The 57,274-nt window shown below is 42.1% G+C and carries 60 protein-coding genes and 3 riboswitches (2 of these 63 only partly in view); of the genes, 42 read left to right on the forward strand and 18 right to left on the reverse strand.

Annotation, left to right across the window (positions count from 1 at the left end):
* Both sigI and rsgI read left to right on the forward strand, forming a co-directional pair.
* Positions 1-176 carry the final stretch of an RNA polymerase sigma factor SigI gene (gene sigI, locus CDO84_RS06330; protein ID WP_040083319.1) on the forward strand. The gene continues 580 nt to the left of window position 1, outside the view, so 176 of the gene's 756 nt are visible here — the last part of the coding sequence; its start codon lies beyond the left edge, outside the window; it ends in the stop codon at positions 174-176.
* Positions 173-1,318: an anti-sigma-I factor RsgI gene (rsgI, locus tag CDO84_RS06335; protein WP_040083318.1), complete on the forward strand. Its 1,146-nt coding sequence runs from the start codon at positions 173-175 to the stop codon at positions 1,316-1,318. The genes sigI and rsgI overlap by 4 nt, the downstream gene beginning before the upstream one ends.
* A 10-nt stretch (positions 1,319-1,328) precedes the next feature.
* Here rsgI and sspD read toward each other — a convergent pair whose 3' ends face one another.
* Entirely contained in the window at positions 1,329-1,523 is a 195-nt protein-coding gene (gene sspD, locus CDO84_RS06340) for an acid-soluble spore protein SspD (RefSeq protein WP_003218568.1), read from the reverse strand.
* A gap of 130 nt (positions 1,524-1,653) precedes the next feature.
* Entirely contained in the window at positions 1,654-2,355 is a 702-nt protein-coding gene (gene htpK, locus CDO84_RS06345; RefSeq protein WP_040083317.1) for a transcriptional regulator HtpK, read from the reverse strand.
* A 171-nt stretch (positions 2,356-2,526) separates the two neighbouring features.
* Between htpK and htpX the strand changes: the two genes are divergently transcribed.
* The 4 genes from htpX (at position 2,527) to CDO84_RS06365 (ending at position 5,438) form a co-directional block, all read left to right on the forward strand.
* Positions 2,527-3,423 (forward strand): protease HtpX, encoded by an 897-nt coding sequence (gene htpX / locus CDO84_RS06350; RefSeq protein ID WP_014663732.1) that lies wholly within the window; start codon positions 2,527-2,529, stop codon positions 3,421-3,423.
* A 174-nt stretch (positions 3,424-3,597) separates the two neighbouring features.
* Positions 3,598-4,947, forward strand: a complete 1,350-nt coding sequence (gene ktrD, locus CDO84_RS06355; RefSeq protein WP_040083316.1) for a Ktr system potassium transporter KtrD — start codon at positions 3,598-3,600, stop codon at positions 4,945-4,947.
* A gap of 150 nt (positions 4,948-5,097) precedes the next feature.
* Positions 5,098-5,253 carry a hypothetical protein gene (locus CDO84_RS06360; protein ID WP_014663734.1) on the forward strand — a complete coding sequence of 52 codons (156 nt, stop codon included), beginning with the start codon at positions 5,098-5,100 and terminating at the stop codon, positions 5,251-5,253.
* A gap of 2 nt (positions 5,254-5,255) precedes the next feature.
* A complete protein-coding gene (locus CDO84_RS06365; RefSeq protein WP_040083315.1) occupies positions 5,256-5,438 on the forward strand; it encodes a hypothetical protein in 183 nt (60 codons plus the stop codon).
* A gap of 41 nt (positions 5,439-5,479) precedes the next feature.
* Here CDO84_RS06365 and CDO84_RS06370 read toward each other — a convergent pair whose 3' ends face one another.
* On the reverse strand, positions 5,480-6,502 hold the full coding sequence (locus tag CDO84_RS06370; protein ID WP_040083314.1) for an acyltransferase family protein: 1,023 nt from the start codon (positions 6,500-6,502) through the stop codon (positions 5,480-5,482).
* A gap of 252 nt (positions 6,503-6,754) precedes the next feature.
* Here CDO84_RS06370 and kinE point away from each other — a divergent pair, with 252 nt between their 5' ends.
* From kinE to CDO84_RS21350, 3 genes are all read left to right on the forward strand, one after another.
* Complete coding sequence (gene kinE / locus CDO84_RS06375) at positions 6,755-8,971, forward strand: sporulation two-component system sensor histidine kinase KinE (RefSeq protein ID WP_040083313.1); 2,217 nt, start codon at positions 6,755-6,757, stop codon at positions 8,969-8,971.
* On the forward strand, positions 8,968-9,465 hold the full coding sequence (locus CDO84_RS06380) for a methylated-DNA--[protein]-cysteine S-methyltransferase (protein WP_040083312.1): 498 nt from the start codon (positions 8,968-8,970) through the stop codon (positions 9,463-9,465). Before kinE ends, CDO84_RS06380 begins: the two co-directional genes overlap by 4 nt.
* An 89-nt stretch (positions 9,466-9,554) precedes the next feature.
* Positions 9,555-9,680: a hypothetical protein gene (locus CDO84_RS21350; RefSeq protein WP_014663738.1), complete on the forward strand. Its 126-nt coding sequence runs from the start codon at positions 9,555-9,557 to the stop codon at positions 9,678-9,680.
* 33 nt (positions 9,681-9,713) lie between these two features.
* Here CDO84_RS21350 and mtnA read toward each other — a convergent pair whose 3' ends face one another.
* From mtnA to CDO84_RS06395, 3 genes are all read right to left on the reverse strand, one after another.
* Complete coding sequence (gene mtnA, locus CDO84_RS06385) at positions 9,714-10,775, reverse strand: S-methyl-5-thioribose-1-phosphate isomerase (RefSeq protein ID WP_014663739.1); 1,062 nt, start codon at positions 10,773-10,775, stop codon at positions 9,714-9,716.
* Positions 10,776-10,782: 7 nt separating this feature from the next.
* Positions 10,783-11,976 (reverse strand): S-methyl-5-thioribose kinase, encoded by a 1,194-nt coding sequence (mtnK, locus tag CDO84_RS06390; protein ID WP_040083311.1) that lies wholly within the window; start codon positions 11,974-11,976, stop codon positions 10,783-10,785.
* Positions 11,977-12,068: 92 nt separating this feature from the next.
* Positions 12,069-12,225, reverse strand: a riboswitch (SAM riboswitch).
* 83 nt (positions 12,226-12,308) lie between these two features.
* Entirely contained in the window at positions 12,309-13,088 is a 780-nt protein-coding gene (locus tag CDO84_RS06395) for a carbon-nitrogen family hydrolase (protein WP_040083310.1), read from the reverse strand.
* Positions 13,089-13,183: 95 nt separating this feature from the next.
* Here CDO84_RS06395 and mtnE point away from each other — a divergent pair, with 95 nt between their 5' ends.
* From mtnE to mtnD, 5 genes are all read left to right on the forward strand, one after another.
* A complete protein-coding gene (gene mtnE / locus CDO84_RS06400) occupies positions 13,184-14,380 on the forward strand; it encodes a methionine-glutamine aminotransferase (RefSeq protein ID WP_040083309.1) in 1,197 nt (398 codons plus the stop codon).
* 38 nt (positions 14,381-14,418) lie between these two features.
* A riboswitch (SAM riboswitch) is annotated at positions 14,419-14,519 on the forward strand.
* 84 nt (positions 14,520-14,603) lie between these two features.
* A complete protein-coding gene (mtnW, locus tag CDO84_RS06405; RefSeq protein WP_040083802.1) occupies positions 14,604-15,821 on the forward strand; it encodes a 2,3-diketo-5-methylthiopentyl-1-phosphate enolase in 1,218 nt (405 codons plus the stop codon).
* Positions 15,818-16,525 (forward strand): 2-hydroxy-3-keto-5-methylthiopentenyl-1-phosphate phosphatase, encoded by a 708-nt coding sequence (gene mtnX, locus CDO84_RS06410; protein WP_014663744.1) that lies wholly within the window; start codon positions 15,818-15,820, stop codon positions 16,523-16,525. The genes mtnW and mtnX overlap by 4 nt, the downstream gene beginning before the upstream one ends.
* Complete coding sequence (locus CDO84_RS06415) at positions 16,483-17,112, forward strand: methylthioribulose 1-phosphate dehydratase (RefSeq protein WP_040083308.1); 630 nt, start codon at positions 16,483-16,485, stop codon at positions 17,110-17,112. Before mtnX ends, CDO84_RS06415 begins: the two co-directional genes overlap by 43 nt.
* A 14-nt stretch (positions 17,113-17,126) precedes the next feature.
* Positions 17,127-17,663: an acireductone dioxygenase gene (gene mtnD, locus CDO84_RS06420; protein ID WP_040083307.1), complete on the forward strand. Its 537-nt coding sequence runs from the start codon at positions 17,127-17,129 to the stop codon at positions 17,661-17,663.
* A gap of 40 nt (positions 17,664-17,703) precedes the next feature.
* Here the strand turns inward: mtnD and CDO84_RS06425 are convergent, their stop codons facing one another.
* Positions 17,704-18,024, reverse strand: a complete 321-nt coding sequence (locus CDO84_RS06425; RefSeq protein WP_014663747.1) for a YkvA family protein — start codon at positions 18,022-18,024, stop codon at positions 17,704-17,706.
* A 202-nt stretch (positions 18,025-18,226) separates the two neighbouring features.
* Between CDO84_RS06425 and spo0E the strand changes: the two genes are divergently transcribed.
* Together spo0E and CDO84_RS06435 are read left to right on the forward strand one after the other, a co-directional pair.
* On the forward strand, positions 18,227-18,484 hold the full coding sequence (gene spo0E / locus CDO84_RS06430; RefSeq protein WP_003218598.1) for an aspartyl-phosphate phosphatase Spo0E: 258 nt from the start codon (positions 18,227-18,229) through the stop codon (positions 18,482-18,484).
* Positions 18,485-18,570: 86 nt separating this feature from the next.
* Positions 18,571-19,002, forward strand: a complete 432-nt coding sequence (locus CDO84_RS06435) for a hypothetical protein (protein ID WP_014663748.1) — start codon at positions 18,571-18,573, stop codon at positions 19,000-19,002.
* Positions 19,003-19,029: 27 nt separating this feature from the next.
* Here CDO84_RS06435 and kinD read toward each other — a convergent pair whose 3' ends face one another.
* Complete coding sequence (gene kinD / locus CDO84_RS06440) at positions 19,030-20,550, reverse strand: sporulation kinase KinD (protein WP_082033015.1); 1,521 nt, start codon at positions 20,548-20,550, stop codon at positions 19,030-19,032.
* Between the two features lie 192 nt (positions 20,551-20,742).
* On the opposite strand from kinD, the gene mhqR reads away from it, so the two are divergent.
* Complete coding sequence (mhqR, locus tag CDO84_RS06445) at positions 20,743-21,180, forward strand: MarR family transcriptional regulator MhqR (protein WP_003232475.1); 438 nt, start codon at positions 20,743-20,745, stop codon at positions 21,178-21,180.
* Positions 21,181-21,219: 39 nt separating this feature from the next.
* Here the strand turns inward: mhqR and motB are convergent, their stop codons facing one another.
* From motB to clpE, 3 genes are all read right to left on the reverse strand, one after another.
* Positions 21,220-22,005 (reverse strand): flagellar motor protein MotB, encoded by a 786-nt coding sequence (motB, locus tag CDO84_RS06450; protein WP_014663750.1) that lies wholly within the window; start codon positions 22,003-22,005, stop codon positions 21,220-21,222.
* On the reverse strand, positions 21,977-22,789 hold the full coding sequence (gene motA, locus CDO84_RS06455) for a flagellar motor stator protein MotA (protein WP_014663751.1): 813 nt from the start codon (positions 22,787-22,789) through the stop codon (positions 21,977-21,979). Before motA ends, motB begins: the two co-directional genes overlap by 29 nt.
* 381 nt (positions 22,790-23,170) lie before the next feature.
* Positions 23,171-25,270 (reverse strand): ATP-dependent protease ATP-binding subunit ClpE, encoded by a 2,100-nt coding sequence (clpE, locus tag CDO84_RS06460; RefSeq protein ID WP_040083304.1) that lies wholly within the window; start codon positions 25,268-25,270, stop codon positions 23,171-23,173.
* Between the two features lie 364 nt (positions 25,271-25,634).
* Here clpE and CDO84_RS06465 point away from each other — a divergent pair, with 364 nt between their 5' ends.
* From CDO84_RS06465 to queF, 5 genes are all read left to right on the forward strand, one after another.
* Positions 25,635-26,678, forward strand: a complete 1,044-nt coding sequence (locus CDO84_RS06465; protein WP_040083303.1) for a YkvI family membrane protein — start codon at positions 25,635-25,637, stop codon at positions 26,676-26,678.
* Between the two features lie 126 nt (positions 26,679-26,804).
* Positions 26,805-26,849, forward strand: a riboswitch (PreQ1 riboswitch).
* A gap of 127 nt (positions 26,850-26,976) precedes the next feature.
* Positions 26,977-27,636, forward strand: a complete 660-nt coding sequence (gene queC, locus CDO84_RS06470; RefSeq protein ID WP_040083302.1) for a 7-cyano-7-deazaguanine synthase QueC — start codon at positions 26,977-26,979, stop codon at positions 27,634-27,636.
* Entirely contained in the window at positions 27,629-28,078 is a 450-nt protein-coding gene (gene queD / locus CDO84_RS06475; protein WP_080478214.1) for a 6-carboxytetrahydropterin synthase QueD, read from the forward strand. The genes queC and queD overlap by 8 nt, the downstream gene beginning before the upstream one ends.
* Positions 28,071-28,802, forward strand: coding sequence for a 7-carboxy-7-deazaguanine synthase QueE (gene queE / locus CDO84_RS06480; RefSeq protein ID WP_040083300.1), 732 nt, complete (start codon positions 28,071-28,073; stop codon positions 28,800-28,802). Before queD ends, queE begins: the two co-directional genes overlap by 8 nt.
* 17 nt (positions 28,803-28,819) lie before the next feature.
* A complete protein-coding gene (queF, locus tag CDO84_RS06485; RefSeq protein ID WP_003218613.1) occupies positions 28,820-29,317 on the forward strand; it encodes a preQ(1) synthase in 498 nt (165 codons plus the stop codon).
* Between the two features lie 466 nt (positions 29,318-29,783).
* Here queF and CDO84_RS06490 read toward each other — a convergent pair whose 3' ends face one another.
* The 3 genes from CDO84_RS06490 to CDO84_RS06500 all read right to left on the reverse strand — a co-directional run bounded on the left by CDO84_RS06490 (position 29,784) and on the right by CDO84_RS06500 (position 31,828).
* Positions 29,784-30,008, reverse strand: a complete 225-nt coding sequence (locus CDO84_RS06490; protein WP_040083299.1) for a helix-turn-helix domain-containing protein — start codon at positions 30,006-30,008, stop codon at positions 29,784-29,786.
* 70 nt (positions 30,009-30,078) lie between these two features.
* Complete coding sequence (locus tag CDO84_RS06495) at positions 30,079-30,390, reverse strand: hypothetical protein (protein ID WP_040083298.1); 312 nt, start codon at positions 30,388-30,390, stop codon at positions 30,079-30,081.
* Positions 30,391-30,403: 13 nt separating this feature from the next.
* Positions 30,404-31,828, reverse strand: a complete 1,425-nt coding sequence (locus CDO84_RS06500; RefSeq protein WP_040083297.1) for a lipase — start codon at positions 31,826-31,828, stop codon at positions 30,404-30,406.
* A gap of 107 nt (positions 31,829-31,935) precedes the next feature.
* Between CDO84_RS06500 and CDO84_RS06505 the strand changes: the two genes are divergently transcribed.
* Together CDO84_RS06505 and CDO84_RS06515 are read left to right on the forward strand one after the other, a co-directional pair.
* The gene (locus tag CDO84_RS06505; RefSeq protein ID WP_373922685.1) at positions 31,936-32,220 is read left to right on the forward strand and encodes a DUF1433 domain-containing protein; all 285 of its coding nucleotides are present in this window, start codon (positions 31,936-31,938) and stop codon (positions 32,218-32,220) included.
* A 629-nt stretch (positions 32,221-32,849) separates the two neighbouring features.
* A complete protein-coding gene (locus tag CDO84_RS06515; protein ID WP_040083295.1) occupies positions 32,850-33,140 on the forward strand; it encodes a YkvR family protein in 291 nt (96 codons plus the stop codon).
* A gap of 121 nt (positions 33,141-33,261) precedes the next feature.
* Here the strand turns inward: CDO84_RS06515 and CDO84_RS06520 are convergent, their stop codons facing one another.
* Positions 33,262-33,447 (reverse strand): YkvS family protein, encoded by a 186-nt coding sequence (locus CDO84_RS06520; protein ID WP_003232446.1) that lies wholly within the window; start codon positions 33,445-33,447, stop codon positions 33,262-33,264.
* 164 nt (positions 33,448-33,611) lie between these two features.
* On the opposite strand from CDO84_RS06520, the gene CDO84_RS06525 reads away from it, so the two are divergent.
* From CDO84_RS06525 to pfeT, 5 genes are all read left to right on the forward strand, one after another.
* Entirely contained in the window at positions 33,612-33,806 is a 195-nt protein-coding gene (locus CDO84_RS06525) for a hypothetical protein (RefSeq protein WP_014663763.1), read from the forward strand.
* A 298-nt stretch (positions 33,807-34,104) separates the two neighbouring features.
* On the forward strand, positions 34,105-34,731 hold the full coding sequence (locus CDO84_RS06530) for a cell wall hydrolase (RefSeq protein WP_003232442.1): 627 nt from the start codon (positions 34,105-34,107) through the stop codon (positions 34,729-34,731).
* A gap of 117 nt (positions 34,732-34,848) precedes the next feature.
* The gene (ykvU, locus tag CDO84_RS06535) at positions 34,849-36,186 is read left to right on the forward strand and encodes a sporulation protein YkvU (RefSeq protein WP_014663764.1); all 1,338 of its coding nucleotides are present in this window, start codon (positions 34,849-34,851) and stop codon (positions 36,184-36,186) included.
* A gap of 49 nt (positions 36,187-36,235) precedes the next feature.
* Positions 36,236-36,733: a sporulation thiol-disulfide oxidoreductase StoA gene (gene stoA, locus CDO84_RS06540; RefSeq protein ID WP_014663765.1), complete on the forward strand. Its 498-nt coding sequence runs from the start codon at positions 36,236-36,238 to the stop codon at positions 36,731-36,733.
* A gap of 234 nt (positions 36,734-36,967) precedes the next feature.
* Positions 36,968-38,881: a metal-transporting ATPase PfeT gene (pfeT, locus tag CDO84_RS06545; protein WP_040083294.1), complete on the forward strand. Its 1,914-nt coding sequence runs from the start codon at positions 36,968-36,970 to the stop codon at positions 38,879-38,881.
* Positions 38,882-38,918: 37 nt separating this feature from the next.
* On the opposite strand, the gene CDO84_RS06550 is transcribed toward pfeT, so the two are convergent.
* Positions 38,919-39,122 carry a hypothetical protein gene (locus CDO84_RS06550; protein WP_014663767.1) on the reverse strand — a complete coding sequence of 68 codons (204 nt, stop codon included), beginning with the start codon at positions 39,120-39,122 and terminating at the stop codon, positions 38,919-38,921.
* 164 nt (positions 39,123-39,286) lie between these two features.
* On the opposite strand from CDO84_RS06550, the gene papB reads away from it, so the two are divergent.
* The 8 genes from papB to splB all read left to right on the forward strand — a co-directional run bounded on the left by papB (position 39,287) and on the right by splB (position 48,397).
* The gene (gene papB, locus CDO84_RS06555) at positions 39,287-40,381 is read left to right on the forward strand and encodes a di/tri-peptidase (protein WP_040083293.1); all 1,095 of its coding nucleotides are present in this window, start codon (positions 39,287-39,289) and stop codon (positions 40,379-40,381) included.
* A gap of 280 nt (positions 40,382-40,661) precedes the next feature.
* On the forward strand, positions 40,662-41,627 hold the full coding sequence (locus tag CDO84_RS06560) for a LacI family DNA-binding transcriptional regulator (RefSeq protein WP_040083292.1): 966 nt from the start codon (positions 40,662-40,664) through the stop codon (positions 41,625-41,627).
* 62 nt (positions 41,628-41,689) lie between these two features.
* A complete protein-coding gene (gene glcT / locus CDO84_RS06565) occupies positions 41,690-42,556 on the forward strand; it encodes a glucose PTS transporter transcription antiterminator GlcT (RefSeq protein WP_014663771.1) in 867 nt (288 codons plus the stop codon).
* A 229-nt stretch (positions 42,557-42,785) separates the two neighbouring features.
* Positions 42,786-44,885, forward strand: coding sequence for a PTS glucose transporter subunit IIABC (gene ptsG, locus CDO84_RS06570; protein ID WP_040083291.1), 2,100 nt, complete (start codon positions 42,786-42,788; stop codon positions 44,883-44,885).
* 97 nt (positions 44,886-44,982) lie between these two features.
* Positions 44,983-45,249, forward strand: a complete 267-nt coding sequence (locus CDO84_RS06575; RefSeq protein WP_003154654.1) for a phosphocarrier protein HPr — start codon at positions 44,983-44,985, stop codon at positions 45,247-45,249.
* Positions 45,249-46,961: a phosphoenolpyruvate--protein phosphotransferase gene (ptsP, locus tag CDO84_RS06580; protein WP_003218638.1), complete on the forward strand. Its 1,713-nt coding sequence runs from the start codon at positions 45,249-45,251 to the stop codon at positions 46,959-46,961. The genes CDO84_RS06575 and ptsP overlap by 1 nt, the downstream gene beginning before the upstream one ends.
* Before the next feature lie 90 nt (positions 46,962-47,051).
* Positions 47,052-47,291 carry a splAB operon transcriptional regulator SplA gene (gene splA / locus CDO84_RS06585; protein ID WP_003218644.1) on the forward strand — a complete coding sequence of 80 codons (240 nt, stop codon included), beginning with the start codon at positions 47,052-47,054 and terminating at the stop codon, positions 47,289-47,291.
* A gap of 77 nt (positions 47,292-47,368) precedes the next feature.
* Positions 47,369-48,397, forward strand: coding sequence for a spore photoproduct lyase (gene splB / locus CDO84_RS06590; protein WP_014663774.1), 1,029 nt, complete (start codon positions 47,369-47,371; stop codon positions 48,395-48,397).
* Here the strand turns inward: splB and CDO84_RS06595 are convergent.
* Complete coding sequence (locus CDO84_RS06595) at positions 48,394-49,092, reverse strand: GNAT family N-acetyltransferase (protein WP_040083290.1); 699 nt, start codon at positions 49,090-49,092, stop codon at positions 48,394-48,396. The genes splB and CDO84_RS06595 overlap by 4 nt on opposite strands.
* A 134-nt stretch (positions 49,093-49,226) precedes the next feature.
* Here CDO84_RS06595 and mcpC point away from each other — a divergent pair, with 134 nt between their 5' ends.
* The 3 genes from mcpC to CDO84_RS06610 all read left to right on the forward strand — a co-directional run bounded on the left by mcpC (position 49,227) and on the right by CDO84_RS06610 (position 53,366).
* The gene (gene mcpC / locus CDO84_RS06600) at positions 49,227-51,194 is read left to right on the forward strand and encodes a methyl-accepting chemotaxis protein McpC (protein ID WP_040083289.1); all 1,968 of its coding nucleotides are present in this window, start codon (positions 49,227-49,229) and stop codon (positions 51,192-51,194) included.
* Positions 51,195-51,341: 147 nt separating this feature from the next.
* Positions 51,342-52,208: an NAD(P)-dependent oxidoreductase gene (locus CDO84_RS06605; RefSeq protein ID WP_040083288.1), complete on the forward strand. Its 867-nt coding sequence runs from the start codon at positions 51,342-51,344 to the stop codon at positions 52,206-52,208.
* 267 nt (positions 52,209-52,475) lie between these two features.
* Positions 52,476-53,366, forward strand: coding sequence for a Vgb family protein (locus tag CDO84_RS06610; protein WP_040083287.1), 891 nt, complete (start codon positions 52,476-52,478; stop codon positions 53,364-53,366).
* A 420-nt stretch (positions 53,367-53,786) separates the two neighbouring features.
* Here the strand turns inward: CDO84_RS06610 and CDO84_RS06615 are convergent, their stop codons facing one another.
* Entirely contained in the window at positions 53,787-54,560 is a 774-nt protein-coding gene (locus tag CDO84_RS06615; RefSeq protein WP_014663779.1) for a CAP domain-containing protein, read from the reverse strand.
* A gap of 335 nt (positions 54,561-54,895) precedes the next feature.
* On the opposite strand from CDO84_RS06615, the gene CDO84_RS06620 reads away from it, so the two are divergent.
* Both CDO84_RS06620 and kinA read left to right on the forward strand, forming a co-directional pair.
* A complete protein-coding gene (locus CDO84_RS06620) occupies positions 54,896-57,016 on the forward strand; it encodes a peptidoglycan D,D-transpeptidase FtsI family protein (protein ID WP_040083286.1) in 2,121 nt (706 codons plus the stop codon).
* A 163-nt stretch (positions 57,017-57,179) separates the two neighbouring features.
* Positions 57,180-57,274: the start of a sporulation histidine kinase KinA gene (gene kinA / locus CDO84_RS06625; RefSeq protein WP_014663782.1), read on the forward strand. It continues 1,726 nt past the right edge of the window; 95 of the gene's 1,821 nt are visible here — the first part of the coding sequence; the start codon lies at positions 57,180-57,182; its stop codon lies off the right edge, out of view.

Raw genomic sequence — 57,274 nt, forward strand, 5'->3', positions numbered from 1 at the left:
TGGCCGCTATTCTCTATACAAAAAAGCAGCTTCCAGTGAAACAGCTGGAGCAGCTTGTCTCTGTAAGCCGAAAAACGATTGAGAGAAACAGAAAATATATTATTGCGATGTGTATTATTATTACGGGTGATTATATTTATTTAAAAGATTATCTTAAAGGGGTGCTGCACTCATGAGAAGAGGGATTATAGTAGAGAAAAATAAAAAATTCGTCACGTTGCTGACCCCTGACGGACAATTTTTAAAAGCCAAAAATGATCGCCACAGCTATGAAATCGGAGAGGAAATCATGCTTCCGAGTGAAACACGCATGGGCAGAAGGGCCAGCTTTTTTGATTTTTTTAAACTGCGCCCTTTCAAAATGGGGATTTTTACGATGACTGCTATTATGCTTTTTATTTTTATAGTTCTCCCCGTTTTTTCCAACAATAAGGCCTATGCGTATATGACAATCGATATCAATCCAAGCGTCGAAATGGCGTTAAACAGCGATTATGAAGTGATTGAACTGACGCCTCTAAACGATGAGGGAAAGCAGGTCGTAAATGATATAGATGATTGGGAGAAGACTGATTTTAAAAAGGTGATTGACGATATAATAACCGACTGCAATGAGCACGGGTATGTAAAGAAATCGAAAGAAATATTGATTTCCACTGTTTATGAAAATACGGAAGACAATACATATAAAAAAGCTGTGAAAAAACAGCTCAACGATGTGACTGAAAAATATAAAACGACATACCGCATGGAATCTCTCGAGTCAGACATGCAAACGAGGGAAAAAGCGAAGAAAGAAGGCGTTTCAACAGGCAGCTACATCAAATCAAATGAAAAGAATAACAATAAAGAGTTAAAAGATGACTCCAGCAAACCATCCGGGGAAGAGGATCAAAAGAGTGAAGAAAATGAGGGTGAAAACACCGATCAAACCGACTCCCAGGACAGCAAGCAAGGAGATAATGAACAGTTGAATGATACGGATTCCGGTGACCAGAAAGAAGATAAAGCGGATAACCAGACTGATAAAAGTGATAAAGATAAAAATGTAAAGGAATCAGATGAAAACACAAATGCCGAAAAAGATGGGGACGATGAGCAAACCCCAATACAAGATCCTCAAGATAAAGGAAATGAAAATAACAGCGCTGACAAAGGTCAAAGCCAATACCACAGGGACTGGAACAATGGTGAACAAGGCAAGAATCGTTCTTCATCCAGAAGGGATAACGCTTCAGACCGCCGTAATCCAAACGGCTACAGCAGTGATAATAATTCAGCTCAAAATGAAGATTCGCCGAGTGCCCCCGGCGAATAAAGACCTGAATTTATTTAGTTGTGCCGTTTAACTGAGATTGTGCTTGCTGCACCAGCCGCTTTGTCATTTCTCCGCCTACAGAGCCGTTAGCGCGTGCGACTGTATCAGAACCAAGGTTCACACCGAATTCTTGAGCCACTTCGAGTTTAAATTGGTCTAGTGCCTGCTCCACCCCTGGAACAACGAGTTTATTTCTGCTCGCCATCTTTTTCATCTCCTTTTTCTATAAAGAAATTCTTAACGCGTATTTAGTTTGAAATATACGGGGATTATTTATGCTGGCAATTGTTGTGGAGAAAAATAAACCCCCGGCCTCTGAGCCGGGGGTGCGCAGACTATAAAATGTCTGCTGTCATTTTATGAGCGGTTGCCTGAATATGGAACGTTAAAATGGAGAGGACTGTAATGGCGATAATCTGTCTGATTTTAAGCCATTGGCCGTCATTCAGTTCTTCAAAACGGTAGCGGAGACGTTCTGTCTCCTGTTCGACGATCACCTGCAGATTTGATTCTTTCATAGAAGGAGTATCTTGGTGATGGACGGCATCAAGCACATATGCACAGCTTTCATAATAAGCAATCGGGCTAATGACATCATCAGATCTGTCTGAGATTGTGTTAAAGGCCACTTTTAAAATAGCCCGTATGTGTTCAAAGTCATAAATGGATTTTAAATCACGTACAATTAAAAGAATAACTGCTTGTTCAACTGAGTATTTTTTGCCCAGCTCAGGGTGTCCGATCAGATCCTTGATATCACGCTTTACCCAGTTTTGAATCGCGGTTGACTTTAATGAAGTCAGTTCGCATAAGTTGCCGAGCTCTACGATTTCATTTGTAGAGAGGCCGTATTCTTTTTTCTGTTTTTTTCGTTCGTATCTTGTAAGAAATTCAGGAATTTCAAGATGATTGGCTGCTTTTTCTGCTGACATGTTCGCTGATTGGACGAGAATGTCGAGCGGGCTATGTTCTCCTTGTCCTTTTAAGGAATAGAGCAGCCGCACCATATCGGTTCGAGAAAGTTTAAAAATGTTCATTGTTCACCTCTTTAAACAATTTGACGCGGATAAGCGGTTTATGTATAAGTTCAAAATTGAAGCGTCAGCAAATTACATTAACATCATACGTCGAATTCCTTGCATTTTCAAATGGATGTTTTATAATTTAAATATACAGGTTCTTTTGAACTTAAAATAACGGAGGTTGTTATGGCGAAAAGAATTTTTCTGTTTATTTTAACGAATATTTTGGTGCTTACAACAATCGGGATTGTTTTGTCTATTTTGAGCTCTGTTACCGGAGTAGGGACATACTTTACAGCTGATGGCGGTATTGATCCAATGGCGCTTCTTGTGTTCAGTTTAGTCGTTGGCTTTGTCGGTTCCTTTACGTCTCTTGCAATGTCCAGATGGATGGCAAAGACGATGATGGGCGTGAGAGTGCTGAATCCGAAAAAACACTCACTCAGCTACGAGGAACAGCAATTGGTTGATCGTGTCCATAGATTAAGCCGTTCTGCAGGGTTAACGAAAATGCCGGAAGTCGGGATTTACCGTTCACCTGAAGTAAACGCGTTTGCGACTGGACCGTCTAAACGCCGTTCTCTTGTCGCAGTATCGTCTGGGCTGCTGGAGCAGATGGATGATGCGGCGGTCGAAGGAGTGCTTGCCCACGAGGTCGCGCATATCGCTAATGGTGATATGGTAACAATGACGCTTTTACAAGGTATCGTCAATACCTTTGTCGTCTTTCTATCACGCATCGCAGCTTGGATTGCAAGCCGTTTTGTCAAAGAAGATCTAGCGCCGATCGTACATTTTATTGCAATGATTGTCTTTCAGATTATCTTTTCGATACTTGGCAGCCTGGTTGTGTTTGCGTATTCACGCCATCGTGAATTCCATGCTGACAGGGGAGGAGCGGATCTTGCCGGCAAGGATAAGATGATTCATGCGCTTCGGACGCTTAAAGGCTACTCTTCCCGAATGATGGAAGACGATCAGACAGCTGTCCAAACGTTAAAGATCAATGGCAAGAAGCGCTCTTCACTTTTCTCTACTCACCCTGATTTAGACGAGCGTATCAGACGGCTGGAAGCTAAGTAATACAAACACATTGTTCCTCTGAGGAAATTCTCAGAGGTTTTTTTATTTTATCCATTGATTAAAAACATAAAAAAATAAGCAAGTTAAGAAAATGTTCCGTAAAAGCCTTTAAAAATGGACCTAATATCTTTAGAATAATTACCGTACTTAAAAAGAGAGGCAGAAGGATTTTACATGAAATTAAAGTTTGGAAAATTGATACAGGCCCTGTCACCGGCCCAGCTGATCGCATTATATTATTTTCTTGCAGTTACTGTGGCCGTTATATTGCTGAGTTTGCCGGCGGGCCATAAACCGGGGGCGGACTGGACGTTCATTGATGCGCTGTTTACCGCCGTCAGTTCAGTCAGCGTAACAGGGCTGACGGTCGTTGATACAGCTGATACATTCAGTACAACAGGCATTTTTATATTGGCATTTGTTCTGCAATTTGGCGGAATCGGGATTATGACGCTCGGAACGTTCATTTGGCTGATCATGGGAAAACGAATCGGGCTGAAAGAACGGAAATTGATTATGGTTGACCAAAACCAATCCCAGTTTTCCGGGATTGTCAATCTGATGAAGCAGGTTCTTTTTCTGATCTTGTGGATTGAATTTTTTGGCGGGCTTATACTCGGCACTTATTTCTTAACCTACTATGATTCCTTTCAGGAAGCTTATTTACACGGGTTTTTTGCCAGTATCAGCGCAACGACAAATGGCGGATTTGATATTACCGGTAATTCGATGATTCCATTTCGTCACGATTACTTTGTGCAGTTTATTACAATGCTTTTAATTATATTTGGAGCGATTGGATTTCCTGTGCTGGTTGAAGTAAAGGATTTCCTGTTTTCAAAGCATCGCCGTTATCCATTTACGCTTTTTACGAAGATCACAACGATTACGTTCGGCTCGCTTGTCTTGTTTGGAGCCATAGGCATCTTTGCCCTGGAAGCAAACCATGCGTTCGCAGGAAAATCATGGCATGATATTTTGTTTCTGTCCCTGTTTCAATCAACGGCAACCCGAAGCGGGGGTCTTGCCACAATCGATATCAGCCAATTATCAGGTCCCACACTCTTTTTTATTTGTGCGCTGATGTTTATCGGAGCGTCGCCAAGTTCAGTCGGGGGAGGCATACGGACAACGACTTTTGCCTTGAATCTTCTTGCGCTGTTTCATTTCGCCCGCGGTAATAAGTCCGTAAAGGTATTCAAACGGGAGCTGCACCCTGCTGACCTGATGAAGTCGCTTGTTGTCACAATGATGGCGATCTTGCTCGTTTTTGGCTCGACACTCATTCTGACCATTACAGAAAAGCATTCCCTGCTGGAGCTTTTGTTTGAAGTGTGCTCGGCATTCGGTACAACCGGTCTGTCACTTGGAATTACGGCTGATTTGAGCAGTGTTGGAAAATGCGTCATTATGATTGTTATGTTTATCGGGCGAATCGGCATCCTGACCTTCCTGTATCTGATCGGTAGAAAGGAAATTGAAGCGAATTATCATTATCCGAAGGAAAGAGTGATTATCGGATAGACAAAACACCGCCAATTCAGCGGTGTTTTTTGATTGCCAAAAAAAAGATGTGTGCCTCCTGTTCAGTTGGAGAACCTAACTTCGACAGGTGCAGTTTAATGCCCCTGCATCTTTAGCCGAAATGTGTGAAAACTGGCGAGGAGGATTCGAATGAAGCGTAAAGCTGAAGTAAATGAAGCCATTAAAAATAACAATACACCTACTGAGAGCATGGACCCAAATTCATATAAGACACAATATCATGACGACCCCAATTTTAGAGGGGCAAACCGCAATTCCAAACAGGGTAAGCAGGGAGGCATGTGATTGTGAAGAAACACCGTCATAGCAGAGATATGCAAAATCATAAAAAGCCTATGAATAAGAAGGTGCTGGAGGAAGAATTCTCAAGTGAATTTGGGGATTACAATGCCGGAAAGATCATCGAAACGCTGGAAGTCACAAAGCCTGAAAAGAAAAATGAAGAAAACAAAAATAAAAAACAGAAATAAAAAAGACCTCTTAGGCGGTGTCCCGCTTAAGAGGTGCTTTTCTATTTTAAATAAGCATTTTTGCCCGTTCCTCTGACAAATTGCAATAAGCTGGTCATCCTCAGCTCAATGAAAGGCTGAGCAACTGTCTTAACAAAGTTGCTGGAGAGTACTGATGTCAGTGCTGCTGTTAAAAGCAAGAGGATCACTAAGCTTTGATAGTCAGTAAGCCAATCCTCAAGACCGACCTGCCGCAGCGTTTTAATAATAAACCCGTGAAGCAAATACACGTAAAATGTCCGGGTCCCCCATTTGGTAAAGAAATACCGTTTTTGCGGAACGAGCGCTAAAAAGCTAAAGGTTGCCGCAAAGGCGAGTACATACCAGCCGATTCGGGATAGTCCGCTTACAAGGGTAACGTCTCCAAATGAAGAATACGGTTTTGAACCAAACAGAAAAGAATAGTCAAAATCGATGCCCCAGCAGATGACGAATACGGCGGCAAGCACCCCGAGCGCAATTTGTTTGCCTCGTTTTGATCTCAATAAATCAAAATGGTGTTTATTTAAATAAAAACCGACAAGGAACATCGGTAAGAATACGAATGTCCGTGACAAACTCAGCGTGCTGCTGACAAAGTCCAGATAACCGATCAGCACGGCGAATCCGCAGCTGACAAACAGCGCTCCCAGCTTTGAAAGCTTTGAAAAAGGATATAGAAGCAGGTTCCAAAAGAATAAGCTTACAAGAAACCATAACGACCATTGCGGGTCAATCGGGTTCACATTTGCCATGCTTTCATCTTGCATAATGTAATAAAAAACGGAATAAATGATTTGGAAAATCAAATACGGAATAATCAGCTTGGCCGCCAGCTTTTTTACATATCCCGCCCGTTTAAAGCCTTTTGCGAAATAACCGGATACAAGAATAAATGCAGGCATATGGAATGTGTAAATGAACTTGTAGAGGTAGAGCATAAAGTGATTATCATTAATAAAGGAACGAAGAATATGACCGAATACAACAAGGAATATCAATAAAAATTTTGCGTTATCGAAATAACTGTCCCGCGATTTACTCATAGCATCACCTTCTCTTTCATCAGTCACTAAGAGATTATTCCCTGCTGGTACATATTTTAAAATAAAAGATGAAAAAGGAATCTAAAAAAATGCTGATTGTTAGGACGATGTAAAGTGGCGGTAAGGATCGTAGAAAATGTCTTCGGAATGTAATGGCGCTGAAATTTTCTGAAATTTATAGGGCAAATGAAGGAAGTTCCCGCATTTTGTAGAAATATTGAGGGATAGGTTTTGAAGAAGGAGTGTACATGCATGGAAACTCTTGATGTCCAGACAAACTCGGAGCTGCGAGAGGAACTGAATCGCCTCAAAGAAGAAAACGCGCGACTGAAAAAGGAATTGAATCAGCATCAAGTGATTGTCAACAATACGCTCGATGCTATTTTTATTTGTGATAACGAAATGCGAATCGTTAAGGCGAATGAAGCAACAGAAAGGATGCTTCAAGTTGATTCGGAAGATTTAAAAGAGCGTTCTGTTTTGGATTTTTTGTTTTCAATCCCAAAGGATGAACTGAATCTTGCCGTAAAGAAGTTTTTTAAAAAAGGCTTTCTGTGGAAGGAGGTCCCGATCAGGCTTGATTGCGGGGCGACAAAATACATAGAGTTTCTGGCCAAAAGAGGCATTGGCGAGGATTTCTTTTTTGTTGTCATGAGGGACATATCTTCTAAGAAGATTTTGGAGCGGGAATTCTCTATGAATGAACAGCTTTTTAAGGACTTGTTTGACAGAGCGGTTGATGGAATCGTCCTGTTTGATAAAGATGGCGGTTTTATTGATGCCAATTTGTCCTTTTGTAAAAGCTTCGAAATCAATCATAATGAGCTGTCTCATTTATCGTTGTATGAGTTTATAGACAGCGGCTCAAGAAAAGATTTCGACAATATCTGGAAGACGCTCAACCGCAAGGGAAAAGCGAAGGGGGAGCTGCCTGTCAAGCTTCGTTCAGGAGTCCAAAAGCTATTTGAATTCACGATTACATCAAACATCATCAGCGGTTTTTATATGTCTATTATGAGGGATATCACAGAGAAGCGGTCTATGGAGCTCCAGCTCTTTAAAAGTGAGGAGCGATTCAGAGAAATCTTTGAAAATGCGATGGACGCCATCATCATTTGGTCGAATGACGGAAGAATCGTTAAGGCGAATCAATCAGCCTGCAAAATTTTTGAGCTGCCGATGAACTTGCTGTTGAAAAGAAAGCTGTGTGATTTTCTCGTCGACTCGCAGCAGAAATACAGCATAACGAAAAGGAAATATGCAAAATACGGAGAGATCAGAGAAGAGCTGCTGTTTCAAATGGGGAATGGGCAGTTCAAAGAGCTCGAATTCACTTCAAAGCGGACCATACTTGAAAACCAGCATTTAACGATCTTAAGAAATGTCAGCGACAGAAAGCGGATGGAAAAGGAGCTTCGGGAAAGCGAGCTGAAATTCAGAAAAGTGTTCAACGGCTCAATGGACGGCAATGTATTGTTCGACAATCAATACAGGATCATCGACGCCAACCCGTTAGCAAGCCATATTTTGGGCCTGTCACATGAAGAGATCAAACAGCACAGCCTGCTAGATATTATTTCTGCTTATGAAATAGAAAATCTGGCATCACCGGCAAGGCAGATTAATTTTGATGAAATGGATAACGAAATTCCATTTTTGCTAAGCAGCAGTGACAATCGAAAACTCGAATTCTCATTTAAACGGAATATTATTCAAAATATGAACTTGGCTATCTTTAAAGACGTTACAGAGCGAAAAGAATTGGAGGAACGCCTGCGCAAATCAGATACCCTTCATGTTGTCGGCGAACTCGCAGCCGGCATTGCCCATGAAATCAGAAATCCGATGACCGCTCTTAAAGGCTTCATTCAGCTTCTGAAAGGAAGTGTCGAGGGAGACTACGCCCTTTACTTCAACGTGATCACCTCAGAACTAAAGCGCATCGAATCCATCATCACCGAATTCTTGATTTTAGCCAAGCCCCAGGCCATTATGTATGAGGAAAAACATGTTACCCAAATTATGAGAGACACGATAGACCTTCTAAACGCGCAAGCCAATCTCAGCAATGTACAAATGCAGCTTGATTTAATGGACGACATTCCCCCGATCTACTGTGAACCGAATCAGCTGAAACAGGTTTTTATCAACATATTAAAAAACGCTATCGAAGTGATGCCTGACGGCGGAAACATTTTTGTGACGATAAGAGTACTGGATCAAGATCATGTTCTCATCTCCTTAAAAGACGAGGGGATTGGAATGACAGAAGATAAATTAAAGCGCCTTGGTGAACCATTTTATACGACAAAGGAACGGGGAACTGGACTTGGGCTTATGGTAAGCTATAAAATTATTGAAGAACATCAAGGCGAGATTATGGTCGAAAGTGAAGAAGGAAAGGGCACCGTTTTTCATATTACGCTTCCCGTCAGACAGAATGCTGAAGAAAGAAGGAATGATGAGTGAATTACTATATGACAGCTGAAACGCCGCTCGGTGAATTTATCATTGCCGAAGAGGAGGGCAGGATCACCCGTCTATTTCTCAGTCAGGAAGATTGGATGGATTGGAAAGAAACCGTTCAGAAGACAGAACACAAGGAAACACCTCTTCTTGCAGAAGCGAAAAAACAGCTTCATGAATATTTCGCCGGAGAAAGAAAGACATTCTCCCTGCCGCTCAGCCAAGAGGGCACACCTTTTCAGAAAAAAGTGTGGGAGGCGCTGGAGAGGATCCCATATGGTGAATCCCGAAGCTATGCTGATATTGCCGCTGCGGTCGGGAGTCCGAAGGCGGTGCGCGCTGTCGGACAGGCTAATAAACGTAACGACCTGCCGATTTTTGTTCCGTGTCACAGAGTGATTGGCAAAAACAGTGCGTTAACAGGCTACGCCGGAAGCAAAACTGATATTAAAGCTTTTTTGCTGAACATCGAGCAAATCTCCTATAAAGAAAAATAAAACATATGGCACGTTCCCTTTTTTCACTGACGACATATCATTTTATTAAGTTAAAAAAGTTGGTCTGATGAAAAAGGAGGACAAAGCAATTGAAGCCGAGCCGCTCTGAGAAAATTGCCGTTTTTGCCAAACTGTTTGTAAAACTGCATATCATATCAAGCGCTCAAAAAGATGAAATTATCAATGTTAACAAAAAGAAACAAAAAAACCGCTGACTCAGCTCCAAATGAGCAAAGTCCAGCGGTTTTTTAATGCACCTTTTCACCTTTAAACAACTGTTCAATCTCTTCTGCATAGTTACCGGTCATAATCCCTTTTTCTGTGATGATTCCTGAAATGAGATCATGAGGTGTAATGTCAAAAGCGGGATTAAAGACAGCCACATCTGATGGAGCGGTCCGTACTCCGGAAATCTGCCTGACTTCGTCGGGATCCCGCTCCTCTATCGGGATATCAGCGCCGCATTTGATCTTCGTATCAAATGTAGATAAAGGTGCGGCGACAAAAAACGGAATATCAAAGGCGTTTGCTAAAATAGCAAGGCCATATGTGCCGATTTTATTTGCCGTATCACCGTTCTTTGCAATTCGGTCAGCTCCGACGATAACAGCGGAAATTTGTTTTTCCTTCATCGTATGGGCGGCCATGCTGTCTGTAATTAGCGTGACATCAATGCCTCCCTGCATCAGCTCCCAAGCAGTAAGGCGTGATCCTTGCAGAACAGGCCTTGTTTCGCAGGCAAAAATGTGCAATCCCAAATCTTTTTGTTTGGCCAAGTAAAACGGAGCTAGCGCCGTTCCATAGCGGCTTGTCGCGATTGAGCCGGCATTGCAGATCGTCATGATCCTGTCGCCTTTTTTGAAAAGCTGCAGGGCGTTTTGGCCGATCAACCGGCACGTTTCCTCATCCTCGACCTGAATCTGAATTGCTTCATGGACAAGGTTTGTTTTTGCTTCATTTACGGAAATCGCGTTTTCGACCGAATGACTCAGTCTCTCAAGCGCCCATGACAAATTAATGGCTGTAGGCCGTGAGCTGTTTAAATATTGTTTGATGTCTTCCAGTCTGCGCCGGAATTCTGTGACATTCTCTGTTTCAATGTCTTTGGCAGCAAGCGCTAGTCCGAAGGCAGCCGTAATGCCGATCGCCGGAGCACCCCTTACCTTGAGCGTGACAATCGCATCAAATACATCCTCTTTCGTCGTCAGCTCCAAATATTCCGTCTCATCAGGAAGCTTTTGCTGATTTAAAATGGTAATAGCTGTTTCTTTCCATTCAACAGAACGTGGAACAGCAAATGAATGGGTCATGAATGGATCATTCCTTTACAAGTAACTTAAATAATTCAATCACATCTGTTATCGTTTTGAATTCCGAACGTTTTTCGATAAAGGCTGTGCCGGTTTCAAGCGCCAAGCGTTTTCTGCCGATTCGTTTATCAAACGGCACGATCGTATCCAGGTCAGCTACATGGGCAAGGCCGATCGTGCGTCGTATCAGCTCACAGCCCGCAAATCCGATTGCTTCTTCAAAAATATGGCTGAGCGTATCAGTGAGGTAACCGTCGATGTTGGCGTAAACATCCAGACTGTCCTTCTGCCAGGCTTCACTAAACGTCTCTTCAAACGTTTCCCAGAGCTGGTTGACATGTTCATATAACGGCTCTCTGTCAGCCCCGTCACGGCTGAGTGCGTTCAAAAATAAGTTGGCGATAAATTGCCCTACATCAAAGCCGATCGGTCCGTAAAAAGCAAACTCAGGATCAATCACCTTTGTTTCGTGCTCACTTGCGAAAATGCTTCCTGTATGCAAATCACCATGAATCAACGTTTCCGCAGACGTTAAAAATGACTTTTTCAGCTTAGCGGCTTCGATTTTAACGTTGTCATTATTCCAAAGCTTCTCGACAAAAGGACGAAGCTCTTCTTCAAAATCATTTGTGTCATGGTCGAAGAAAGGATCTGTAAAAACAAGTCTTTCCGTAATGTCGCATAGCTCAGGGTTTGTAAACTGTTTAACAAGCTGTTTTTTCACCTTAGGTTCAAGCGCGTAATCTGATGAGTAGAAAAGTGTTTTTCCTAAAAATTCACCGATGTGCCGTGACAGGTGCGGATAATTTTCACCCTCAATGAGTCCTTTTCTTGCGATTTTCAGGTGAGAGAGATCCTCCATGACGGTAACCGCCATTTCCGTATCAGAGTAAAACACTCTTGGAACCAAGTGAGGCACATGCTCGCCCTGACGGATGAGAGCGCTGCTTTCGATTCTTGCACGATCGATTGTGAGCGGCCAGCTTTCTCCCACCACTTTTGCATAAGGAACCGCCTGTTTAATGATCAATGCTTTGTCATGTTCTTGATCATAAATATGAAAAACGTAATTTAAGTTGCCATCGCCGATCTCCTGACATGTCAGGGTGCTTTTGCTTGGAAATAAGCCAAGCTTCACAGCCAACGCCACAGCGGAACTTTCATTTAACGTTTCGTATAAAGGTGTTTTTGTGACTGCCATCATCATAACCTCCAATTATGTAATCACTTAATATGTGGCCGTAAAAAAGCCTCCTTCTCAGAGAGAAGGAGGCTTAACATCTATGTCCGCCTCTCTTATCTCTCAGATCAGATCTGAATGGAATTAGCACCGTGCCTTAAGAGACAAGCGTCTCGGCGCGAAAAAGATGCGCCCCATTTCACAATGGAATTACGGTCGGTTGCTGTTGGGGTCAAAAGGCCAAATCCCTCGCCCAACTCTCGATAAGAGAATATATTCATTTGTTAAACAATTCTAATTTATCAGTTGATGAACATACTAACAGGTGTTTTAATAAGTTGTCAATATATTTTTTAATATAAATCTTTTCTGATATCATCGAAAACAGGGATGCTCTCCCGTACTTCGACGCTTTTATGAAGGTCGATTTCCGCACGGACTATGCCTTCCTTACGGCCGCCTTCAGCAAGTACACGCCCCCATGGATCAATAATCAGGCTATGGCCTGCAAATTCATTATCTGGATTTGAACCAGTGCAATTGCAGGCTGCGACAAAGCATTGATTTTCAATGGCACGGGCAATAAGCAGGCTTTTCCAATGATCGAGTCGGGGGAGAGGCCATTCCGCGGAAATAAACAGCACGTTGGCACCTTTTGTCGTATGTTTTCTGATCCACTCCGGAAAACGGATATCATAGCAGATCAATCCTGCGCTTTTGACGCCGTCAAGCTCAAAGCATCCATCTTCGGAACCGGCTGATAAATACAAATGCTCATCCATCAGCTGAAAAAGATGGGCTTTTCTGTACTCTTTAATGATTTGCCCTTCCTTATCCGCGATGTACATTGTATTATAAACATCAGAATCCTTTCTGACAGCGACCGATCCGGCGACAAGATGAACTCCATGTTTTTTTGCCGTTTTCTTCAGCCAGCTCTGAACAAAATGGCCGTCTTCATCAGCGAGTTCATCAAGATTGGCCAGATCATATCCGGTCGTCCATAATTCAGGCAGAACAAGAACATCAGCATGTTTGCTTTCTTTTTCGATCAAAAATTCAGCCTTTTTTATATTTTCCGAAGGTTTACCATATGAAATATCAAATTGAAGACAAGATATCGTCCATTTCATCTTTTTAACACCCCAAATTTTTTCTTTACTTTTTTCATTTAACCATATATGATGATGGACTATCATTTCAAGATTTTTTTAGAAGGTGAGAATAGATGAAATTTGAACAGTCTCATGTATTAAAGGAATTGCCTAAACAATTCTTCGCTTCCTTGGTGCAGAAAGTGAACCGAAAGCTCGCAGAGGGACACGACGTTATCAATCTAGGACAGGGAAATCCAGATCAGCCGACTCCGGAACATATCGTCGAGGAGATGAAACGAGCTGTTGCTGATCCTGAGAATCATAAATATTCGTCTTTTCGCGGCTCATACAGCCTGAAGTCAGCGGCGGCTGCATTTTACAAAAGAGAGTACGGCATTGATCTGGATCCGGAAACCGAAGTCGCTGTATTATTCGGCGGAAAAGCAGGTCTTGTCGAGCTCCCGCAATGCTTGTTGAATCCCGGTGATACGATTTTAGTTCCCGATCCGGGCTACCCTGATTACTGGTCTGGTGTCACACTCGCGAAAGCGAAGATGGAAATGATGCCGCTCGTAAAGGACAGGGCGTTTCTTCCCGATTACAGCAGCATCCCCGCTCAGGTGAGAGAACAAGCGAAATTGATGTATTTAAATTATCCGAATAATCCGACTGGAGCTGTTGCTACCTCTAAATTCTTTGAAGAAACCGTGAGCTTTGCAAAAGAAAACGGAATCTGCGTCGTTCATGATTTTGCTTACGGCGCTGTAGGGTTTGACGGCTGTAAGCCTTTAAGCTTTTTGCAGACTGAAGGTGCAAAGGATATTGGAATTGAAATTTACACGCTGTCAAAAACGTATAACATGGCAGGATGGCGGGTTGGCTTTGCCGTCGGAAACGCTTCGGTCATTGAAGCAATCAATCTTTATCAAGACCATATGTTTGTCAGTCTTTTCAGAGCCACTCAGGAGGCTGCAGCAGAGGCACTGTTAGCTGATCAGAGGTGTGTGGCAGAGCAAAATGCCCGATATGAGAGCAGGCGAAACGCTTGGATTGCTGCATGCCGTGAAATTGGCTGGGATGTGACAGCTCCAGCAGGGTCATTTTTTGCATGGCTGCCTGTACCTGAAGGCTATACTTCTGAGAAGTTCTCAGACCTTTTGCTGGAAAAAGCGAATGTGGCGGTTGCAGCTGGAAACGGCTTCGGTGAATACGGAGAGGGCTACGTCAGAGTCGGACTTTTAACAAGTGAAGAAAGGCTCAAGGAAGCCGCTTATCGAATTGGCAAACTAAACCTGTTTACCCAAAAAACCATTGACAAGACCCTATAACGATGGGATAATTCAAAATAATTTATAAAATCTATATTTTCTTATCAAGAGCAGGCAGAGGGACGAGCCCGATGAAGCCCGGCAACCGACTTATAAAGCACGGTGCTAATTCTTGCAGCTAGCGGCTGAGAGATAAGATTCGGACGAGAAACGAAACCTCTTCAGACGCGATTGCAGTTTGAAGAGGTTTTTTGATATGGATGAAAATGAAAGGAGCTCTGGGATGAGTGAGTTATTAGCAACATATCTTTTAACAGAACCGGGAGCTGATACAGAGAAGAAAGCAGAACAAATTGCAACAGGATTGACAGTAGGCTCCTGGACTGATCTCCCTCTTGTAAAGCAGGAGCAAATGCAAAAGCACAAGGGGCGGGTGATAAATGTTGAGGAGAGAGAGGGATCTTCTGTATCAGAAAAACAAGCCGTCATCACAATTGCCTATCCTGAAATCAATTTCTCTCAGGATATTCCGGCTTTGCTGACAACAGTGTTTGGCAAGCTGTCCTTGGACGGAAAAATCAAATTAATCGATCTTCACTTCTCTGAAGCATTTAAGCGTGTACTTCCGGGACCAAAGTTTGGCGTATACGGCATCCGGAAGCTGCTGAGAGAGTTTGAAAGACCGCTGTTAATGAGCATATTTAAAGGTGTAATCGGAAGGGACCTGAGTGATATTAAAGAACAGCTTCGACAGCAGGCGCTTGGCGGAGTTGACTTGATTAAAGACGATGAAATTTTCTTTGAGACAGGTCTAGCGCCTTTTGAAACAAGAATTACAGAAGGAAAGCAAATATTAAAAGAAACGTATGAGCAAACCGGACATAAAACGCTGTATGCGGTGAATTTGACTGGACGCACGGCTGATCTGAAAGACAAAGCGAGACGTGCTGCCGAATTGGGGGCTGATGCGCTTTTGTTTAATGTCTTCGCTTACGGCTTGGACGTTATGCAAAGCCTTGCGGAAGATCCTGAAATCGCAATTCCGATTATGGCGCATCCAGCGGTCAGCGGGGCCTTTACATCTTCTCCGTTTTACGGATTTTCTCATGCACTTTTACTCGGGAAATTAAACCGATATTGCGGTGCTGACTTCAGCCTCTTTCCGTCTCCATATGGTTCGGTTGCGCTGCCAAGAGCTGATGCGCTGGCCATTCATGAAGAATGTGTGAGAGAGGATGCTTTTAACCAAACATTTGCCGTTCCGTCAGCAGGCATTCACCCCGGCATGGTTCCGCTATTAATGCGTGATTTCGGCATAGATCATATCATTAACGCCGGAGGAGGCGTACATGGACATCCAAACGGTGCCCAAGGCGGGGGGCGTGCGTTCAGAGCCATTATTGATGCGGTCTTAGAAGCCCAGCCGATTGATGAAAAAGCCGAACAATGCAAGGATCTTAAGCTTGCGCTAGACAAATGGGGAAAGGCTGAAGCCGTATGACGACTCGAAAACCTTTGATTATATGTGATTTTGACGGAACCATCACAATGAACGACAACATTATAAATATCATGAAAACATTCGCTCCGCCGGAGTGGGTGGCATTAAAAGACGGCGTACTTTCCAAAAAGCTGTCGATCAAGGAAGGTGTCGGGCGGATGTTCAGCCTGCTGCCCAGCCGTTTAAAAGAAGAGATTACAAGTTTTGTATTGGAAGATGCAAAAATCAGGGAAGGCTTTCGGGAATTTGTAGCGTTTATCAATGAGAATGAGATTCCGTTTTATGTCATAAGCGGAGGGATGGACTTTTTTGTATATCCTTTGCTTGAAGGCATTGTGGAGAAAGACCGCGTTTATTGCAATCATGCGTCATTTGACAATGATTATATTCATATTGATTGGCCTCATTCTTGCAAGGGAACATGCAGCAATCAATGCGGGTGCTGTAAGCCGTCGGTCATCCATGAACTTTCTGAACCAAACCAATATATCATCATGATCGGTGATTCGGTTACAGATGTGGAGGCAGCAAAGCTGTCTGACTTATGCTTTGCAAGAGATTATTTATTAAACGAATGCCAGGAGCAAAACCTCAATCATCTCCCGTATCAAGATTTTTATGAGATAAGAAAAGAAATTGAGAATGTAACGGAGGTACAGGAATGGCTGCAAAACAAGAACGATGGCGAGAGCTCGCTGAAGTAAAACGGGAATTGGCAGAGAGAGATTGGTTTCCGGCGACTAGCGGCAATCTGTCCATTAAGGTTACTGATGAGCCTTTAACATTTCTCGTCACTGCAAGCGGAAAAGATAAACGCAAAGAGACGGATGAGGATTTTCTTTTGGTCGACCAAAACGGAGAGCCCGCTGAAAGCGGGCATTCTCTGAAACCGTCAGCGGAAACACTGCTTCATACACATTTGTACAATAAAACCAATGCCGGATGCTGCCTGCATGTCCATACGGTAAACAATAATGTGATTTCAGAGATATACGGAGACCAAAAGAAAATCACATTCAGAGGCCAGGAAATTATAAAAGCACTCGGCTTATGGGAAGAGAATGCAGAAGTGACCATTCCGATCATTGAAAATCCGGCTCATATTCCGACGCTCGCGGCACTGTTTGAGAAAGAAGTTTCAGAAGATTCAGGAGCTGTTCTGATCCGCAATCACGGTATTACCGCATGGGGGAGAACAGCATTTGAAGCAAAAAGAGTGCTTGAAGCGTTTGAATTTTTGTTCAGCTACCATTTAAAATTGAAAACCCTTCAGCATCAGCTGGTTAAATAAAAGGAGGAATTGAAATGGCTACAATTCGAATTCATGATGAGGCAAATACAACGATTGAACATCAAGAGGAAGTAGCAAGCTTTCTGGACAGTCAAGAGGTTATTTATGAGCAATGGGATATCGCGAAGCTTCCGGATCATCTCTCAGAGAAATATGATTTGACAGAAGAAGAAAAACAGCAAATTCTTGATACCTTTGAAACTGAAATTAAAGACATCTCAACCCGCCGGGGCTACAAAGCACAGGATGTTATTTCATTGTCAGACAGCAACCCGAAACTTGATGAACTGCTTGAAAATTTTAAAAGAGAGCATCACCATACAGACGATGAGGTTCGTTTTATCGTAAGCGGACACGGTATTTTTGTCATTCAAGGCAAGGACGGCACGTTTTTTGATGTCCGTTTGAACCCTGGAGATTTAATCTCCGTGCCTGAGAATATCCGCCATTACTTCACGCTTCAGGAGGACCGCAAAGTTGTCGCGGTGAGAATTTTTGTCACAACTGAAGGCTGGGTTCCGATTTATGAAAAAAACAGCGTGAGTCAATAAGCATGAGAAAGCCCCGTTCACCGAACGGGGCTTTTTATATTTATTGCAAACGCCACTTTTCATACTGTGACAGTTCTTTTTTAATTAGCATCCAAATGAAACCTAAGACAGCTGCATCGTCAATAAACCCAAGACCTAGTATAACGTCTGGAATGATATCGAGCGGCATGACGATATACAAGATGGCAGCAGTTAGCAGCAAAAGTGTTTTAACCTGTGAACGAGGGTAATTGCCATTTCGCCAATCGCGAAGCATCTGAAAAAAAGTAGTGATGTGCTGGATACATTTTTTTCGGTTTTTCCTCTTTAAAATCGCTTTTCCGCCTGCGGCTCCGAGCATTATTGCTTTCTTTTTCTTCATTGGGCATACCTCCTGCGTGGCGGCGTGTTTAAGATATTCTTCACCTGGGTATTGTTCTTCTAATCCTATCAATATATCTATTATACCTGAAAAATTAACTTATTTAATGAAAATATGTTTACAAATAAAGTATAATCTGTAATAATGCACAATAACCCAATCAAACTTGTTTCCTATTTCTTAGCGGCGAGGGGTGAAGTGAATGGGCGGTTCTTCTGAACAAGAAAGATTGTTGGTGTCTATTGATGAAAAAAGAAAGTTAATGATAGATGCCGCTAGAAAGCAGGGATTTACAGGGCATGACACGATCAGGCACAGTCAGGAGCTGGATTGTTTAATAAATGAATATCACCAGCTTATGCAAGAAAACGAACATTCCCAAGGGATTCAAGGTCTTGTAAAGAAATTAGGCTTGTGGCCCCGCAGAGATGTTATGCCAGCATATGATGCAAATAAATAGCGGCCTATCAGATGCATATATAAAGAAAGAGAGCTTTTCAGAAGCGCTCTTTTTTTCTGGAAAATTTCATATGAAAGAGGGAACTAATGAAAGAACTGGCGATTCTTATTACTGAAATGGTCAATGAATTTCATGATGCTTTTATTTCTATATGCGGATTATTCGGCATTCACTTAACTGACAAAGAAATGCATTTTTGGGTGATCGGCATTTTTGGCATTCTTTTTTTCGGTTTCACTCATGTTGTGTTTACTTGGCTTTCTAAATGGAGTATAACAGCCTTGTCCTTTATCTATACTGTTACAGTTATCATTGTGATCGTATTTGCGATTGAGATTCAGCAAAAAGTGACGGGGAGAGGGAATATGGAGTTTTTAGATGCCACAGAAGGCATAAAGGGTTTTTTAGTATTTTTTATGGTTTTTTGGCTTCTGAAAATGCTGCTGCGTTTCATCAAAATCCTTTTTTCCGGCAGTCCAGCAGGCAAGTCGAATGGAAATGCCCGGTCACGAAGATAAAAAAACCCTCCTGACAAGGTCAGGGGGTTATGAAGCGGACACGGGGAGGGTAATTGTCACCTCTGTGCCTCTTCGCACTTCACTTTCAATATGAATAGAGCCTCCGTACATCAGCACGATCCGTTTACAAACGACAAGGCCGAGACCGGTTCCTTTTTCTTTCGAAGTAACAAAGGGAAGGAAGATGTGATCCAGCATTTCCTGAGAAATCCCTTCACCGTTATCCACAACTTTGATTATGGCTTTTTTATCTAAAGCTCCCAGGGAGATCGTCAGTTTGCCTCCTTCAGACATTGACTCGAGTCCATTTTTTGCCACATTTAAAATCACTTGTTTAATATGGTCTTTTGTACATTTTACGAGTAAGGGCTGCTCGGTTAAATACTGTAATTCGACTTCAACATTGTATAGGTTCCCCTCAGAATAGATGATCGGCATAATTTCTTCGATAATGTCCCGAAGCGAGTTCAGTTCCCATTTTTCAGCTGTCGGCTTGCCGAGAACGAGAAACTCACTCACAATTTGATTGATGCGCTTGATCTCCTGTTCGATAATGGAGAAGTAAAGCTGATCTTCCTCACCTTTATATTTCTTCTGCAACAGCTGAATAAAGCCGCTTATCCCTGTGAGAGGGTTACGGATTTCATGGGCTGTGCTGGCCGCAAGCGTCCCGATCAGCTCTAATTTTTGCGCCTCATTTTCTGAGCGCTCCAGCTGGGTCTGGCGCTTCAGTAAATAATACAGCACGAGAATAAAAAGGATATTCAGCAGCACAATACTGCATGAAAGCGGAAGCACAAGGCTTTTTGTCAATTCTTCTATTGTGACAGGGTTCGGATATACTTTCATATTCCAGCTAATATCATCCAGATATCCGCTGACAGGTTTCTGATCTTTTACACGGGAGGCCAGTCCGCTCGCAAAAATCATTTTCCCGTCTTGGTTCACGACTTCAATATAAACATCAGGGCTCAGCAAGTTAATGAGATTTTTCAAATAATCAATTTGAATAGCTGCGACAAGATAATCTGTCACATTTTGTTTTGAGTCCAAAACAGGGACACAAATTGTAAAAATGGGCTGGCCTGTAATTCTGCTCGAATAACTATCTGAAATGACTGTCTTTTTTGTTTCCTTTGCTTTTGTAAAAAAAGATCTGTCGGCCAGGTTTACTTTCGTTTTTAATTCGGTTGTGCTTGCGGTGACGTCTCCTTTGGCATTTAGAAAATAGAGGCCGGAAAATCTCGGCTCTGAATCAAAGGTCTTTTCCAAAATCGACTGCATTTTCTTTATATCAACCGGTCTGTCAATGGCGATGGACAAGGAGGTCATTCGTGCCATCGTTTCTCCGATTAAATAATTGATTTTATTGCGGTGAAGGTTTAGCAGGACACTTGCTTCTTGCTTATGTTCTGCAGCTATTGTATCTTTTTCTTTTTCATATACGAAAAAGCTGATGACGATTGCCGGAATCACGACCAGTATGATATAAAGTTTGACTCTCCCGCAGGCGCCTTTTAGTATTTTCAATTTGCATCGCTCCAACATACACCTGATTAGAGGTATTATATCATTGTTTCTTCTTCTTTAATAAGAAAAAATAACCAAAAAAATTAGAAAAAGATGTTGAGCAGCTAACATTTTAAAAAAGAAGAGAAATATTGGAAAGATTTTTATTGACATTTTGGTCTTTGTTTATTAATGTTTCTCTGTAACGGTTTCTAAAAGGATGATTGAGACATGACAGAAAAATCACTGAAGTTATTTATCGTGCTGTCGCGCGCGTATCGGTCTATTAATGATCATATGAATAAGCATATTCATAAGCACGGGCTGAATCCGACTGAATTTGCTGTACTAGAGCTTTTATATCATAAAGGCGATCAGCCGCTGCAGCAGATAGGTGATAAAATTCTATTGGCTAGCGGGAGCATCACATACGTTGTAGATAAGCTGGAGCAAAAAGAACTTCTCATTCGGAAAGCTTCTCCTACAGACAGACGGGTGACATTTGCACAAATTACTGAAAAAGGCATCGGTCTTTTGAACGATATTTTCCCTGATCACGCTGCTGAAATTGATGAAATGATCAGCGTATTAAGCGAAGAAGAGGTAGAGATGTGCACTGAAATGTTAAAAAGAGTAGGGTTAAACGCAAAACAGTTTCACAATAAGTAAAAAAAGGAAGCCTGATATGTCACAGGGCTTCCTTTTTTTCTATTTTTCATTTGTTTCCGCTGCGCCTCTTGGCAGGATAAGAACTTCAACCCGCCGGTTTTTGCTTCGGCCTTCCGCAGTTTTGTTGGAAGCCACCGGTTTGTACTCGCCATAACCCTTGGCACTGAACACTTTAGCATCGAGCTTGGGGTTTTCAATCAAAAGCCCCATAAAGTTTACCGCTCTCATGACGCTTAAATGCCAGTTTGATTGGAATTCAGAATTTTTAATTGGCATATTATCAGTATGTCCGCTGATAATGATATTTCTTGGCGGGTTAATCACAAGAAGATTTGAAATCTCTTTTGCAAGCGGTACGTCTTCCTTACGAATGGTCGCTTTTCCAGAGTCAAAGAAAATGCTGTCTTTAATCGTAATCAGGAGGCCTTCACTAGTCATCTTCGTCTCAAGCTGATGTTCCAGCTTTTTATCTTTGATGAATTTTTCCACCTGGCTCTTCACATTTTTAAGTTCTTCTTGATCAGCTGCTTTTTCTTTTTCTTTCTTGTTTTTCTCTTTCTCTTCTTTTTCCTTTTTCACTTCATCGATGCCGTCTGACTCGTTTTCAGGAGGAGTGACACTGGAGTAGTCCAGTACGCCGGTGCCGCCTGTAAAGACTTCATTAAATGATTTTGAAAGCATTTGAAACTTAGCTGCGTCAATTGAACTGCTCGCGTACAGCACAATAAACAATGCCAGGAGAAGAGTAAGGATGTCGGCGTAAGGCACGAGCCATGATTCATCAACGTGCTCGTCCTCATGCTTCTTCTTCTTTTTTCTCGCCATTTTGCGCCTCTCCTTGTTCTGCAAATTTCAAGCGGTCCTTCGCAGGAAGATACATTAAAAGCTTTTGTTCGATGACTTTCGGTGCCTGTCCTTCTAAAACGGATAACACACCCTCAATCATGACTTCACGCAGTTTTACTTCTTGTTTTGATTTTCGCTTTAATTTATTTGCGAAGGGATGCCATAACACATACCCTGTGAAGATACCGAGAAGTGTGGCAACAAAGGCAGCACTGATGGCGTGCCCAAGCTCATCTGTGTTATCCATATGAGAGAGGGCGGCAATTAGCCCGATTACAGCGCCGAGTACTCCAAGTGTTGGCGCGTACGTTCCCGCTTGTGTAAAGATAGCGGCTCCGGCTTGGTGCCTGTCCTCCATTGCTTCGACTTCCTCTGTCATGATATCTCTGATAAATTCCGCGCTTTGCCCGTCAACAGCCATGCTGAGCCCGTTTTTCAAGAAAGCATCATCTACATCCTCAATGCTTGCTTCTAAAGCAAGCAGACCTTCACGGCGTGCAAGCTGGGCCCATTCAGAGAACATAGGAATGAGTTCCTCTATTGTCAGCTGTTTATTTTCCTTAAATAGCACTCGGAACAGCGCAGGCACTTTTTTAATTTCTTTTGTTGGGAACGCAATAACGACTGCTGAGATTGTCCCGGCGATAATAATTAAAATGGCGGCGGGGTTTGCAAGCGCGTTGAAGCTGACGCCTTTCAGAACCATTCCCACACTCAATGCCACAAAAGCAAGAATAATACCGATTAACGAAGTTTTATCCATAGTTTTCACCAAATCCTTTTTTACTAGCTTGTCTATGGTTAATATCGGTTTTGGTGCCCGGAACTTTAGGGACATTGTGAATTTGTTCATGAATTATTCAAGGAAGAGGCATAGAAGGGAGAAATAAACAAAAACGGACTTTTCAAAATTGAAAAGCCCGGGGGTTTAATGAAATTGGCAGTTTGTTTGCAAGCTGTCCTTCAGACTGTATTCATATAATAGTAGAAATACATATTCACTATATATAAACATGTTCCATCCCTCCTTAAAAAAAGTGTAAAGGATGAAAGGAATCAGCGCTTCAGGGGAAGGGACTGTATTTTCTCAGTCAAGAGTATGAATGCATAAAAAAGCGGCTTCCTAAAAGGAAACCGCTAATTGTTAATTCGCTTGCACTTTGATTTTATCATCTTCTAAAATGACGTGAAAACTTGTGATCTCGCTGTTATCAAGCAGCAGATCAGTCATTTCATCCTCAACCCATTCTTGGATGGTTCTTCTAAGCGGACGTGCACCGAATGAAGGATGGTAGCCAAGCTCAGCGATTTTTTCTTTCGCTTCAGATGTCACATGCAAGCTGATGCCCCGTTCAGCCAATGTTTCTTCAAGTTCTCCAAGAAGAAGGCTGACGATTTTGACCAGATGTTCTTTTTCCAATGAGCGGAACTCAATAATGCTGTCAAAACGGTTGAGGAACTCAGGTTTAAAGTACATGCTCAGTGAATCAATCAGTGTTTGTTCTTCGATGACACTGTCATCTGATTGGAAACCGACTTTCGTTTGTTTCTCGCCAGCACCCGCATTGCTTGTCATAATGATCACAGTGTCTTTAAAGCTTACGGTTCTGCCTTGGCTGTCTGTCAGACGGCCATCTTCCATAATTTGCAGGAACATATGCTGAACGTCTGGGTGTGCTTTTTCAATCTCATCCAGCAACACAATGCTGTAAGGATTGCGGCGCACTTTTTCAGTTAATTGTCCAGCTTCCTCATGGCCGACATATCCAGGAGGTGAACCGATAATCTTAGATACGGCGTGTTTTTCCATGTATTCGCTCATATCGAGACGGATAATAGCGTCTTTTGTGCCGAACAATTCATCCGCCAGTGTTTTAGAGAGCTCTGTTTTCCCTACGCCGGTAGGACCGACAAAGAGGAAGGAGCCGACTGGTCTGTTTTTGGATTTTAATCCGGCGCGGCTTCGTCTTACCGCTTTTGCCACTTTTTGAACAGCGGATTCTTGTCCGATCACGCGTTCATGAAGTTTTGCTTCAAGCTCTTTCATTTTTGTTTGTTCGTCTGCCTGCAGTTTGCCGACAGGAATGCCTGTTTTTTGTTCAACCATTTCCTGAATGTGCTCAGCTTCCACAGTGACAGCGGTTTGAGCGGAGGAGCTGTTCAGTTTTTTCTCCAATGCGATTTCTTCATCACGGAGTTTTGCCGCCAGTTCGTAATTTTCTTCTTCAAGGGCTTTGGTTTTTTCGGCTTCAATTGCAGTTAAGCGTTCAGCCGCATCCTCATCATTCAGTTCATCGATTAACAGGTTGGCTTTTGAACCTGCTTCATCTAATAAATCAATTGCTTTATCCGGCAGGTGTCTGTCCTGAATGTAGCGGGATGATAACGTGACACATGCTTTGATTGCTTCATCACTGAATGTCACGCCATGGTACGCCTCATATTTGTCTTTAATCCCTTGCAGAATGAGGATAGCTTGTTCAATTGAAGGCTCCTGCACCATGACAGGCTGAAAACGTCTTTCCAGCGCAGCATCTTTTTCGATTTGACGGTATTCTTTCAGTGTTGTCGCCCCAATGACTTGCAGTTCGCCTCTGGCTAGGGCCGGTTTGAGAATATTGCCGGCGTCCATTGATCCTTCTGCAGAGCCTGCGCCGACGAGAAGATGAATTTCATCAATGAAGAGAATGACATTTTTTCGTTCCTTCAGCTCAGTGATCAGCTGTTTCATTCTCTCCTCAAATTGGCCTCTGATCCCTGTATTTGCAACAAGGGATGCAACATCAAGCAAGTATAGCTCTTTGTTTTTCAGTTTGTTTGGAACATCGCCTTCAGCAATTTTTAAAGCGAGTCCTTCAGCGATGGCAGTTTTCCCTACACCCGGCTCCCCAATAAGAACCGGATTGTTTTTGTTGCGACGGTTTAGAATTTCGATCACTCGCGCCACCTCGTCATCACGGCCGATGACGGGATCAATGAGACCGGCTTTAGCACCGTTTGTAATATTTTGAGCCAGCTCATCAAGCAGCCCTTTTTTTCCGCTTTGTTTTGCTGCGCTTTGTTCTTTCGGCTGGAATGCCTGTTCAAAAGGAAATCCGAACGATTGAGGACCCATACTCATTGAAGGTTTACGGGTCAGTTCGTTATAACAAGTTTCACATAGAACCATCTGTTTATGAACGGAATTTATTTGCATGTTAAGGCGAATCGTAGCCTCGTTTTGATGACAATGTTGACAACGCATTTGCCAAAACCTCCTTAATAATTTGATCTTCTTTGACCAATGAAAGTGAATAAAAAGGTCTATCGAATTTGACCTTCTTTGACTATTAGTATATGGCAAACGTAACGGCATTCAAAACAATATGCTCAAAGCAACTTTACTTTTTGACTATCTTTGACCAAATGTTTTTTAAAAAAGGCCGGTTTGTTTGACCAACTTTGATTAATAGTATACTCTGACCATCTTTGACTTTCAAGTCTTTTGCACAATATTTTTTAATTTGTTACAAAGTAAAACATGTTTTCTTCGTCTTTTCAAGGAACTTGTCTCATAGGTTATAAAAAGGCATCTATGGACAAAACTGCGGTTCGTTCGGAGGGGAGAAATGGAACAATCAAAAGGGTCTGCAGGTCAGCTTGCTTTTGTGTATGTCGGCACAGTAGTCGGAGCTGGATTTGCGACTGGCAGAGAAATTGTTGAGTTTTTTCTGAAGTTCGGCTGGTTCGGTTTATTCGGCATTCTCGTCAGCGGCGGAATGTTTACGTTACTGGGCGCCAAGCTGATGATCATTTCAAAGCGAATCAATGCCAAGTCATATCAAGAAATGAACATCTTTTTGTTCGGGACGACGGCTGGGCGGATTATCAATGTATTTATGCTGTTTGTTCTCCTCGGAGTTACATCTGTTATGCTCTCAGGAGCAGGGGCGCTTTTTGAGGAACAATTGGGGATGTCCGCTCAGATTGGGATGCTTATTACAATCGGTCTGAGCTTAATTGTGATGACCAGAGGAGTAAAAGGCATTTTCGGTGTCAATGTATTTGTTGTTCCCCTTTTAATCATCTTTTCAATGATTGTAGTGGCCGACTCTTTTATATTCAGTGAATCACGAAACGCAGCTCAGTGGGTCTGGCCGCATCGCTGGGATTGGCTGTTATCAGCCTTTTCTTACGGGGCTTTGAATTTATCGCTGGCCCAAGCGGTTTTGGTTCCGCTGGCGAATGAAATGTCCTCGGAGAAAGTGATCAAAAAAGGCGCTTTAATCGGAGGCACGATGCTGACGATTGTGCTGTCCGCGAGTTTTCTGTCTTTGTCGACTCTTCCGGATGTATTTTTGTATGATATACCGATGGCGCAAGTGGTTTATCTTTTTGCAAGATCTGTCCATTTGATTTATTTACTCATTATTTTCGGAGAAGTGTTCACATCAGTTATCGGTAATTTATATGGATTAGAAAAACAAGTGCAGAGTTTTCTTCCAATAAAAAGCAAATATATCTTTGCAGCCATTATGATCACGGCTTATATCACGAGCCAAATAGGGTACGGAAAGCTCATTTCAACGATTTATCCTTTGTTTGGCTATGTGAGTCTGGCCTTCATAGGCGCCTTGATTTGTAAAAAGGCTCCTCGGCGGCGCAGTTTATAACTATATATAATGAAGCGAACCGTCACAATAGATCTTGAAGCGGGGACTGACTTTTTTATTGTCAAGAAAAACAACATTATGGTAAGATAGCAGAAGTGAAAAAATTGAAGAAAATCCGTGCGGTATGCGGGAGAGGTTCTAGCTACACCCTCTATAAAAAACTAAGGACGAGCTGTATCCTTGGATACGGCCTTTTTTATGTTTTTCTAGAGCACCTTCCGAAAAGGTGTTTTTTTGCGTAAATCAGCTGTAGCGATGTCTCTCGCCGATGTGTTTATTGCGGAGAAGGAGAGGAATCATGAAAAAAGAAAAAGCAATTGTCGTATTCAGCGGCGGTCAAGACAGCACCACATGCTTACTGTGGGCTTTAAAAGAATTCGAAGAAGTCGAAACGGTGACTTTTCATTATAATCAGCGGCATTCTCAGGAAATTGAAGTGGCAAAATCCATTGCGGAAAAGCTTGGTGTGAAAAATCATTTGCTTGATATGTCACTTTTAAATCAGCTTGCGCCGAATGCCCTGACTAGAAATGATATTGAGATAGAAGCAAAAGATGGCGAACTGCCATCCACATTCGTTCCAGGCCGCAATTTGGTATTCTTATCCTTTGCGTCTATCCTGGCATACCAAATTGGCGCGCGCCACATTGTTACAGGAGTTTGCGAGACAGACTTCAGCGGTTATCCTGACTGTCGTGACGAATTCGTGAAATCTTGCAATGTAACGGTAAATCTGGCGATGGAGAAGCCGTTTGTGATCCACACGCCTCTCATGTGGCTCAATAAGGCGGAAACATGGAAGCTTGCAGATGAGCTTGGCGCGCTGGATTTTGTGAAAAACAACACGCTGACGTGCTATAACGGCATCATCGCAGACGGCTGCGGCGAATGTCCGGCATGCCATCTTCGTTCAAAAGGTTATGAAGAATATATGGTGATGAAAGGAGAGCGTGCATAAATTGTTATCTCAAATTTATCCGCAGGCCCAGCATCCTTATTCATTTGAACTGAATAAGGACATGCACATCTCAGCCGCTCATTTTATCCCTCGGGAAAGTGCGGGAGCGTGCAGCAGGATTCACGGGCATACGTATACCGTAAATATAACCGTTGCCGGCGACGAACTTGACGACTCCGGCTTCCTTGTCAATTTCAGCGTGCTCAAAAAACTGGTGCATGGAAACTATGATCATACGCTATTAAATGATCATGAAGACTTTTCTCAGGACGACCGGTATTCGCTGCCGACAACTGAAGTCGTGGCGAAAACAATTTATGACAACGTACAGGCTTATTTAGACACTTTGGAGAATAAGCCGGCCTGTGTACAGGTGTTTGTCCGTGAAACACCGACAAGCTACTGTGTCTACCGTCCGAAAAAGGGTGGTTTGAATGGCTAAAGGAATTCCTGTATTAGAAATTTTCGGACCGACGATTCAAGGAGAAGGCATGGTGATCGGACAGAAAACGATGTTCGTCCGAACAGCCGGCTGTGATTATTCCTGCAGCTGGTGTGACTCCGCCTTCACTTGGGACGGATCTGCTAAAAAAGATATTCGCTGGATGACGGCAGGGGAGATTTTTGCAGAGCTTAAGGACATTGGGGGAGACGCGTTTTCCCACGTGACGATCTCAGGAGGCAACCCGGCCCTGTTAAAACAGCTGGATGCTTTTATTGAACTGCTGAAGGAAAATAACATCCGTGCAGCGCTTGAAACTCAAGGGACCGTTTATCAGGATTGGTTTACGCTGATTGATGATTTGACAATCTCTCCAAAACCGCCAAGCTCAAAAATGGTGACGAACTTTCAAAAGCTTGACCACATTTTAACTTCACTTCAAGAGAATGATAGACAGCATGCTGTCAGCTTGAAGGTTGTCATCTTTAATGATGAAGATCTGGAATTTGCCAAAACGGTGCACAAGCGGTACCCCGGGATTCCGTTTTATTTACAAGTCGGCAATGATGACGTGCATACGACAGATGACCAGTCGCTGATTGCACATTTACTTGGAAAATATGAAGCGCTTGTTGATAAGGTAGCTGTCGATGCGGAGCTGAATCTCGTCAGAGTGCTCCCGCAGCTGCACACCCTGTTATGGGGCAACAAACGCGGCGTATAATAGAAAGGAAGATGAACATGACGACAAGAAAAGAATCAGAATTAGAAGGTGTAACACTGCTAGGCAACCAAGGCACAAATTATTTGTTCGAATATGCGCCGGACGTGCTGGAATCCTTCCCGAATAAACACGTAAACCGTGATTACTTTGTAAAATTTAATTGTCCTGAATTCACATCTCTATGTCCAAAAACAGGACAGCCTGACTTTGCAACAATCTACATCAGCTACATTCCTGATGAAAAAATGGTTGAAAGCAAATCATTAAAGCTGTACTTGTTCAGTTTCAGAAATCATGGTGACTTCCACGAAGACTGCATGAATATCATCATGAATGACTTGATTGAATTAATGGACCCGCGCTACATCGAAGTATGGGGCAAATTCACGCCAAGAGGCGGAATTTCCATTGATCCGTACACAAACTACGGAAAGCCTGGCACGAAGTATGAAAAAATGGCCGAGTACCGCATGATGAACCATGATTTGTATCCGGAGACGATTGATAATCGTTAATTATTCCGTTGTGTGAAACGGAGTGTGAGACGAAGTGGAGTCACGGTAAAATCCGAACATTAAACGTCAGTTTTAAGCGAAAATGTGACCCGGTCACAATTTGGCGGCCCTCTTGTGACCACACCGTGACCGAAAATATATAAATGTGTGACCACGATCCCTGTCTTTTTAGACAGGGATTTTTTTGGTTCGATTAGTTTTCAACATGATTATATGAAGTGATGTTTAGTTATTGTACGATATTTGCTCAGCGATTTGATTCGTTAACGCCTCGGTAGCGTCTTCGTGTGTTAATGCGCGATATACTTGGCTTTACATTACAGCGATATACGTATGAGCTAAGTAGTTAGAAGGAGCTAAATCGGTATAAATATAGCCGTATGAAAAAACGAAAAGCCCAGGCGCTAGACACATTTTACACGCGCATTTCAAAAATTCACTTTGACTTATGAAAAAAGACGCCGATTTATTCAGCGTCCTCTTCCGTAGCATCTTCAATCTCGAATAATTCCTCGACCTCTACTTCGAGCGCCTTCGCAATAGAGAAAACATGCCAATCTTCGTGGCGAGTGTTCTTATCGAATCGCGATATCGACCCTTGCGTAACACCCGATGCTTCAGCGAGCCTCACTTGTGTCCATCCCTTGGCCTTCATAACGGCGTTTAGGCGCGGTTTTACGTTTAATTTCATTTCGATCACCTCTGCGACTGAACTTGTCTATAGTAAACTGCTGGTTATCATCGATAATTAAAATGGCTTTTTATCTCGTTTTAAAGTTAGTAACAAAAGTTTCTCCGTCGTTCTCCGCGTTAACGATAAGCTGGGCACTTTCACTAATCCGCTGAGCGAGTGCTTTTTGCGCTTTTCCCTCGAAGCTGTATAAAAGGGCTGAATAAACATCGTTTAATTCTTCCTGCAGCGAATTCATTTCGAACTTTGGTTTAAGGTTTTTTCGAACCGTCTCAAGCTTAGTATTTGCCACTTGCGTCATACCTGCTTTTAACATTTGACGCTGCAGCTGTTTTCGCATTGGATCATCTTTATGTTCTAAAAGGTTGTCTAACGTTGGCATTGCTTTGTCACTCCTATAATCTTAGCCAATTGGCAAGCATTTGATCTTTTTCCTCAAAATCATCGGCGATTTTATTTAAGAAACCGCCTATTTCCTCAAGGTCTGTAATCGCTGCCTGTAGTGAATCTATGAATGATTGTTCAGCCTGTGTGTCGTAAAATAACGGTCCTTTATCGTAAGATTGGGCTATATCCTCTAACGTATTTTTTACGTCCTGCGCGTTCAGTTGATCGTAGAATCCATGCCCAACTTGCCCGTAAAATTCCGTTTTTAGTTCAGCAACTTTTTCGTCGTGCTCTTGATAGGCATTCTGCGCTTCTTTTTTCATCGTTCTTAGATCCTCGACCATCGCGTCAACTTTTTCGGCAAGTTTTTTTGCACTTTTTGGTGTTACTTTAATGGCATCCCCGCCACCGATCGCGCCAGCCGGTAGCATTGCGTTTAAGTTTTTATCGTACACAAGCTCATCGCCGTTTACGTTCGTGATATTTCCGTTTTCATCAAATGTAAAGTTGGCTTCATTTAGACCGTGTGTATCAGGATTACGAAGAATAACAGTATCTATAAAGTAGACGAGGTTCTTTTCGATTTGGTCACCCCATCTTCCACTCAGTCTTTGTTTGCGATTGATCTGTGAAAGTACAGGGTTTTTTGTGTAAATTGTGGTCCCGTTGTGGCGGTCATATTCGTTCCAATAACCAGCTCCGACCATATCATCCGGGTTGATAATAGACCTCACGTAAGGGTCGTACAAGCCATCGTTTATTTCTTCTTGCTTATTATCAGTATGTAGTTTGACGACAGAAGGGCTGTTAAACGCGACCCCATAAATATCATTGTTTACCGCACTGTATTCAGCCTCTGCTCCTCCGAGTGAATGACCTGTTGTTGAAACAATCGTCGATGTTCCGTTATACTTTCTTTTAACTTCTTTAACGAGTTGGTCTGCTTGGTCGATTTGCGTTGTTTTCGTAATGAGTTTATAGTTTCCGGTTGTAAGCATCGCGTCTTGGGAAGGTGTGCCGTTATATTTTCCGAGTGTTTTAGACGTATCCTTCGCATCCTTTTCAACGATATAATGAGCTTCTTTTTTGGGGTCGCTTCCAAAAACAATGTTGCCGCCGTCAGCTTTTGCGCCATCATTGATCGGGTCTTTTCCGAGATCAGTTCCTGCAAATGATACAACAACATTTTCTGGATTTTTTGATTTAACCCATTTGCCGTTTTTTGTTTTTTCTCCTTGTGATAGTACAACCGCGTCCAATCCGGTATCTTCGTCAGTTTTTATTTTCTCAACATACCAAGGGATGTTTCTATCAGCTATAATAGGTTGATTGTTTTTTAGGCTTTCTTTTAGTTTATTATAATTGTATGCGTACCGACTAAGTATGTAATAAGTTTCATCAGATACTTCAGGTACTTTTATGTTCTTGGTCATACAAAACTCCTCACATATAATGTAAAATGAATTATTGAAAGGGTGATTCTATGAAAAAATACATTTTTATCCTTATAATAATTATTATAGCAGTTGGGGGTTTTATAATGAAGAATATTAATGATAAAAATGAACAGGCAGAAGAGGTAAAGATTGCTCAAGAACGAATGGAGAAATTTATCAAATCGAATTATGAAGGAATACATAACGTTACATTTAAAGATAAATACGAAATAGATCCAATGGGTGGAATAGAGGTATTTGGCTATTACAACGATGATACATCGAATAAATTTGACGGTATTTATGATAAGGCAAATGACAAAATTATGGGGCACACTATAGATGCTGTGAGAAAGAAAGAATGTAGAGATAAAGATTGTGATTATTAAAAAGACGCCACGCTGGCGTCTTTACTTTTGTGTTATACCTTCACTTGCCTCAGATAACGTGGACCATTTTTCTAAACCGCGAGCTACATGCGTACCTTTGTCTGCTATTGTCGCGTATGCTTCATATATTATTGGCTTCAAACACTCTAACCGATAGATCCCTCTCCTTAAAGAATAGTCATACTTGTTTTTCTCTTTCAGTTAACATTTTCGGAATGGAAATATCAGTTCTTACCGTGCGTTACGACGAGATCTTGGGGCTACCGTATGATGAACCATGATTTGTATCCGGAGACGATTGATAATCGATAAAGGTACAAGATTGTCCTAACATAGACGTGTGTAACATCACGTCTAATTTTTTAAAAAAGCATCTTAGTTACTCGTTCTACCCATCTTGATTATATAAAAAAAGACGAGCGAATCCGGGGGGAATTCCACTCGCCGCTTTCTAATGAAAAGACGGGATGCTGGATGGCAGCTCGTCTGTTTTATTATAATTTAACGAACATATGTTTGTAAAGGTGTCTTTTCTAAAGAAATGGTGAATATAACGATCAGAACAGATTTATTGTGAACGTTCGTTAAGGTATGCTAAGATGCATGAACCGTAAAGGAGCTGATAAGAAGTGAAGACACTGCGATTAAACAATGTAACATTAGAAATAGCAGCATATCAAGAAGAAAACGAGCCGAAGCGCAAAATTGCATGTACCCTAAACGTTACGAGTGAGACTTACCATGATATCGCCGTCCTGTTGTATGAAAAAACGTTTAATGTCGAGGTTCCAGAACGAGATCTTGCTTTCCGGGGTGAAATGACAAATTATTCAACGTCATTGACCAACCTGTACGAACCAGGGGCTGTCAGCAAGTTCTATATAGAAATAACGGAAATAGACCAAAACGCCGATTCATAAATCGGTGTTTTTTATGTAAAAAAGCTGCCGGCCGGCAGCTTTTGAGAAAGCGAATTTCATATGTAAGGTGTTTAATTGTTCGTCTTGCAGTTTTTTTGAATAATGTGGAAATAAGGAGGTTTTAATAGGAGTCTCTGATGATCTTATAATTTTTATGATTAACAACTGTCAATGAATCTAACTCAAGATCCCGATAGTTATCCATGATCGTCACATCAACGATAACAGAATTCTCATTTACTTTTTCAACAACACCGGTTAATCCGTTTTTAAATTCAATGACATTTCCAACCTTAGCGATTTTCACAAGCTTCCTCTCCTTTTAACATAATAATGCCTTTTGAAAGTATTTTGCAGTATTTTTATTGAGAAGTAAAGCGATAAGGAGTTTTATCTCCCTTATGAATTGTCCTGTCGCATTAAAGATGATATATTGATTTTCGTCAATAGAAAGAAAAGGGGGAATTTTCGTTGCATCCCGAAGAGATCACAGAAATGATTGAACAGCTGCGCACCGGCGCCATAAACGAACTGAGAGTCCAAAAAGAGCATTTCCTTGATTTCAGGGCTGTGTTATCTAAACAAGATGATTTTAAACATTTCCGAGGAATTGCCCAGCAAGGCGGAGATGTCATATTTCAATACTTAGAACAGCCAAGAAGCTGAAGGTTTCTCATATGTGAGAAGCCTTTTTATCATATATGACAGAATACAAGCCTTTTATTACATCCGTCTGTAACAGATGTAAATAAAATGTAAAGTGTTATAAATGGATAAACATGTATCAATTTGACAAGATTTATAGAATTTCAGGCTGTTTTTCTGCCAGTAAGCAGTGAGTCATCCTCTTTATTCCATCCTGATGCCTCCTTGGGAGAGTTGGAAAATCTTTTTCCGTGAAAATGAATGGATCTCTTGTTAAGGTAATGAAGTGTTTTTTTGAGCACTTTAAGGAGGAAATTGTATGACAACGAAATTCACTGCTCTGGCTGTTTTTCTTCTTTGTTTCATGCCTGCAGCCAAAATTGAGCATACACAAGCTTCACTACTGAGCGCAAAGAAGACAAAACATGAAGAAGCGAAATGGCTTACACATATAGATCGAAATACGAATGAATCTTTCCCTTCACTGTCTGCTGATAAGGACAAGAAAATAAAACCGATTAAGCTATCAGCACACACTGAAAAGAAAGAGAAAGATAAACCGGACAAAACAAATGATGAGAAAGAAACATATACACAGTCTGAAAAAGAGTTGCTGTCCCGTCTCGTTCACGCAGAGGCCAAAGGAGAATCATATAAAGGCAAGGTCGCTGTAGCAAGCGTTGTACTGAACAGAACGGAGAAAAAAGGTTTTCCTGATACGATTAGAGGAGTTATCTATCAGAAAAACGCCTTTGAACCGGTCGCAAACGGCAGCATTAATCAAAAGCCTGACAAAGAATCGATTGAAGCTGCCGAAGAAGCACTGTCCTCAAAAAATAGAGAAACAGATGCCATCTTCTTTTATAATCCGAAAACAGCGTCAGATAATTGGATTCGTTCAAGAAAAATCGTCGAAAAAATCGGCAGACACGTTTTTGCCGTTTAAGCATAGAAGAGACAATAGGTCTCAACTGTGCTTTTTTTCATATAAAGAGTAAAAATAAAATAATTTTTGAACTTGTCTCATATGATGTTGGTAGTACAAGAGACAAGGAGAGACATCATGAATCGATTTGTGAAAGGGATCATTCTTCTATCCATTGCCGCCTTTTTCGCTGAATGCCTTGAATTTGTCGTAAATATGATTTTGGCACGAGAGCTTGGCGAGCATGGGATGGGGCTTTACATGAGTATTTTGCCCACGATCTTTTTAATTATTGTCATCGCGAGCCTGGAACTGCCGATATCCATTTCTAAATTCATTGCCGAGTCAAATCCTAAGCTTCATGAAAGCATGCTAAGGCACGCTTTTAGAATGACAGCCATTTTCACCGCTTTTTCTACTGCCGCCGCTAGTATTGCGCTTCCGTTTATTCCGGTATTTGATACATACCACCCGTTTATTAAAGGGATTGTCATCGGCTTAATTCCTGTTGTCGCCTTTACTTCGATCGCCAGAGGCTACTTTATGGGTGTGCAGAAAATGGGGAAAATCGCAATTGCCAATGTGCTGAAAAAAATCATTCAGCTCTTGTGCTTATTCATCTTCTTTCAATGGTACTCATTTGAATTGGACATGGCTGTGCTGATTTCCTTGTTTGTTTTAGTCGTGAGTGATGTGGTCGTGCTTGTTTATTTATATTCACAATTTATTATGGCAAGGCGTGCGGTATCCGGCCAGCAGCACATTCATTTGCGCGGAAAGGATGTAAGAAAAAGGCTGCTTGCCGTTTCAATTCCTACTACAGGATTGCGCATTTTTCATGCCGTTGTCAACGCAATTGAACCCTTTTTAGTGAAAGGAGCGCTTTTGGCTGCGGGCGTTGCCGGGACAGCGGCGATCGATCAATACGGAATGCTGGCTGGAGTGGCTGTGACGATAGGTTCGTTCCCTGCATTTATTGCCCATTCGTTAATGGTTGTCATGATACCAAGTATTTCGGAAGCTTATGCACTTTCACAGTATGACATCGTGTTAAAAAGGCTGAAGCAGTCGATTTTCATTACATTAGGTTACGGTATACCGGCTGTCTGGATCATGTTCCAGTTTGCGGGACCACTCACACATTTGTTTTTTCACTCTCCTGAAGCGCAGTATTACTTGCAGCTGTTGTGGCCTTACTTTCTCTTTCATCTGTTTGTCATGCCGCTGCAGGCATGCTTAATCGGAATGGGCTTTGTGAAAGAGGCTTTTTATCACAATGTGTGGAGCCATATCGTTGCGCTGAGTATGATGTATGTACTGGGGTCAATGGAGAATCTGCAAATGCTCGGGATTATCCTCGGGATGAACACTGGCATGATTCTTTTGACGAGCCTGCACTATGCCACGATCTGCAAAGCACTGCAAGTATCTGTATTGCTTACGGGAGGGAACAGGGCGCCGCGAATTGAAGGATGATAAAGGAACAGCAGGGCAAGCTAATTGAAAAGCATGAAAGGAAGATTCCATGTTGACGAAGCGCTTGCTTACTATATACATTGTGTTATTAGGGTTGATTGCATGGTTTCCAGGTTCGGCACAAGCCGAGGGAAAACAGCCTGCTGTTCCCGCTGTTTTTCTTATGAAAACGATAGAAGGGGAGGACATCTCGATTCCGAATAAAGGGCAAAAAACAATTCTCCATTTTTGGACATCATGGTGTCCGCCCTGCAAAAAGGAGCTTCCACAGTTTCAGTCGTTTTATGATGCCCATCCATCCGACAGCGTAAAGCTGGTCACGGTGAATTTAGTGAATTCGGAACAAAATCAGCAAGCCGTTGAAGACTTTATTAAAGCAAACAAGCTGACGTTTCCGATTGTCCTTGACTCAAAAGGGGAATTGATGAAGGAGTATCATATCATCACGATCCCAACATCATTTTTGCTGAATGAAAAGGGAGAAATTGAAAAAACAAAAATTGGCCCGATGACGGCGGAACAACTGAAGGAATGGACGGAAGAATAGCTGAGAGCATAGACTCTCAGCTTTTTTCATTAAGGGAAGAATTGAGAATGCTAATGATAATTATTATCAAAAAGAAATTAAAATAATTATAATTGAAATTCTATTCTTACGTGCTATAATAAAGGAAGACATCAAGAAATAACTGACGATAAAGCTGCCTTTTGGGCGGCGATTTTGTTTTTTATAAGAGAAATGAAGATGATTTACGTTCTCAATTAGAGAGGAGAATTCGATATGAATGAACAAGTTATCGTTCAACGCGATCCGCACGAGCCATTGAAAACAGACAAGAGAGAAAAAAACTGGGCGCAGCACGCAGAGCTTATTGCAGCACTTGTATCAGGCGCTCTTATCTTGGCTGGCTGGCTCTTATCCGGCCATCAAGTATTATCTGTAACACTTTTCTTGCTGGCTTTTGTGATCGGCGGATTCGCTAAAGCAAAGGAAGGAATCGAAGAAACGCTCGAATCCAAAACGCTGAATGTAGAACTTTTAATGATTTTCGCTGCTATTGGCTCCGCCTTGATTGGATACTGGGCAGAGGGTGCTATTTTAATATTTATTTTTTCCTTAAGCGGAGCTTTAGAAACATACACAATGAATAAAAGCAGCAGAGATTTAACGTCTTTAATGCAGCTTGAACCTGAAGAAGCAACATTGCTGATCGATGATGAAACCAAAAGGGTTCCAGTTTCAGACTTGCAGGCCGGTGATATGATTGTGATCAAACCTGGAGAACGAGTAGCAGCAGACGGTATCATTGAATCGGGCTCGACAAGCCTTGACGAGTCGGCATTAACAGGTGAATCAATGCCTGTAGAAAAAAACACAGGCGACGCTGTATTCACAGGGACGGTGAATCGCAATGGATCCTTGACTGTTCGTGTCACGAAAGCAAATGAAGATTCGTTATTCAGAAAAATTATCAAACTGGTTGAATCAGCGCAAAACAGTGTATCACCCGCACAGGCTTTCATCGAACGATTTGAAAATGCTTATGTGAAAGGTGTGTTAATTGCGGTGGGGCTCCTGTTATTCATCCCGCACTTTGCGCTGGGCTGGAGCTGGAGTGAAACCTTCTACCGCGCAATGGTGTTTATGGTTGTCGCGTCACCTTGTGCGCTTGTCGCCTCTATTATGCCGGCGGCGTTGTCCCTGATTTCAAATGGCGCCCGCAACGGTATGCTTGTGAAAGGAAGCGTCTTTCTTGAACAGCTGGGCTCTGTGCAAATGATCGCCTTTGATAAAACCGGTACTGTAACAAAAGGCCAGCCTGCCGTTGAGACGATCAGAATAGCAGAAGGATTCAGTGAAGCGGAAGTTCTTGAGGCTGTCTATGCCATCGAAACGCAATCAAGCCATCCGCTTGCCCAGGCCATAACGGCGTACGCTGAAAGCCGCGGCGTGAATCAGTCCGGCTACATATCTATAGAAGAAACATCAGGGTTTGGCGTTATGGCAGAAGTGTCGGGCGCGAAATGGAAGGTCGGTAAAGCAGGTTTTATCGGCGAGGAAATGGCGGCGCAATTTATGAAACAGACAGCATCAGATATCATTCAAAGCGGCAATACGATTGTATTTGTGAAAAAGGATAATCAAATAGCGGGCTGTATTGTACTGAAGGACCAAATCAGGCCTGAAGCAAAAGAGGTCATGGAGGAACTGAACCGACTTGGGATTAAAACGGCCATGCTGACAGGAGATCACGAGGACACGGCTCAAGTGATTGCCAAGGAAGCCGGCATGACAACTGTTGCGGCAGAATGCCTGCCTGACCAAAAAGTGAATGAAATCAAACGTTTAAAAGAAGAATTCGGAACGATAGCAATGGTTGGTGACGGAATCAATGATGCGCCGGCGCTCAAAGCGGCGGATGTCGGCATTGCGATGGGCGGCGGAACAGATGTAGCACTTGAGACCGCTGATATGGTCCTCATGAAAAACGACTTGAAAAAGCTCGTAAACATGTGCCGCTTGTCACGGAAAATGAACAGGATCATTAAACAAAATATCGTGTTTTCTCTAGCTGTGATCTGTCTGCTTATTTGTGCAAACTTTTTGCAGGTGATGGAATTGCCATTTGGCGTGATTGGTCATGAGGGAAGTACGATTTTGGTCATACTAAACGGATTAAGACTCCTAAAATAAAACCAGCAGCCCCATCAGGCTGCTGGTTTTTTATGTATCAAGCTTTCCCTTCATTTTTGTCTTTGGCAGATCTTTTCGTAACCAGGATGAGAGCGAGAATGCAGCAAAGAAAACCCGCTGCACAGCCTATAATTGAGCTGTAATAATAAAAGCCCACCATCTTCATTCCGATAAAAGGAGCGGAAATTCCCAAAATCGTTAAGAGCATAACTGCTTTTCGCCTGAAAAAATTCATCAGCAAACGGAACAACCCCCTGCGATTGAACGTTACTGTCAGTATACAGGAAGCGGAGCAGGAAATAAAATGCATCGGAAAATGAAGGCGTTGTGAAAGGCAAACATCTGCAAAACCTGATACAATGAAGGGTAGAACAATGCATTGCAAATGGCGGGGAGGAACAAGAAGTGAATAGAATACAACGCGTCTCTTCATGGCTGAAGGAAGCGGGGCATACTGCCGCATTTATTCATACGAAAGAAAATGTTTTTTACTTAACCGATTTTTACACAGAGCCGCATGAAAGATTAATGGGGTTATTTATTTTTCAAGAAGAGGAGCCTTTCTTTATTTGTCCAGGAATGGAAGCAGGACAGGCCCGCAACGCAGGCTGGAATTATGAAATCATTGGCTATGCGGATCACGAAAATCCGTGGGAGCTGATAGAGAAAGCCTTGAAAAAGCGAAATATCAGCATACATACGCTTGCGGTAGAAAAGGATTCCATCTCGCTATCACGCGCTGAACAGCTGAAGCATTCGACGGGCGGGGCTCAATTTGTTTCAGCAGAAGAAACACTCAACCAATTTCGCCTGATTAAAGACGACAATGAAGTTCGTTTGCTGAAAGAGGCGGCAAAGCTTGCGGATTACGGTGTTGAAGTCGGTACAGCCGCTTTGCGTGAAGGCATTAGTGAAGTGGAAGTGCTCGCTCAAATTGAGTATGAGCTGAAGAAAAAAGGAATTCAAGGCATGTCTTTTTCGACAATGGTTTTGTTCGGAGAAAAATCAGGCCAGCCTCACGGAAATCCTGGTACAGCCACGTTAAAGAAAGGTGATTTTGTTTTATTTGATCTCGGTGTTATTCTTGACGGCTATTGCTCTGATATTACAAGAACATTTGCATACAAAACCATCAACCCGAAGCAGGAGGCGATTTACGAGACTGTGCTTCAAGCGGAAAAAGCCGCGATTGAGGCAAGCAAACCCGGTGTCAGAATCGGAGATCTGGATTTGACTGCCCGCGGAATCATCGAAAAAGCGGGATACGGTGACTATTTTCCTCACCGGCTTGGACACGGACTCGGAATTTCTGTCCATGAGTACCCATCAATGAGTCAGGCTAACGATACGCTTCTGCAGGAAGGCATGGTCTACACGATCGAACCGGGAATTTATGTGCCTGAAATCGGCGGCGTGCGCATTGAGGATGACGTTCATGTAACTAAGGACGGGGCAGTTGCCCTGACACAATATCCGAAGGAATTAATCATACTGCCGTAACAGGAAGTAAAAAAGGACTTTGTTCGAGACATCGTCCTTTTTTATCTGCATTAAATAAAAAAATCATCAAAAGTTCGAAATGGTTTAATTTCATGTTTTTGGTTGAGAGGTTTTACAGCAAGACAGCTGCCGCCGAGAACAGTGAGACATAATCCAATTAAAATGAAAAAACCCATGTGATCTTCTCCTTTCAGCAAAAAACATAAAATATGTCTGGTACGTTCCTATCATATTGTATGAAACGCATTCCAGATCAAGGGATTTAGAAAGAAGGGAATCTATGGCTAATATTAAAGACATTGCAGAAAAAGCCGGTGTCTCCGTTACAACGGTTTCCCGGGTGATAAACAATCATCCGTACGTTAGTGAAGACAAAAGAAAAAGAGTGCTTGAAGCGATGGAGGCATTGGAGTACACGAGAAATATTCACGCTGTCCATTTGTCGAAAGGATTTTCAAACATGATTGGTGTTGTCTTGCCGACGGTTAGCCTGCCATATTTTGCAGAGCTGATTGCAGGAATAGCTGACGCAGCCGTGGAATCCGGGATTCACCTCTCTTTATTTCAAACAAACTATGAGGTCCAAAAAGAAATCTTTGCGCTGTCTCAATTAAAACAGCGACAGGTTGACGGCCTGATTTTTTGTTCAAAGGCACTTGCTGATGAGAAACTCATGGAATGGGAGGGCCCGATATTGCTATGCCAGAATTCAGATATTGGCCGTTTCCCAACCATCAGCATTCCACACCAAGAAGCATTCCGGAACGGCTTGGACTATTTAATTGCCAAAGGGCACAAAAAAATAGCGATCTGTTTGGCAAGAAAAAAAGGCGTGAACAGCCATTTTCGAATCAAAGCCTATAAAGAAGCATTGGAAGAGATCGGGGAGGCATTTCGTGAAGACTGGGTAGTTGAGAAAGCGATTACAATCAATGATGGGAAGGCGCTTTTTCATAAATGGAAAACGTGGAAGGAAAAGCCGACGGCTATTTTTGTTGCCAATGACCAAGTTTCAGCAGGACTTTTTCTTGAAGCAAAGAATCAGCGGGTATCAGTACCGGATGAGCTTGCGATCTTAAGTGTTGATAACCACGAAATCAGCCAAGCGCTTGGAATCACAACGATCGATATTCAAACAAAGGAAATGGGAAAGCAGGCATTTGCCATGCTGGAAAAAAGAATTCAAGGGCAGCCGATTGAAAGGAAGGTTTTGGATTACCAACTCATCGAAAGATCGACTGTTTAGTGAAAGCATCGAAAAAAGGTTTGACGTGCATTCCGTTCGTTATGTACGATATGAGGTATTGAATGACAAAGGAGCTGAGGATCGTGAATGGGTCCTTCACAGTGAAAAAGGTACTGAATAATAATGTATTAATTGCTTCTCATCATAAATACAGCGAAGTCGTTTTAATCGGAAAAGGTATTGGTTTCGGAAAAAAACAAGATGATGTCATTGAAGATAAAGGCTACGATAAAATGTTCATTTTAAAAGACGAGAAGGAACAAAAGCAGTTTAAAAAGCTCCTTGACTATGTTGATGAAAAGCTCGTTGATATTTCGAACGATGTCATCTATCACATCAGCAATAGGACTAATCACTCATTAAATGAACATATTCATATTGCGCTGACAGACCATATCGCATTTGCGATCAAAAGGCAGCAGCAGGGATTTGATATGAAGAATCCATTTTTAATGGAGACTCAGTCACTATACCCTGAGGAGTACCAAATAGCTAAAGAAGTCATAGAGATGATCAATGAAAAAGCGGGAATCTGCCTTCCTGAAGGGGAGATTGGTTTTATCGCTCTGCATATCCATTCAGCGCTGACAAACCGCCCGTTGTCTGAGGTCAATCAGCACTCGCAGCTCATGGCACAGCTTGTCGAAGTGATTGAAGACTCATTTCAAATGAAAGTAAATAAGGAAAGTGTCAACTATTTGCGGCTGATCAGGCATATCAGATTTACAATAGAAAGAATTAAAAAAGAAGAACCGACTAAAGAACCAGAAAAATTAATGTTCTTATTGAAAAATGAATATCCGCTATGCTACAATACAGCTTGGAAATTGATTAAAATCTTGCAGCAAACATTGAAGAAACCAGTTCATGAGGCGGAAGCGGTTTACCTAACGCTTCATCTGTACCGATTAACCAATAAAATTTCATAAATTCAGTTTAACCTTATAACGTGTTACTGATCCGATCAGGCATGAGTGATTGAGGGGAAAAAAACGGGAAGTTATTCTCGTTCTTTTGCGCACCCAATTTTGCTCATGCCCTTTTTGTTGTGTAAAAGGGCAAATGTAAACGGTTAAACTGGAAGACTTACGCCTGTGAATTCGTTGTCATGATTTTTAGCTGTAAGGTCAGACTAGTAAAAAGAGGAGGTCAATTCTTATGTTTAAAGCATTATTCGGCGTTCTTCAAAAAATTGGGCGTGCGCTTATGCTTCCAGTTGCGATCCTTCCGGCTGCGGGTATTTTGCTTGCGATTGGGAATGCGATGCAAAATAAGGACATGATTCAGGTCCTGCATTTCTTGAGCAATGACAATGTTCAGCTCGTAGCGAGTGTTATGGAAAGCGCTGGGCAAATTGTTTTCGATAACCTTCCGCTTCTATTCGCAGTCGGTGTAGCCATCGGGCTTGCCAACGGTGATGGAGTTGCAGGGATCGCGGCGATTATCGGTTATCTGGTAATGAACGTATCCATGAGTGCGGTTCTTCTTGCAAACGGAACCATTCCTTCCGATTCAATTGAAAGAGCCAAGTTCTTCACGGAAAACCATCCTGCATATGTAAACATGCTTGGTATACCTACCTTGGCGACAGGTGTGTTCGGCGGTATTATCGTCGGTGTGTTAGCTGCACTATTGTTTAACAAATTTTACACAATTGAACTTCCGCAATACCTTGGTTTCTTTGCGGGTAAACGTTTCGTTCCAATTGTTACGTCAATTTCTGCACTGATTCTGGGTCTTATTATGTTAGTGATCTGGCCTCCGATCCAGCATGGATTGAATGCCTTTTCAACAGGATTAGTGGAAGCGAATCCAACCCTTGCTGCGTTTATCTTCGGGGTGATTGAACGTTCGCTTATTCCATTCGGTTTGCACCATATTTTCTATTCGCCGTTCTGGTACGAATTCTTCAGCTATAAGAGTGCAGCAGGAGAAATCATCCGCGGGGATCAGCGTATCTTTATGGCGCAGATTAAAGACGGCGTACAGTTAACAGCAGGTACGTTCATGACAGGTAAATATCCGTTTATGATGTTCGGTCTGCCTGCTGCGGCGCTTGCCATTTATCATGAAGCAAAGCCGCAAAACAAAAAACTCGTTGCAGGTATTATGGGTTCAGCAGCCTTGACATCCTTCTTAACAGGGATTACAGAGCCATTGGAATTTTCATTCTTATTCGTTGCACCAGTCCTGTTTGCGATTCACTGTGTGTTTGCGGGGCTTTCATTCATGGTCATGCAGCTGTTGAATGTTAAGATTGGTATGACATTCTCCGGCGGTTTAATTGACTACTTCCTATTCGGTATTTTGCCGAACCGGACGGCATGGTGGCTTGTCATCCCTGTCGGCTTAGGGTTAGCGGTCATTTACTACTTTGGATTCCGATTTGCCATCCGCAAATTCAATCTGAAAACACCTGGACGCGAGGATGCTGCGGAAGAAACAGCAGCAACTGGGAAAACAGGTGAAGCAGGAGATCTTCCTTATGAGATCCTGCAGGCAATGGGTGACCAGGAAAACATCAAACACCTTGATGCTTGTATCACTCGTCTCCGTGTGACTGTAAACGATCAGAAAAAGGTTGATAAAGACCGTCTGAAACAGCTTGGCGCTTCTGGAGTGCTGGAAGTCGGCAACAATATTCAGGCTATTTTCGGACCGCGTTCTGACGGGTTAAAAACACAAATGCAAGACATTATTGCGGGACGCAAGCCTAGACCTGAACCGAAAACATCTGCTCAAGAGGAAGTAGGCCAGCAGGTTGAGGAAGTGATTGCAGAACCGCTGCAAAATGAAATCGGCGAGGAAGTTTTCGTTTCTCCGATTGCCGGGGAAATTCACCCGATTACAGATGTTCCTGACCAAGTCTTCTCAGGAAAAATGATGGGTGACGGTTTTGCGATTCTCCCTTCTGAAGGAATTGTCGTATCACCGGTTCGAGGAAAAATTCTAAATGTGTTCCCGACAAAACATGCGATCGGCCTGCAATCAGACGGCGGAAGAGAAATTTTGATCCACTTTGGTATTGATACTGTCAGCCTGAAGGGCGAAGGATTTACGTCTTTCGTATCAGAAGGAGACCGCGTTGAGCCTGGACAAAAACTTCTTGAAGTTGATCTGGAAGCAGTCAAACCGAATGTACCATCTCTTATGACACCGATTGTATTTACAAACCTTGCTGACGGAGAAACAGTCAGCATTAAAGCAAGCGGTTCAGTCAACAGAGAACAAGACGATATTGTGAAGATTGAAAAATAAGGGTGTTAGTACGCCGTGCTTGTCAGATGACAAGTACGGTTGTATGATATAATATTGTGAAGTAATATAGCTTTAAGTTAAAAGGAGAATGATAAAAATGGCACAAAAAACATTTAAAGTAACTGCAGATTCTGGAATCCACGCTCGTCCTGCGACAGTTCTTGTACAAACTGCTAGCAAATACGACGCTGACGTTAATTTAGAATATAACGGCAAAACAGTTAACCTTAAATCTATTATGGGTGTTATGTCTCTAGGTATCGCTAAAGGCGCTGAGATCACAATCTCTGCTAGTGGAGCTGACGAAAACGATGCTCTTAACGCTTTAGAAGAAACAATGAAAAGCGAAGGACTCGGCGAGTAATGCAAGAGTTAAAAGGGATTGGCGCTTCAGCCGGCATCGCGATTGCAAAAGCGTACCGGCTTGAAGAGCCAGATTTAACGGTTGAAAAGAAAAACATCTCTGATTCTGAAGCGGAAGTAAGCCGTTTTGATGAAGCGATTGCACGTTCAAAAGAAGAGCTCGAAAAAATCAAAGAGCACGCTTTGAAGGAACTGGGTCAGGATAAAGCTGATATTTTTTCTGCTCACCTTTTAGTTCTCAGTGACCCTGAGCTTCTGAACCCTGTGAAAGAAAAAATCAGCACTGATTCAGTTAACGCTGAATTCGCTTTAAAAGAAACGTCTTCTATGTTCGTTACCATGTTTGAATCTATGGACAACGAATATATGAAAGAGCGTGCGGCAGATATCCGCGATGTAACAAAACGCGTAACTGGCCACCTGCTTGGCGTCGAAATTCCAAACCCAAGCATGATCTCAGAAGAGGTTATTATTGTAGCTGAAGACTTAACACCGTCTGACACAGCTCAATTAAACCGTGAGTTCGTAAAAGGATTCACAACTGATATTGGCGGACGCACATCTCACTCCGCCATCATGGCGCGTTCTCTTGAGATTCCAGCAGTTGTTGGAACGAAAGCGGCTACAGGCACGATCCAAAACGGCGTGACTGTTATCGTTGACGGTATCAATGGTGATGTCATTATTGACCCATCTGCTGAAACTGTAAAAGAGTATGAAGAAAAACATAATGCTTATTTGGCTCAAAAGGCTGAGTGGGCGAAGCTTGTCAATGAACCGACTGTCTCAAAAGACGGACATCATGTAGAGCTCGCAGCGAACATCGGTACTCCTGATGATGTAAAAGGCGTTCTTGAAAACGGCGGCGAAGCAGTTGGCCTTTACCGTACAGAATTCCTTTACATGGGAAGAGATCAGCTGCCTACAGAAGATGAGCAGTTTGATGCTTACAAAACGGTTCTTGAGCGTATGGAAGGAAAATCAGTTGTCGTGCGGACACTTGATATCGGCGGAGACAAAGAGCTTCCTTACCTGCAGCTTCCTAAAGAAATGAACCCGTTCTTGGGATACAGAGCGATTCGCCTTTGCCTGGAAGAGCAAGAAATCTTCAGAACACAGCTTCGCGCGCTGCTTCGTGCAAGTACATACGGAAACTTGAAAATCATGTTCCCTATGATTGCGACAGTTAACGAATTCAAAGAAGCAAAAGCGATCCTTCTTGAAGAGAAAGAAAAGCTCGTAAAAGCGGGACAGGCTGTATCTGATGATATTGAAGTCGGTATGATGGTTGAAATTCCGTCAACTGCAGTCATCGCTGATCAGTTTGCTAAAGAGGTTGATTTCTTCAGTATCGGAACAAACGATTTGATCCAATACACAATGGCAGCTGACCGTATGAATGAACGTGTATCTTACCTGTATCAGCCATACAACCCGGCTATCCTTCGCCTGATTACACTTGTAATTGAAGCGGCACATAAAGAAGGAAAATGGGTTGGCATGTGCGGAGAAATGGCAGGAGACGAGATTGCGATTCCGATCCTTCTCGGCTTAGGCTTAGATGAGTTCTCAATGAGCGCAACGTCTATCCTTCCGGCAAGAACACAAATCAGCAAATTGTCTAAACAAGAAGCTGAGTCATTCAAAGAGAAAATCTTATCTATGAGCACGACAGAAGAAGTTGTCGCGTTCGTAAAAGAAACTTTCAAATAATGTACAAAAACCAGACGGCCTTCGGCCTGTCTGGTTTTTTTCATAAGTAAGGGTATAGAAGGACACAATAACATGGCTAGGAGGGATAGTATGTCAAACCAATTTAATGCAGGAGATACTGTTTACGTGATCTACAGAAATCCGCACGCCGCCAATGTTGCTCACATCAAGGAAGCCGAAATTGTGCACCACCCATACCATGAAGGCGAGCTATCTCTGTTTATTTATGAAACCTACCATCCGTTTGCAGAGGACGACGCTGTGTTTGCAAGCTATGAAGAAGCTAAATCACTTTACAAAGAACTATTTGATATTGATCCGTATGAGTAACAAGGAAATCATTACAACTCATATCCTTTCCGTCTGGTGAGAAAAGTAACAGTAGTAAAGGAAAAGGATGTGGCATCATGCAGAACCCATTTGTTCCGCAGCTTGTGTATATAGAACCAAGAGCGCTGGAATATCCGCTGGCTCAAGAATTACAAGATAAGTTTGAGAAAATGGGCATTGAAATCAGAGAAACGACATCCCACAATCAGGTGCGTAATATTCCTGGGAAAAATCATCTTCAGCAATATCGCAATGCGAAATCAACTTTAGTTATTGGTGTTCGGAAAACATTAAAGTTTGATTCATCCAAACCCTCAGCCGAATATGCCATCCCGTTTGCAACAGGCTGCATGGGGCACTGCCATTATTGCTACCTGCAAACAACCATGGGATCAAAGCCATATATCAGAACTTATGTAAACGTCGAAGAGATTTTGGATCAGGCGGATAAGTATATGAAAGAGCGCGCGCCAGAGTTCACAAGGTTCGAAGCCTCTTGTACCTCAGATATCGTAGGAATTGATCATCTGACACACACGCTGAAGCGCGCCATTGAACATTTTGGTCAAAGTGATCTCGGAAAGCTTAGATTTGTAACGAAATTTCATCATGTCGATCACCTATTAGATGCAAAGCATAACGGGAAAACGAGATTCAGGTTCAGCATTAATGCCGACTATGTCATTAAAAACTTTGAGCCGGGAACCTCACCTCTTGATAAGCGGATAGAAGCGGCTGTTAAAGTTGCAAAAGCAGGATACCCGCTAGGCTTTATTGTTGCACCGATTTATATTCATGAAGGCTGGGAAGAAGGGTACAAACATCTATTTGAAAAGCTTGATGCTGCTTTGCCGCAGGATGTTAGACATGATATTACGTTTGAATTAATTCAGCACCGTTTTACAAAACCGGCCAAACGAGTGATAGAGAAGAATTATCCGAAAACGAAGCTTGAATTAGATGAGGAAAAGCGCCGTTATAAATGGGGCCGTTACGGGATCGGAAAATATATATATCAGAAAGATGAAGAGCACGCACTTCGAGAAGCGCTTGAATCCTATATTGATGCTTATTTCCCTAATGCGAAAATCGAATATTTCACTTAACCGGGCTGTTGTGATGAACAGCTCGCTTTTTTATAGAAAGGATTTTTCCATTCCATCAAAACGCCGTAATTCAATGATTCTGTATCCTCTAAATAATTATTGACTACACGAATAGGTGAACGCCCGCAACGGAGGAGAAAGGACAGCACAGGGTCGTTTTTTCTGCCTTCCATCACATCTTCAACGTACTGAACAGCGCTGATCTCGTGTGCGTATTTATGATATAAAGGAAGGCGTCCGCCTCCGAGAAGGCGCTCCAGCCTTTTATCAACAGTAAGCTCATACATCGTATTCATCAGCCATTTTCCGATTCCAAGCTTTCGATAACGTGGAGAAACAGAAATATCCACTACATATAAGGTATTTCCATGAGGGTCATGATTCTTAATGGATCCGTTGTCTGTTGCTTGCGCCCATGTATGGTCAGGAGATTCAGGCTCAAATTGTACAATAAGAGCCGTCATGGAACCGATAATTCTGCCATTGATGAGCGCGCATAAAGCGCCTTCCGGAAAGGTTTTGATATGACTGTCGAGCTGGCTTTCAGACCACAGTAATTCTTGGGGAAATGGGGGAGGGAAACATTCTCTTTGAAGAGAAATCAGCCCCTTGATGTCATTCTCATTGTAGTTTCTGATGGTTAGAGCTTCAAATTTTCTTCCGTTATGCACATATATTTGTTTCAGTATGATCATCACTCTCCTTATGTTGTTTTATTATAACGAAGATTGAATTTTCAGTAAATATATTCCGATATTCTTATAATTTATTTTTTGATTATTCATTTTTCAAACGAAAGGGCCGATATAGAAATTAGGAGGGGATTGGTTTGTTTAAAAAACTTCACATGAAGATTGCTGTTTTTGTTTCGATTATGTTAATCGCCACAGTTGTTCTTTTAATGCTGTCTTCTTATTTAACGCTAAAACCGATGATTACAGAGGATGGGAAAAATACAACTCAAAACGTGACGCAGTCACTTGAACAAAATATTGAATTGCAATTAAAGAGCTATGCTATTTCGTTATCAAGGCTGGCTAATGGGGAATTAACGCATACATTTGTAACGAAACCAAGTAAAGAAGCTGCTCGGCTGTTTAACGATGACATTAAGCAAATCAAAGATAATGATGATTATGTTGCGATGGCTTACATAGGCACCGCAAAAAAAGAAATGTTTACATATCCAAAAGCGAATTTCGCTGAGGATTATGATCCAACATCAAGACCATGGTATAAGCTTGCAGCTGAAGCCCCGGATCAAGTTGTTTGGACGGAACCTTATAAAGATGTCGTGACAGGAGACATGATTGTTACTGCATCGAAAGCGATCTTAGACGGGCAAAAAGTGATAGGGGTTGCCAGCTATGACCTGAAACTCTCTGCTATCCAAAGTATGGTCAATAAACAAAAGGTGCCTTACAATGGATTTGCCTTTTTAGCTGATGCGAGCGGCAATCTTTTAGCCCATCCGTCAAATCAAGGGAAAAATATATCAAAGGATCAAACACTGGAAACCATTGCGTCCGAGAAAAAAGGGATACAGGATGTGAATGGGAAAATGGTTGTGTATCAAACGATTGGTGAAACGGGCTGGAAGGTCGGAACGCAATTTGATACCGATCAATTAATGTGGATTTCAGATAAAATGAATCGGGCAAATCTGTGGATATCATTGATTGCGCTTATCATCACAATTATTCTCAGCTACTTCCTGGCCAAAACGATAACCGGTCCGATACAGCAGCTGATCGCTAAAACGAAAGCCGTTTCCGCAGGCGATTTAACAGTGCACGCGGAATCAAAATCTAAGGATGAAGTCGGTATTTTAACAAGGGACTTCAATCTGATGGTTGAAAATATGAAGGAAATGGTTGAGCAAGTGAGGATCTCTTCAGGGAAGGTATCTGATACCACTGAGCAATTAACGGCTGTCTCTGCAGAAACAAATGAAACAAGCGGACAAATTGCAAAAGCGATTGAAGAAGTAGCTGCAGGAGCATCGGAACAAGCTTCTGAAGTTGAAACCATTAATGAAAAATCAGAAAGCCTGTCAATGAAAATCAGACAAATCGCTGAGGAGGCAGGCGGAATAAAAGAACGCTCAAAATCGTCCGAGGATGCGAGCTATAAAGGACTTGACGCACTCGGCCAGCTACTGATGAAGTCAAACGAAGCCAACATGGAAACAAAAAAGGTCGAAACGATGCTGCTGGATTTAGAAAATCAAACTAAGAATATTGAAGAAGTCGTTACGGCGATTTCAAACATATCTGATCAAACCAATTTGCTTGCTTTAAATGCCAGCATTGAGGCAGCCAGAGCGGGAGAAAGCGGCCGCGGTTTTGCCGTTGTAGCTGATGAAGTGAGGAAGCTAGCTGAGCAATCAGCCCTCTCTACAAAGCATATCAGTGAGACTGTAAAGCTTATCCAGCTTGAGACAAAAGAGGCCTCTCATGCAATGATTGAGGCAAGCAGAATGAACGATGAACAAAACAGTGCCATTCACGAGACTGGAGAGGTATTAAACACGATAACTTCGGAAATGCAGTCACTGGTGCAAGGCATTGATCACATTTACGCAGAAATTCAAAGAATGAGTGAAGAACAGCTCGCGATTTCTGAAGCGATTCAAAGCATTTCAGCCATATCACAGGAATCAGCTGCCGCAGCAGAGGAAGTGAACGCATCAACTGATGAACAGCTGATCACTCTTGATAAAGTCAAACACTCAACAGACACGTTAAAACATGCAAGCCAAGAGCTTATGAAAACAATTACAAAATTCACATTATAATCCAAAAAATCCCTAAAACATGATATGTTTTGGGGATTTTTTATTTTAGAGTCTACTCTATGATGTATAGTTATGGTAGTCTAGAAAATGAAGGAAAAATGATAAATTTTAACTAAAATCTAAACAAAACATCTGGGAGGAATGACCTTGAAAAAAACAATTGGTTTTATCGGTCTTGGAGTAATGGGAAAAAGCATGGCAACACATATTCTCAATGACGGCCATCCTGTATTGGTGTACACCCGGACAAAAGAAAAAGCAGACAGCATCCTGCAAAAAGGCGCGGTATGGAAAGAAACGGTCAAAGATCTTTCGAAAGAAGCGGATGTTATCATTACAATGGTCGGCTATCCCAGTGATGTTGAAGAAGTGTATTTCGGAACAAGCGGAATTATTGAAAACGCAAAAGAAGGAGCATATCTTATTGATATGACGACATCTAAGCCCTCGCTTGCGAAGAAGATTGCTGAAGCGGCCAAAGAAAAAGCATTATTCGCTTTAGACGCTCCTGTTTCAGGCGGAGATGTCGGTGCACAAAACGGAACACTCGCGATTATGGTTGGTGGAGAAAAAAAAGCTTTTGAAGCCTGCATGCCGATTTTCTCTTTAATGGGAGAGAATATTCAGTACCAAGGACCGGCTGGAAGCGGACAGCATACCAAGATGTGCAATCAGATTGCAATTGCAGCTGGTATGATCGGTGTTGCTGAAGCAATGGCATACGCTCAAAAATCAGGCCTAGAGCCGGAAAATGTCCTGAAAAGCATCACAACGGGCGCAGCGGGAAGCTGGTCATTGTCAAATCTTGCTCCCCGTATGCTGCAAGGCAACTTTGAACCAGGATTTTATGTAAAGCATTTTATTAAAGATATGGGAATTGCGCTAGAGGAAGCAGAACTAATGGGAGAAGAAATGCCAGGCTTATCGCTAGCTAAATCCTTATATGACAAGCTTGCTGCACAAGGTGAAGAAAACAGCGGAACACAGAGTATATATAAACTTTGGGTGAAATAAAAAGACTGCCTGTATCCTGCAGGCAACCATCAGGCTGTCGTGATAATCTCGACAGCCTTTTTCTGGGCTCTAGGTGGTAAAACAGAAAAATACCACTTGGAAATGCTTATTTGTTTTGTTTATTATGAGATAGGATTATGGTGTAATGTTTTTATTTATGACGAAATCGGCGCCTATTTAGGTATGAACGTAAGCATTGCCTCCTATTACAGAACAGTGAGAATAGGAGGCTTTTTTGCAGATTATATTGAAGGGGGGAATTAAGTTATGGAGCTTGAACAGCAAGAAATAAGTATTTTACATTCTGATTCTGGCCCATACGGGATAGCCATTTCACACGAGGGAAAAGTATGGTTTACCCAACATAAAGCTAACAAAATAAGCTGTATTGATAAGAAGGGAAAAATTCAAGCGTATACGATTCCGACACCTGATGCTGGGGCCATGTGTTTAACGGTGTCTTCAAAAGGTGATATCTGGTTTACAGAAAATAGAGCTAATAAGATAGGAAAACTGACCGAAAAAGGGCAATTTAGAGAATATCCATTACCGCATCAACATTCAGCCCCGTATGGGATTACGGAAGGTCCAAACGGCGATATCTGGTTTACTGAGATGAATGGAAATCGTATAGGAAAATTGACGATAGAGGGTAAGATTTATGAATATGAACTGCCTAATGAAGGATCATACCCTTCTTTTATTACATTGGGTTCAGATGATTCGCTTTGGTTCACTGAAAACCAGAATAATGCTATCGGCAAAATAACTGAATCAGGAGAGGTAACGGAGTTTCCAATTCCGACACCGGGAGCAGGACCAGTTGGTATTACAAAAGGGCATGATGATGCACTTTGGTTTGTAGAAATCATGGGGAATAAGATAGGTAGGATTACAGTTTCAGGTGACATAACTGAATATGATATTCCAACACCAAATGCACGTCCTCACGCTATCGCTGCAGGGCGAAAATCCGATTTATGGTTTACCGAATGGGGAGGAAATAAAATCGGAAGGCTGACAAGTGATCACAAAATTGAAGAATATACAATCAACACACCTCATGCTGAGCCTCATGGAGTTGGATGCGCTAATGATGGAACAGTATGGTTTGCATTAGAATGTAACAAAATAGGAAAGCTAAGATTAACCACATAATAGAATAGAGGCCGCCCTTTGTACCTCAGGCTGTCGAGAAACCTCGGACAGTCTCTATTTCCCTATCATATAATCAAAGAAAGGCTTTAAAGAATGATGTCTTTCTCTGTTCCTCACAAAAAACTGCGACGAATCCTATATTGCTCAGACTGAAAATTTTTCCTTAATTGCAGAAAAGGTCAATTCTATCAAAGGCATATTTGCTATGGAAGGTGAAAAACAAAACGGATTGTGAGTGAACAAATTCCCCTTACAATCGGGTTCCAGAATGTAAAGAAGGATGCCGCATCCTACCCTTGCTTGGCTGGCGGCTTTTTCTATTTCTGCATCAAAAATATGAATACAGCAAAAAAGCTTGCAGAAAAAACATGGTTTTTTCTGCAAGCTGAAGATTACCTGTATCGTACAGGAAATTTTTTATTATTTACCGATGAATTGTTGTGTCCAGATGCTTCCAGACTCAACGTAGCCAACACCGATGTGAGTAAAGTTAGGGTTTAGAATGTTTTTTCTGTGTCCTTCACTGTTCATCCAGGCTTTTACTACTTCTTCAGGTGTCTTTTGGCCCTTCGCAATGTTTTCACCTGCTGTTTTGTAGCTGATTCCGAAAGATTTCATCATATCAAACGGTGAGCCATAAGTTGGGCTTTGGTGATCAAAGTAGTTTTTGTCTTTCATATCCTGAGATTTTGCGCGTGCAGATTTGCTTAACGTTTCATCAATTTGAAGCGGTTTTAAGCCTTGTTTTTGTCTTTCTGCATTTGTAAGCTCAACAACTTTTTTCTCATATGCACTTACAGATGAAGGTGCAGATGTTGTTGTGTTTGTTTTTTCAGCAGTTGCAGGTGCTTTAGAAGCTGTGTTTTGATCAGCAGCTGCTTTTTCAGTAGTCTTTTGCGCCGGTTTTGCCGTTTCTGTCTTTTGAACATCCTGAACCTTCATGTTAGATTGCTTCGCATGTTTTTGAAGAAGCTGCTTAATCTCTTTTTCGTTTGCAGCGTTTAACGTTTTGATATTTGTGTTAATATGCAGTTTTTTTACTGCATCGTTAAGTGACATGTTTTGTACTGTGTTCCCCGTTTTTACTGTTACCACAGACTGGCAGGAGAGTTCTTTCGCTGATGCTTGCTGTACGCCTCCGAATGTGAATAATCCAACCGCAGCGGCAGCAGATAAAATAAATGCTTTCTTCATTAGTTCGTAACCTCCTAGAGTTGTTTGTTTCTACAAAAAAATCATAACATAGCTTTTTTGTCATAAAGACTCCAACACTTTCCTTTGACAAATAAAGATTGTCATTTTCGTAAAGTAAATCCGCTGAATCGCATGAATAAAGAAATCAGCGGCATTTATGGTTTTATCGTACTGTTACATATCTTCCTTTTTTTTGAATCGTTAGTTATATTTTAATGTGTTTTTATGTTGACAGCTTTTTTTACTCCTTTTCGCTGTAACAACTATTACAAAGGTGTTACAATTAATCTCAGTATATGTAAATATATTGAATGATTTGAGAGGGGTAACCAGAAGTGACTGAAATAGGACGTGAACCAAAGAAAAAGAGCAAAGGAAACAGAGCAATCAGAATGAACCTTTTTTTCCTAGCTGTCTTTGTTCTATTCACTGCATTAATTTTTAAGCTCGGGGTTGTTCAAATTGTTGAAGGCGAACAGCATGAAGAAGACGCTGAGAAATCAAATGCAAAAACAGCTTACTATCCTGCGCCTCGCGGGAAGATGTACGACAGAAACCAGAAAGTTGCTGTCGACAACCAGAGCGTTCCAGAAATTGTGTATGTATCAACATCTAGCACAAAAACCGAAGATAAGATCAAAACAGCGAAGAGGCTTGCTTCTTTCATTCATATTGATACCGAATTTTTGAAGGAAAGGGATTTGCGTGATTACTGGATCGCAGCTCATCCGAAAAAAGCCGCCGCCCTGCTTAAGGAATTGGAAAGCAATCTGAAAGGAGCCCAGGCTTACAAGCTTCAACTAGAGCGTGTTCCGGATCAAGAATTGAAGGCTATTCAGCAAGATGACGAAGAAATGGAAACGGCTGCGATATATACAAGGTTCTCAAGCGGAAATGCCTACGAACCTCAAATCGTAAAGGCAATGAATCCAAATGAAAGCAATAGCAATGGAAAAAACGGAGCGCTGCTTGATGAGAAGAAAAACTCCTCGCAGAGACCCAAAAATGACTTAACATATGATGAAATTTCAATTGTTTCTGAGCATTTAGAAGAGCTTCCGGGAATCGACATTGTAAACGATTGGACACGAAAATATCCTTATGACAAAACCCTTTATTCCGTTTTCGGAGGCGTCACGACACCTGATCAGGGCCTGCTGAGCGACCGGAAAGATTTCTATTTAACAAGAGGCTATGCGAATAATGACAGGGTGGGAAAAAGTTATTTAGAGTATCAATATGAAGATTACTTAAATTCGCATAAAGAAAAAGTGGAATATGTAGAAGACAATAAAGGAAATGTCGTCAGCCAAAAAACCATTGATAAAGGCAGCAGGGGATACGATCTTCAGCTTTCCTTTGACATGGAGCTTCAAGCAAAGATGGAAAAGATTATTGAAGAAGAAGTGAGAAACAGCCGTGCACGCGGAAATTACATGCTGGACAGAGCTTTTGCCGTAATGATGGACCCGAATAACGGCGATATTTTATCGATGGCAGGGAAAAAGATAGACTTAAAAACCAACAAAATTGAAGATTATGCGATAGGGGCATTTACCACCCAATATGAAATGGGCTCAGCAGTGAAAGGCGCCACCGTGCTGGCCGGCTATCAGGACGGAATTCCGCATTATAAATATTTTGTGGATACACCTCTTTATTTTGCAGGAAACGGTAACAAGCCTAAGAAGTCCTATATGAATATGGGAACGATTAACGAATTAACCGCACTGCAAAAAAGCTCAAACGTATACATGTTTAATGTCGCCATGCATATTGCCGGTGTTACATACAAGCCGCATGGACCTCTTCCTGCTGACCAGAAGGATTTAAACAAGATGAGAAATTACTACAGCCAATTTGGCCTGGGTGTAAAGACAGGTATTGATCTTCCGCAGGAATCAGCCGGCATGCAAACTACACCTGATGCGGTGGGGGGGTTAATTTTAGACCTGGCCATTGGACAATACGATACATATACCCCCCTTCAAATGGCGCAGTACATCTCTTCCATTGCCAATGGGGGCTACCGTGTTCAGCCAAGAATTGTTACAAGTGTTCATGAGCCCAGCAATAAAAAGGGCCTTGGGAAGACCATTGAACAAAGAAAGCCAAACATTCTCAATAAAATTAACAACTCAGAAAGTGACATACAGCAAGTAAAGACCGGAATGAAGCTCGTTACAACCTCAGGGACAGCTAAAAATACGTTTACAGAAGATGTATCAGGGAAAACAGGAACAGCGGAAACATTTTACTACGGCACGAATCGCAATTGGTGGGGGAAAAAAACATACAATCTTACATTTGTTGGTTATTACCCATCGGAAAATCCCAAAGTCGCTTTTAGTGTCGTTGTTCCCTCAGTAAGGGATGATGATAAAATCAATAAAATTATTGCCAAAAGAGCTATCCACGCCTACGCAGAGCTCGAAAAAAAACACAGTAAAAAATAAAAAACAGGGTGCACAACGAAAAGATTGTGTGCCCTTTCTTTTATTCAAAAATTGACGTTCACCATAAGAATAGAAGGAGAATACTCATTTTCTAGCGAATCATACTAGGTAAAAGTCAATCTGTATATGTCGAAACACGATGATCATGCAAAGGAGGGATTCTGTGGAACAGGATACGCAGCATGTTAAACCGTTTCAAACGAAAACTGATATTCATGCAGTCTTGGCCTCTAATGGACGCATCATTTATATATCAGC

Origin of the sequence: Bacillus sp. MD-5, from assembly GCF_002201875.1 — a bacterium.
In the GTDB taxonomy this organism is placed as follows: domain Bacteria; phylum Bacillota; class Bacilli; order Bacillales; family Bacillaceae; genus Bacillus; species Bacillus stercoris.

What these genes read in the sequence shown, in the direction of transcription:
- rsgI (WP_040083318.1), top strand. Translation starts at nt 173, where the DNA reads ATGAGAAGAGGGATTATAGTAGAGAAAAATAAAAAATTCGTCACGTTG.
- sspD (WP_003218568.1), bottom strand. Translation starts at nt 1,523, where the DNA reads ATGGCGAGCAGAAATAAACTCGTTGTTCCAGGGGTGGAGCAGGCACTA.
- htpK (WP_040083317.1), bottom strand. Translation starts at nt 2,355, where the DNA reads ATGAACATTTTTAAACTTTCTCGAACCGATATGGTGCGGCTGCTCTAT.
- htpX (WP_014663732.1), top strand. Translation starts at nt 2,527, where the DNA reads ATGGCGAAAAGAATTTTTCTGTTTATTTTAACGAATATTTTGGTGCTT.
- ktrD (WP_040083316.1), top strand. Translation starts at nt 3,598, where the DNA reads ATGAAATTAAAGTTTGGAAAATTGATACAGGCCCTGTCACCGGCCCAG.
- CDO84_RS06360 (WP_014663734.1), top strand. Translation starts at nt 5,098, where the DNA reads ATGAAGCGTAAAGCTGAAGTAAATGAAGCCATTAAAAATAACAATACA.
- CDO84_RS06370 (WP_040083314.1), bottom strand. Translation starts at nt 6,502, where the DNA reads ATGAGTAAATCGCGGGACAGTTATTTCGATAACGCAAAATTTTTATTG.
- kinE (WP_040083313.1), top strand. Translation starts at nt 6,755, where the DNA reads ATGGAAACTCTTGATGTCCAGACAAACTCGGAGCTGCGAGAGGAACTG.
- mtnA (WP_014663739.1), bottom strand. Translation starts at nt 10,775, where the DNA reads ATGACCCATTCATTTGCTGTTCCACGTTCTGTTGAATGGAAAGAAACA.
- mtnK (WP_040083311.1), bottom strand. Translation starts at nt 11,976, where the DNA reads ATGGCAGTCACAAAAACACCTTTATACGAAACGTTAAATGAAAGTTCC.
- CDO84_RS06395 (WP_040083310.1), bottom strand. Translation starts at nt 13,088, where the DNA reads ATGAAATGGACGATATCTTGTCTTCAATTTGATATTTCATATGGTAAA.
- mtnE (WP_040083309.1), top strand. Translation starts at nt 13,184, where the DNA reads ATGAAATTTGAACAGTCTCATGTATTAAAGGAATTGCCTAAACAATTC.
- mtnW (WP_040083802.1), top strand. Translation starts at nt 14,604, where the DNA reads ATGAGTGAGTTATTAGCAACATATCTTTTAACAGAACCGGGAGCTGAT.
- mtnX (WP_014663744.1), top strand. Translation starts at nt 15,818, where the DNA reads ATGACGACTCGAAAACCTTTGATTATATGTGATTTTGACGGAACCATC.
- CDO84_RS06415 (WP_040083308.1), top strand. Translation starts at nt 16,483, where the DNA reads ATGGCTGCAAAACAAGAACGATGGCGAGAGCTCGCTGAAGTAAAACGG.
- mtnD (WP_040083307.1), top strand. Translation starts at nt 17,127, where the DNA reads ATGGCTACAATTCGAATTCATGATGAGGCAAATACAACGATTGAACAT.
- CDO84_RS06425 (WP_014663747.1), bottom strand. Translation starts at nt 18,024, where the DNA reads ATGAAGAAAAAGAAAGCAATAATGCTCGGAGCCGCAGGCGGAAAAGCG.
- spo0E (WP_003218598.1), top strand. Translation starts at nt 18,227, where the DNA reads ATGGGCGGTTCTTCTGAACAAGAAAGATTGTTGGTGTCTATTGATGAA.
- CDO84_RS06435 (WP_014663748.1), top strand. Translation starts at nt 18,571, where the DNA reads ATGAAAGAACTGGCGATTCTTATTACTGAAATGGTCAATGAATTTCAT.
- kinD (WP_082033015.1), bottom strand. Translation starts at nt 20,550, where the DNA reads ATGTTGGAGCGATGCAAATTGAAAATACTAAAAGGCGCCTGCGGGAGA.
- mhqR (WP_003232475.1), top strand. Translation starts at nt 20,743, where the DNA reads ATGACAGAAAAATCACTGAAGTTATTTATCGTGCTGTCGCGCGCGTAT.
- motB (WP_014663750.1), bottom strand. Translation starts at nt 22,005, where the DNA reads ATGGCGAGAAAAAAGAAGAAGAAGCATGAGGACGAGCACGTTGATGAA.
- motA (WP_014663751.1), bottom strand. Translation starts at nt 22,789, where the DNA reads ATGGATAAAACTTCGTTAATCGGTATTATTCTTGCTTTTGTGGCATTG.
- clpE (WP_040083304.1), bottom strand. Translation starts at nt 25,270, where the DNA reads ATGCGTTGTCAACATTGTCATCAAAACGAGGCTACGATTCGCCTTAAC.
- CDO84_RS06465 (WP_040083303.1), top strand. Translation starts at nt 25,635, where the DNA reads ATGGAACAATCAAAAGGGTCTGCAGGTCAGCTTGCTTTTGTGTATGTC.
- queC (WP_040083302.1), top strand. Translation starts at nt 26,977, where the DNA reads ATGAAAAAAGAAAAAGCAATTGTCGTATTCAGCGGCGGTCAAGACAGC.
- queE (WP_040083300.1), top strand. Translation starts at nt 28,071, where the DNA reads ATGGCTAAAGGAATTCCTGTATTAGAAATTTTCGGACCGACGATTCAA.
- queF (WP_003218613.1), top strand. Translation starts at nt 28,820, where the DNA reads ATGACGACAAGAAAAGAATCAGAATTAGAAGGTGTAACACTGCTAGGC.
- CDO84_RS06490 (WP_040083299.1), bottom strand. Translation starts at nt 30,008, where the DNA reads ATGAAATTAAACGTAAAACCGCGCCTAAACGCCGTTATGAAGGCCAAG.
- CDO84_RS06495 (WP_040083298.1), bottom strand. Translation starts at nt 30,390, where the DNA reads ATGCCAACGTTAGACAACCTTTTAGAACATAAAGATGATCCAATGCGA.
- CDO84_RS06500 (WP_040083297.1), bottom strand. Translation starts at nt 31,828, where the DNA reads ATGACCAAGAACATAAAAGTACCTGAAGTATCTGATGAAACTTATTAC.
- CDO84_RS06505 (WP_373922685.1), top strand. Translation starts at nt 31,936, where the DNA reads ATGAAGAATATTAATGATAAAAATGAACAGGCAGAAGAGGTAAAGATT.
- CDO84_RS06530 (WP_003232442.1), top strand. Translation starts at nt 34,105, where the DNA reads ATGACAACGAAATTCACTGCTCTGGCTGTTTTTCTTCTTTGTTTCATG.
- ykvU (WP_014663764.1), top strand. Translation starts at nt 34,849, where the DNA reads ATGAATCGATTTGTGAAAGGGATCATTCTTCTATCCATTGCCGCCTTT.
- stoA (WP_014663765.1), top strand. Translation starts at nt 36,236, where the DNA reads ATGTTGACGAAGCGCTTGCTTACTATATACATTGTGTTATTAGGGTTG.
- pfeT (WP_040083294.1), top strand. Translation starts at nt 36,968, where the DNA reads ATGAATGAACAAGTTATCGTTCAACGCGATCCGCACGAGCCATTGAAA.
- CDO84_RS06560 (WP_040083292.1), top strand. Translation starts at nt 40,662, where the DNA reads ATGGCTAATATTAAAGACATTGCAGAAAAAGCCGGTGTCTCCGTTACA.
- glcT (WP_014663771.1), top strand. Translation starts at nt 41,690, where the DNA reads ATGACAAAGGAGCTGAGGATCGTGAATGGGTCCTTCACAGTGAAAAAG.
- ptsG (WP_040083291.1), top strand. Translation starts at nt 42,786, where the DNA reads ATGTTTAAAGCATTATTCGGCGTTCTTCAAAAAATTGGGCGTGCGCTT.
- CDO84_RS06575 (WP_003154654.1), top strand. Translation starts at nt 44,983, where the DNA reads ATGGCACAAAAAACATTTAAAGTAACTGCAGATTCTGGAATCCACGCT.
- ptsP (WP_003218638.1), top strand. Translation starts at nt 45,249, where the DNA reads ATGCAAGAGTTAAAAGGGATTGGCGCTTCAGCCGGCATCGCGATTGCA.
- splA (WP_003218644.1), top strand. Translation starts at nt 47,052, where the DNA reads ATGTCAAACCAATTTAATGCAGGAGATACTGTTTACGTGATCTACAGA.
- splB (WP_014663774.1), top strand. Translation starts at nt 47,369, where the DNA reads ATGCAGAACCCATTTGTTCCGCAGCTTGTGTATATAGAACCAAGAGCG.
- CDO84_RS06595 (WP_040083290.1), bottom strand. Translation starts at nt 49,092, where the DNA reads ATGATCATACTGAAACAAATATATGTGCATAACGGAAGAAAATTTGAA.
- CDO84_RS06610 (WP_040083287.1), top strand. Translation starts at nt 52,476, where the DNA reads ATGGAGCTTGAACAGCAAGAAATAAGTATTTTACATTCTGATTCTGGC.
- CDO84_RS06615 (WP_014663779.1), bottom strand. Translation starts at nt 54,560, where the DNA reads ATGAAGAAAGCATTTATTTTATCTGCTGCCGCTGCGGTTGGATTATTC.